Origin of the sequence: Bacteroides faecium (assembly GCF_012113595.1) — a bacterium.
Lineage (GTDB): Bacteria > Bacteroidota > Bacteroidia > Bacteroidales > Bacteroidaceae > Bacteroides > Bacteroides faecium.
The window spans coordinates 1,787,814-1,845,484 of record NZ_CP050831.1 but is presented as its reverse complement, the minus strand read 5'-3'; the positions used below and the strand labels follow the sequence as shown (position 1 = coordinate 1,845,484).

Genomic DNA, 57,671 nt, shown 5'->3' with positions numbered 1-57,671 from the left:
GAATTACAACGCGAGCGTGACGTTTAATGACGGCTCGGAAATGTCCGTCAATGCCAATGGCATGATTGTCAAGGAGATTCCGCAGATACTTGTCGAACTCGACCCCAGTTATAATATTACGAAGGATTTGCGTCTATGGCTCAGTTTCCGCTACTTCGGCAAGACGTACGCCAATCTTCAGGAAGCGCTTTATTTCAATGGCCGCTGGGAAACATTCGGGGGCATCAACTGGAATGTAAATAAACACTTGTCCCTGGGCGCAACGGTCATCAACTTCCTGAATCAAAAAGGAGCAAGCGGCACTATCAACGGCTCGGAACTGATAACCAAAGAGGAAGCTGCCCAATATGCCGGAAATTATATGAGTGGAAATTATTTACGCCCATTTACCGTAGAATTTAACGTCGGCATTAAATTCTAACTTGTACATCATAAATTATCATTATCTTTGGGCATTTTTATGCCCGCAAACTAACTAATACCAATAATTATTACTCAAAACACCATGAAGAAACTATTTCTACTACTAATGGCTTTGTTTACACTGGCGCAAGTGAATGCCCAGGAAAAGAACGTTATCCAGATTTCAACGGATAACACGGATTTAATCCTTCAAGTAGCCCCGAACGGACGGCTTTACCAGGCTTACCTGGGTGACAAATTGCTGAACAAGCAAGATATTAATAATTTCTCTCCTTATGTAAAAGGCGGCAGCGACGGCAGTGTTTCTACACGCGGTTGGGAAGTATATCCGGGCTCCGGTGCAGAGGATTATTTCGAGCCGGCGGTAGCTATCACTCATAGCGACGGCAATCCAAGTACGATTCTCCGCTATGTGTCTTCGGAACAGAAAGCCGTGGCAGGGGGAACGGAAACGATTATCAATCTCAAAGACAACCAGTATCCGGTAGAAGTGACTTTGCATTATATCGCTTATCCGAAAGAGAACGTTATCAAAACATGGAGTGAAATAAAGCATAATGAAAAGAAGCCTGTCACTCTGTGGCGCTACGCTTCCACGATGCTGTACTTCTCCGGAAATGAATATTATCTGACTGAGTTCAGCAGTGACTGGGCGAAAGAAGCACAGATGAGCACACAGCCGCTACGATTCGGCAAGAAGGTAATCGACACCAAACTCGGAAGCCGTGCCGCTATGCACACGCATCCGTTCTTCGAACTCGGTATTGAGCAACCGGCACAGGAAACACAAGGACGTGTGATGCTGGGTACTATCGGATGGACAGGAAATTTCCAGTTTACTTTTGAAGTGGATAATGTAGGCAATCTCCGTGTAATCCCGGCTATCAACCCTTATGCATCCGATTATGAATTGAAAGCGAACGAAGTATTTACGACTCCCGAATTTATGTTCACTTTCAGCAATAACGGTACGGGCGAAGCCAGTCGTAATCTCCATGCCTGGGCACGCAATCACCAATTGAAAGACGGACAAGGCGACCGCTTCACCCTGCTGAACAACTGGGAAAATACCTACTTCAAGTTCAATGAAGAATTACTCTCCGAACTAATGAAGGAAGCCAAACATCTCGGCGTGGATATGTTCTTGCTCGACGACGGCTGGTTTGGAAACAAGCACCCACGCAACAGTGATAATGCCGGACTGGGTGACTGGGAAGTAATGAAGTCGAAACTCCCCGGCGGTATTCCCGCGCTCGTGAAATCTGCCAAAGAAGCCGGAGTGAAATTCGGTATCTGGATTGAGCCGGAAATGGTGAACCCGAAAAGCGAATTGTTCGAGAAACACCCCGACTGGGCTATCACTCTGCCGAACCGTGAAACTTATTACTACCGTAATCAGTTGGTTCTCGACCTCAGCAACCCGAAAGTGCAGGACTTCGTTTTCGGCGTGGTAGACAATATACTGACTGAAAACCCGGAAGTCGCCTATTTCAAATGGGACTGTAACTCACCTATCACGAACATCTACTCCCCCTATCTGAAAAACAAACAGGGACAGCTTTACATCGACCATGTACGCGGCATATACAACGTACTGAAACGTGTAAAAGAGAAATATCCCAATACACCGATGATGCTTTGCTCCGGCGGCGGCGCGCGTTGTGACTACGAAGCATTGAAATACTTCACAGAGTTCTGGTGCAGTGATAATACCGACCCGATAGAACGTCTGTTTATCCAATGGGGATTCTCGCAAATCTTCCCCGCAAAAGCGATGTCCGCACACGTGACTAGCTGGAACAAGAAGACAAGCGTGAAATTCCGTACCGACGTAGCCAGTATGTGCAAATTAGGCTTCGACCTCGGACTGAAAGAACTCAATGCAGACGAACTGACTTATTGCCAGGACGCAGTTGCCAACTGGACACGTCTGAAGAAGGTAATCCTTGACGGTGACCAATACAGACTAGTTTCTCCTTACGATGGTAATCATATGTCCGTGATGTATGCCGCACCGGACAAGAATAAGGCTGTTCTTTATACATACGATATTCATCCGCGTTATGCAGAGAAGTTGCTTCCTGTGAAATTACAGGGATTGGATGCCGGGAAAATGTATAAGGTGAAAGAAATCAATCTGATGCCGAACAGGAAATCAAATCTGGATGCCAACGAAAAAACATATTCAGGAGATTATCTGATGAAAGTGGGAATCCATGCGTTCACCACAAACCAGGCTTTCAGTCGTGTGATTGAATTGACTGCGGAATAAACAGACAGGCAAAAACAGAAAAGGGGATTCACCATTTACTGGCGTTTCCCCTTTCTTTTTTACACACACAATAATAATCAATTAATCCTCAATATTTACGGCTGTGCCGTTAGCAGTCACCATCTGCATACTGCCGCTACCTCTATTAGACGGGGAACACCCCTAAAAAGTTGCAGCTATACCGTAACTTTTTACGATATAGCTGCCATTAATGTTAAAGAGAGAGAATTTATAATATAAGCATAGTCTCACGACTCTCCAAATATTCCTTTTACATATTAGACGCTTGAAACTTCAAATCACTGCACTTGAAGGCATCTTTTTTTAGTTAAAGAATAAAAAAAACGCCATTCCCGCAGGAACAGCGATTTATATTTTAAAACATACGGCTGACGCGTTCGATTCCGGCCACCAGCGCATCAATCTCCGCTTTCGTATTATACATGGCGAATGATGCCCTGACAGTTCCTTCAATACCAAGTCGCTGCATCAAGGGTTGCGCGCAATGGTGTCCGGTACGGACGGCAATACCCAAACGGTCCAGCAAAGTGCCTAAGTCGAAGTGGTGAATATTACCTACCAGGAAGGAGATTACTGCCCCCCGGTCGGCGGCTTCGCCGAATATACGCATATCAGGTATTTCTTTCAGGCGTTGCAGGGCGTAGGTTGTCAGTTCATGTTCGTGCTTCGCAATCTTTTCCATGCCGATGCCGTTCACATAGTCGAGGGCTTTTGCCAGACCTGTGGTTCCTATATAATCGGGTGTACCGGCTTCAAACTTGAAAGGAAGTTCGTTGAACGTTGTTTTTTCGAAAGAGACGTGTTGAATCATTTCTCCCCCGCCCTGATAAGGCGGCATACGGTCCAGCCATTCTTCTTTTCCATAAAGTACGCCGACTCCTGTCGGGCCATATACCTTATGAGCGGAGAATACCAGGAAATCGGCATCCAAATCCTGTACGTCCACCTTCATGTGAGGAATAGATTGCGCGGCATCTACCAGGAAAGGTACGCCATGGGCATGAGCGGTAGCAATCATCTCTTTCACCGGATTCACAGTGCCCAGAACATTGGAAACCTGAACTACGCTGACAATCTTCGTACGTTCGGAGAAAAGCTTTTCGTATTCGTCCAATAGCAGTTCGCCTTTGTCGTTCATGGGAATTACTTTGATGGCGATGCCTTTTCGGGCCGCCAGTAATTGCCAGGGAACGATATTGCTGTGATGTTCCATCACTGAGAGGATAACTTCGTCGCCCTCTTGCATAAACTCATCACCAAAACTGGAGACAAGAAGATTGATGCTTTCCGTTGTTCCACGAGTAAAGACAACTTCGTTCGTGCTACGGGCATTGATAAACTGACGCACCGTTTCACGGGAAGCTTCATGCAATTCCGTGGCTTGTTGCGAGAGGTAATGCACGCCGCGGTGCACGTTCGCATTCACGGAATAATACTCGTCCACCAACGAATCAACTACCAAACGGGGTTTTTGAGTCGTTGCACCGTTGTCGAAGTAAACCAAAGGTTTACCGTAGACCGTACGGCTTAATATCGGAAAATCCTCACGTATCTTTTGAATATCCATTTTTATTAGTGATTTATCATCATTTACAGATTGCACAACCCTGGCATCTATTCAATTCGCCACGGAAACGTTTTTCTACCAACAGATGCAGACGGTCTTTCAGTGCATCCAGACGAATGGTATCAATTACTTCATTGACAAACGCGAACATCAACAGCAAACGGGCTTCCTTCTCTTCAATTCCACGTGAACGCATGTAGAATAATGCATTCTCGTCCAGTTGTCCGACAGTTGCTCCATGCGAACATTTCACATCGTCTGCATAGATTTCCAACTGGGGTTGCGTGTACATGCGGGCCTCGCGTGTAGCACAAAGGTTCCGGTTGGTTTGTTGTGAGTTGGTATGCTGTGCGTCGGGACGTACCAATACCAGTCCGGCAAATGCGCCTACCGATTGGTCGTCGAGAACGTATTTGAACAATTCGTTACTGGTACAGTTCGGCACTGCGTGGTCGATGCTTGTATTATTATCTATGTGCTGGTTCTTGTCGGCAATTGCCATACCGCAAAGGTTTATTTCAGCACCTTCGCCTGCTAGCAGCACTTCGGTTGTATTGCGGGTAGTACCGTTATGCAAAGTCATGCCATTCAGCAGCACATTGCTGTTCGCTTCCTGTTTTACGTACAGGTTGCTGATACGGACTGTACTGGTATGTGTTTCTTCCAGTTCATACATATCGAATACGGCATTCTCTCCGGCAAAGACTTCAATGACCTGCGTTGCAAGGAAGTTCACGTTATCCATGGCATGATCACAAATCAACAAGCGGGCTTGTGCGCCATCTTCCAGGATAATCAATACACGTCGGTTTACCATAAAGTTGACGTCTGCACGCAGGATGTTTACTAACTGGATGGGCTTTTCCACAATTACATTTTTCGGCACATAGAAGATGACTCCGTCTTGTGCAAAAGTGGTATTGAAAGCCGTCACGCCATCTTTGGAAGTATCTGCCAGTTTGCCGTAATACTTCTTCACCAGTTCAGGGTGTTGTCCGGCTACGTCTTTCAGACTACCGAAGATTACGCCTTCCGGTAAATGGCTTTTGGGAAGTGCCTTGTTATAAAATGCATCGTTGACTACGAAATACAGGGCAGTACTCATATTCGGCACGTCGCACTTAAACACTTCATACGGGTTGACCGGGATAGCAAGACGATTCAGGTTCAGGCCGAAGTCCGGTTCAAAATATTTGCTTACATCCGTATATTTGTACTTCTCCATCTTACGGGTCGGGAATCCGATTCGCTCAAAATCGGCAAAAGCAGCGGCACGGGGTGCATTCAGCACTTCGGCACTATGCCTGCAAATCATGGCTTCCGTCTGTGAGAAGAGGTCTATGTATTGTTGTTCAGCATTCATCATTATTCTCCTACTTCTTTCTTAATCCAGTCATATCCTTTTTCTTCCAGTTCCAGGGCTAGTTCCGGACCGGCAGTTTTTACGATACGGCCTTTATAAAGTACATGTACAACATCCGGTTTGATATAATCGAGCAGACGTTGATAGTGTGTGATGACAATCGTGCTTGTGTCGGGAGTTTTCAGTTTGTTCACTCCTTCGGCTACAATACGGAGCGCGTCGATGTCCAGGCCGGAGTCTGTTTCGTCGAGAATACTCAAACGCGGTTCGAGCATTGCCATCTGGAAGATTTCGTTGCGTTTCTTTTCACCACCGGAGAAACCTTCGTTCACCGAACGGTTAGCCAGTTTATTGTCCAGTTCAACGACTGCACGTTTCTCGCGCATCAGTTTCAAGAATTCACTGGCTGTCAGTGCGGGCAGACCTTTATATTTGCGTTGCTCGTTCACGGCAGCGCGCATAAAGTTCACCATACTTACACCGGGAATTTCCACCGGATACTGGAAACTAAGGAAGATACCTTCATGGCTACGGTCTTCAGGGCTCAACTCCAACAGATTCTTTCCATAAAAAGTGACCGAGCCTTTCGTCACCTCAAAAGCAGGATTACCTACCAGGACGGAAGAAAGTGTACTCTTACCGGAACCGTTCGGCCCCATGATTGCATGTATTTCGCCCGGCTTCACCGTCAGGTTAATGCCTTTCAATATCTCTTTGCCATTAATGCTGGCATGCAGGTCTTTTATTTCTAACATAATCACTTTTATTTTTTATCCTACACTTCCTTCCAACGAAATAGTAAGCAACTTCTGTGCTTCTACCGCAAATTCCATCGGAAGCTTATTCAAAACTTCTTTCGCATATCCGTTCACAATCAGTCCGATAGCATCTTCTGTCGGGATACCGCGCTGATTGCAATAGAATATCTGGTCTTCATTAATCTTGCTTGTCGTAGCTTCATGCTCTACCACTCCTGTCTCATTGCGAATATCCATATACGGGAAGGTATGCGCACCGCACTTATCTCCCAGCAACAGAGAGTCACACTGGCTATAATTACGGGCATTATCCGCTTTCTCCGCTACACGTACCAATCCGCGATAAGAGTTCTCGCTATGTCCGGCAGAGATACCCTTGCTTACAATCGTGCTACGGGTATTCTTGCCTAGGTGAATCATCTTCGTACCGGTATCCGCCTGCTGGTAGTTGTTTGTCACAGCCACGGAATAGAACTCGGCAGTCGAATTATCGCCTGTCAGAATACAGGAAGGATATTTCCAGGTAATTGCCGAACCGGTTTCCACTTGTGTCCAGGAGAGTTTGCTATCCACTCCTTTGCAGTTACCGCGTTTTGTCACAAAGTTATATACACCGCCCTTACCTTCGGCATCTCCCGGATACCAGTTCTGAACAGTACTGTATTTCACTTCGGCACGGTCGTGCACGATGATTTCCACAATAGCGGCGTGCAACTGGTTTTCATCACGCATCGGAGCCGTACATCCTTCGAGATAAGAAACATAGGCGTCATCATCCGCTATAATCAATGTACGTTCAAACTGTCCCGTGTTGCGGGCATTGATACGGAAATAAGTGGAAAGCTCCATCGGGCAACGTACACCTTTCGGAATATAGACAAATGAACCGTCCGAGAACACAGCCGAGTTCAACGCAGCAAAGAAATTATCACGGTAGCCTACTACCGAGCCCATGTATTTCTTTACCAAGTCCGGGTGCTCCCGCACCGCTTCACTGAACGAGCAGAAAATAATTCCCTTCTCCATCAGCGTCTCCTTGAAGGTAGTCTTTACGGAAACAGAGTCCATAACAGCATCCACCGCCATTCCGCTAAGCGCCATCTGTTCTTCCAGAGGTATTCCCAGCTTATTGAATGTTTTTATCAGTTCAGGGTCTACTTCTTCCATGCTTTTGGGACCTTCTTTCTTCTTTGTCGGGTCGGCATAATAGGAAATAGCCTGATAGTCAATTTCAGGAATACGGAGATGTGCCCAGGTAGGCATCTCCAGCGTCAGCCAATGGCGGTACGCTTTCAGCCGGAAATCCAGCATCCACTCCGGCTCGTCCTTTTTCGATGAAATCAAACGAATCACGTCCTCATTGAGTCCGCGCTCAATGATATCTGTATGTACCTCTGTAGTGAAGCCATACTTATATTTCTCTTCCGCAAACTTCCGGACAAACTCATTATCGGTCTTCTTCCCTTCAAGTTCATCTTTCTGATTGGGTTTCTTTTTATTGGGTTCTTCTTGTTGCATCTTTATTCTCTAATATATATTGTTGCGTCATATTCTTTGCAGCAGGAAAAAATATCCCCGCAAACGTTTCCATCGGATAATATAACAAGGATTCCTCCTTTTTTGTTGCACTAATTAACTTATTATCGCCATCTATGAACTGTATCGCACCAATCACCACACTTGTTAACAACAGGAACTTCAATGCTCCCAGCCCGCTTCCTAACCAGCGGTTCAGCCAATTCAAGGAAACGGCTTTCATAGCTTTTGTCAACAACGAAGCAATCAGTACAAAAATCAGCGGGACGGCTATCCAAATCATGATAAAAGCCAATACCTGCGCAACTGTCATTGAATCGGTCACTGTCGGACAGAGCTTTTCTGCCAAAGAAGCGTACAAAGCCTTCGCCGCCATCAGGCCGACTATCAATCCCAAGATAGAAGCCAACTGACGAATGAAGCCTTTTATAAAGCCTACTATCGCCCCTGCGCCCACTATAATAAGGATTATTATATCAATCGTTGCCATATTCCTTCTTAAAAAGAAAAAAGAGGCACGGAGTTATAATTCACTCTGTGCCTCCGTTTATTTTTGATTCAGTACAATTTATAATGTCTGTTTCACTTCAATTTCTTCGAATGCCTCGATCATATCGCCCACCTTCATGTCGTTGCAGTTCACTAAGCTGATACCGCACTCGAAGTTTGTACCTACTTCCTTCACATCGTCCTTGAAGCGTTTCAAAGCATTGATGTTTCCGGTAAAGATAACGATACCATCGCGAATCAAACGAGCCTTGTCGCTGCGTTTCACCTTGCCGCTCTTCACCATCGCACCGGCTACAAGACCCACCTTCGTGATGTTGAACACTTCGCGGATTTCGATAGTCGCAGTGATTTGCTCCTTCAGTTCCGGAGCCAACATACCTTCCATAGCAGCCTTCACCTCTTCGATTGCATCGTAGATGACAGAATACTTACGGATGTCGACACCTTCCTGATCGGCCATCTTACCGGCAGCGCCCGAAGGACGTACCTGGAATCCGACGATAATTGCATCCGAAGCGGCAGCCAGAGAAACGTCTGACTCGGAGATTGCTCCCACACCCTTGTGGATGACATTTACCTGAATCTGTTCCGTAGACAGCTTAATCAACGAGTCACTCAATGCTTCGACAGAACCGTCCACGTCACCCTTAACGATGATGTTCAGTTCCTGGAAGTTACCCAAAGCAATACGACGACCCAGTTCATCCAACGTAAGGATTTTCTGCGTACGCAAGCCTTGCTCACGAGCCAACTGTTCACGTTTGTTGGTGATTTCACGAGCTTCCTGATCGCTTTCGACTACATGGAAAGTGTCACCTGCGGCAGGAGCGCCATTCAATCCCAGAATCAATGCCGGTTCAGAAGGTCCTGATTTCGTGATGCGTTGGTTACGTTCGTTGAACATAGCCTTCACACGTCCGTAGCTTGTTCCCGCCAAAACGATGTCCCCTACTTTCAGAGTACCGTTAGATACCAGCACAGTCGCTACATATCCACGTCCCTTATCCAGTGAAGACTCGATGATAGAGCCGGAAGCATTACGGTCCGGATTTGCCTTCAAGTCAAGCATTTCAGCTTCCAGCAATACTTTTTCCAGCAATTCTTCCACACCCATACCTTTCTTGGCAGAGATATCTTGTGACTGATATTTACCACCCCATTCTTCAACAAGGTAGTTCATAGCAGCCAGTTCTTCTTTAATCTTATCCGGATTTGCAGTCGGCTTATCCACCTTATTAATTGCAAAGACAATAGGTACTCCCGCTGCCATCGCATGGTTGATTGCTTCCTTCGTCTGCGGCATCACGTTATCATCGGCAGCCACAATAATGATGGCAATATCCGTTACTTTCGCACCACGGGCACGCATAGCGGTAAACGCCTCATGACCCGGAGTATCCAGGAATGTAATGCGACGTCCGTCTTCCAACTTCACGTTGTATGCACCGATATGCTGTGTGATACCACCGGCCTCACCGGCTATTACATTCGCCTTACGCACATAGTCGAGCAAAGATGTCTTACCGTGGTCAACGTGTCCCATCACCGTAACAATCGGAGCACGCGGTTTCAAATCTTCCGGTGCATCTTCTTCTTCAACGATGGCCTGTGCCACTTCCGCACTTACATATTCAGTCTTGAATCCGAACTCTTCGGCAACCAGATTGATAGTTTCCGCATCCAGACGTTGGTTGATAGAAACCATGATACCGATGCTCATACAAGTAGCGATAACCTGATTGACAGAAACATCCATCATCGTTGCCAGCTCATTAGCAGTTACGAATTCGGTAAGCTTCAATACCTTGCTATCTGCCATTTCCTGGTCTTCCAGTTCCTGCATACGGTTGGAAGCCATTTCACGTTTTTCCTTACGGTATTTTGAAGTCTTGTTCTTTCCTTTGGTTGTCAGACGTGCAAGAGTTTCTTTTACCTGTTTTGCTACATCTTCCTCGCTCACTTCCTGTTTGATAACAGGCTTTTTGAAGCGGTCTCTATTGTTATTGTTATTTCTCCGGTTGTTATTGTTGCCTTGGTTGTTGCCACCACCAGCGTTACCACTGTTGTTGCCACCATGTCCACCGGCACCCCCCTTACCTTGTACATTCGGTCTCGGAGCAGCAAAGTTGGAAGTTGCCACGTTGTTCACGTCCACCTTCTCCTTGTTGATACGGTTCCGTTTCTTCTTATTGCCGTCAGCATTATCTTTCGCCCCAACTTTCGGTTGCTTGGGATCATCCTTACGAATCTCCTTGATGATAGCTTCCTTCATCAACTTCTTCTGATCCTGACGGATTTTCTCTTTCTCTTCGCGTTCACGGCGTTTCTCTTCCTTCGATTTTTTCTTGGGACGAGTAGACTGGTTCAATGCAGCCAGGTCAATCTGACCGATCACATTTATCTTCGCGCCTAATTCCGGTTGACGGATTTTGAATACTTCATCGTCTTTAGAAGGTTCTTTTTCCGCCGATACTTCCGGTGCGACTTCTGCCGATGCTGCTTTTACAGGTCTTTCCACCCTGTTATTTTCTTCCGCCTTCACAGGTGCAGCTTTTACCTTCGGCTCTTCTTTAATCACTTCTTCCACTACTTTTTCCACTTCTGCCGGTTTCTTTTCTACTGTAGGTTCCGGTTGTTTCACAGGTTCCGGTCTTACAGGCTCCGGTTGTTTTACTGCCTCAGGCTGTTTCACAGGTTCAGCTTGTTTTACCGGTTCGGCTTGTTTTACTGTTTCAGCTTGTTTCACCACTGGTTCGGGCTGAACAGGTGCTGTCACCTCTTCTACCTTCACTTCGGGTTCTTTCTTCACTTCAGGTTTAACAACAGGTCGTTCCACAACAGTTTCTTTTTTCTGTTCCGGTTCTTTTTCTACCTTTTCTGTTTTACGACCGTTCAATTTATCCAAGTCTATTTTCCCGACAGGTTTAAACTTCGGACGTGCATCCTCAGGTACGACTGTCTTGATCACATCTTCCGACTTCGGTTTCTCAGGCTGTTTTTCGAAGCCCTCAATCGATACCGATGCCTTATTACGTTCCTTATTCTGACGTTCCTGAATGAAACGCTCCGATTCAAGTCTAAGGTTCTTATCTGTACTAAACTCCTTCACGAGTATAGCGTACTGCTCCTCGCTAATTTTTGTATTAGGATTAGCCTCAACGGTATGCCCTTTCTTTTGCAGGAACTCAACAACCGTTGTGATTCCTACATTCAAATCTCTTGTAACTTTGTTTAACCTTATCGTCATATTTTAAATTTAATGAATAAATGGAGCGAAGAAAATCTCAATCGTAATTACCTAATTACTCTTGTTCCTTTTCCGGTTCTTGTTCTTGTTCTTGTTCCGGTTCTTCTTCTTCAAACTCCGATTTCAAAATGTGTATTACCTCGTCCACTGTCTCTTCTTCCAGGTCCGTCTTTTCAATCAACAACTCGCGTGGAGCATTCAACACAGCCTTCGCCGTATCAATGCCGATAGCCTTGATTGCATCAATCACCCATCCGTCGATTTCGTCTCTAAACTCATCGAGATAGATATCCTCATCAGCTACATTCTCATCCAACTCACGGAACACGTCGATAGTGTACTCAGTTAACATACTGGCCAGCTTGATATTCAAACCGCCTTTACCGATAGCCAGCGAAACTTCTTCCGGTTTGAGGAACACCTCTGCTTTTTTCTCTTCCTCATTCAGACGGATAGAAGAAATTTTTGCCGGGCTCAAAGCGCGCTGTATAAACAATGAAATATTCGATGTATAATTGATTACGTCGATATTCTCATTGCGAAGCTCACGAACGATGCCATGAATACGACTACCCTTTACACCTACGCAGGCTCCTACGGGGTCGATTCTGTCATCATAAGATTCTACCGCAATCTTGGCGCGTTCGCCGGGGATGCGGGCAATCCTCTTGATGGTAATCAAGCCATCATTGATTTCGGGTACTTCCATCTCAAACAGACGTTGCAGGAAAACGGGAGAAGTACGTGACAAGATAATCTTGGGATTATTGTTCTTGTTGTCCACGCGGGCAACTACTGCACGGGCCGTTTCACCTTTACGATAGAAATCGCTCGGGATTTGTTCGGTTTTAGGCAACAGCAGTTCGTTTCCTTCATCGTCAAGAAGCAGCATTTCCTTTTTCCAGATTTGATATACTTCCGCATTGATGATTGTACCTACCTTATCTATATATTTATTATAAATACTGTCTTTTTCAAGTTCCAGAATCTTGGAAGCCAGTGTCTGGCGGAGATTCAGGATAGCACGACGACCGAATTTCGCAAAGATAACTTCGTCAGTCACCTCTTCGCCTTCTTCGTAGGAAGCATCAATCTTCTGTGCTTCGCTCAACGAAATCTGCATATTCGGGTTAGTCAAATCTTCATCGGCCACAACTTCACGGTTACGCCATATCTCGAAGTCACCCTTGTCCGGGTTCACGATTACGTCGTAATTCTCATCGGTGCCAAACATTTTCGCGATTACGCTACGGAACGACTCTTCGAGTACGCTAACCATCGTCGTTCTATCGATATTCTTCAGTTCCTTAAATTCCGAAAATGTATCAATCAAGCTGATTGTTTCTTCTTTTTTGGCCATAACTATTTAAAGCTAATTAAGTATTTAGTATATTTTATTTGCTCATAAGTGAAGGTTTCGTCCTCTTCTACCAGCTTCGGACGCTTGGAACCTTCCATTTTAACTTTCTTCTGTACGGATACCGTAAACTTCTCTTCATCAGCATCTTTCAGGACACCTGCCAGTTTCTGTCCGCCTCTTGTCATCACTTCCACCTCTTGTCCGATGTGAATGTAATACTGTTGCAGCACTTTAAAGGGCTGTCCGATGCCGGCCGAACCCACTTCCAGTTCATAATCTTCCTCTTCACGGTTCAGTTTCGACTCTATGTAGCGGCTAAGCTCCACACAATCCTCAATCCAAACACCTTCTGCATGGTCAATTTCGACCACAATCTTGTCATCCGGGCTTACGGTCACCTCTACTAAAAAGTAGTCTTTTCCTTCCAGCCATTCTTCTACAATCTGACAAACTGTTTTCTTTTCTATCATTTATTCACTATATAAGAACAAAAAAAGGAGCTTAATTGCCCCTCCACCTTTCATCCGTTTCCGGTTGCAAAGATATAAATAATCTGTTCGACTACAAAACATTAAAGAAAAAAAGTATGAATTAACAGTCTTATCTTCGTATCTTTACACCGCAATTAAAAAAACAGGCACTATGGCACACCGTCTCAACACCAATAAACAGTTTATGCTAGGCAATGGAATCCTTGCTTTCGCAGTTATCTTTGTAGTGGTTATTTTTATCTACATGAGTATGCGCCTGCAACGGGATAAACAGGAAGAACGACATTTTATCGAAACTTATACGATTAGTCTGGTAAAAGGATTTGCCGGAGATTCTGTCTCTTTGTTCGTTAATGACAGCCTTATAGTCAATAAAGTTATGCCGAAAGAGCCTTATACTGTGGAAGTAGGTCGTTTCGCCGAACAAAGCGCATTGCTGATTGTGGATAATAAAACTGAATTTGTATCCACTTTCGACCTTAGTGAAAGAGGCGGAACGTATCAATTCGAGAAAGAGGCGGACGGGATTAAGCAACTGGCGAAGTAACAGGCAAAGTCCAGCAGCATCGGTCACCCCCTATATTTCTTATGTTTCTTATATTTCCGTACGATATTTTTTCAGTTCTCCCCGCAAAGCGAGCGCTTTTCCTTCCGTGAATTGATTCAACAAAGCCCAAAAGCGTTCGCTATGATTCATTTCACGAGTATGGCATAATTCGTGCAAAAGTACATAGTCTATCAAATGGGAAGGGAGCAGGACGAGGTAATAAGATAAATTGATGTCCTTTTTTGCCGAACAACTCCCCCATCTTCCCTGACTGGAGTTTATCTTCACACTAGCGTAGGATAATCCATATTGTCTTGACAAACGTTCTAAACGAGATGGAAGAATACTTTTCGCATTCCGCCTCAACGACTCTTCAATGACTTTACGCAGCCACTCCTGCAGATTCTCGTCGGTAAAGTCAGCCGTAGGCGGACAAATGATTTGCATAAAGCCCAACCGGGAATTTGCCAGAAATTGTTCTTTCTCACCGGGTACCAGAGACAATTTGAAATACTCCGCATCAATCTTATAATTCAAATCAATCAACGGACGGTTCAGCCGCCGACGGGAAGCCAACAACTTACCACGTAAATTCTCGATTGCCTGCTTTACCTCTTTCATCGCGGCTCCGGTTGGCACCGAAACATATATCGCATCGCTCTTGGTACGAAAGACAAGACTTTTAGCACGCAGATTAACACGCACCACTAATCGTCCAAGTTCGCCATCTTCTATAACTGTCTCCTTCATCATAAATCTCCTAACAACTACGACAAAAGTAATAAAAAAGAAGATTCTACCTAAAAAACTTCACCAAAGATGCAACTTTATAAAAACATGAACCGTCTAATCAATATAACACCATAGAAATTCAAAATTATGAAAACAAGTTTATTAGCCTTATTAGCAACCGGATTGTTTCTAATACTAACCGCAAGCTCCTGCTTACAGGGAAAACACGTGACCGGCAGCAAGAATTACCTCACTAAAAAAGTGGAAATCGGACACTTCAACGAGATTAAATTATTGGGTAGCGCAAATGTCACGTACCACCAGGGTTCTCAAAATTACATAGAAATTTATGGTTCCGACAATATTATCCCACTTTTAGAGACTTATATCGACGGCAATACACTTATTATAAAGTATAAAAAGAATGTCACTATCTGGAAAGGCAAACTGGAAGTCAAAGTCTTCTCACCGGAACTGAATAAATTAACGATTAACGGTTCGGGAGATATACGTTTCACCAATGGCATACAAACCAAAGAGGATATATCACTCAGCATCAATGGCTCAGGAGACATTAAAGGCGAAAAGTTCAAATGCCGGAGAATGGCAGTTTCCATCAGTGGCTCGGGAGATGTGAAGCTTCAGCAAATAGAAAGCGAAGAATGTACTGCCAGTATTGCAGGTTCCGGTGATATCGGCCTAAGCGGTAAAACTTTCAATGCCGAGTATAAGATTGCAGGTTCGGGAAATATTGGAGCCGGCAACTTGGAATCGGAAAATGTATCGGCCAGTACAGCGGGCTCCGGCAGTATTAGCTGTTATGCCAGCGGGAAATTGATAGCACGTGTGACAGGAAGCGGAGATATAGCCTACCGGGGAAATCCTCAGGAAATAGATGCTCCACGAAAAAATATACGGCAGATTAAATAATCAATCATCTCGAAAGCATAAAAGGGCTACTGCATCGCGCGGTAGCCCATTTATTTAGTTAGTTTTAATCTAAAAATTTGAGAGAATTGAAAACTTCACAGTTTCGCCTTCGTTGTTGTTTTAATTAAGCACACTAACTATATTATATGTTTAAAGCAAATGAAAATGTCTATTCATTCATAACCTGCACCTTGTGATTAATCCTCGCCAGACTGTCAGCGAGAACCTGGTCCGCTTTCACATCGTTTGAGATAGCAACCGATGGTGCTGTTACTTGTTTACCAATGGTATCCGTTGCCAATACACTTCCGTCATCACCGGAGAAAGAATGTTGTGCTACATTCCCCAATGAAAGGATGATTGCAATTACGGCAGCGGCCTTGAACAGAGGGACGAAACGGCCGGTCAGTGTCAAGCGTTTTGCTTTTACGACCACAGGCTCCACCTCTGCCAGAATACGAGCATCAAAGTCTTCGCCCAGTCCCACTTCCTGCTGAACCTGCTGATAAACAAACAAGTTTTTATAGCGAAGCAAATGAGCCGGTACGTCTTCTTTTGAGAAGAAGTCGCGCAATGTTGTTTCCTCCTCAACGGAAGTTTCGCATTGCCAGTATCGCTCCAGGAGCTGTTCTATATCCTTATAATCCATATTCGTCAATTTCTAAATACCTTTGTTTTACCTTTTGCCTGGCCCTGAAGAGGTTCACTTTGACCTGTTCCTCTGTCAGATTCAGCAGGGTTGCAATTTTTTTATAGCTTTCACCTTCAATGTCCCTCAGTTGCATGATAAGCCGCTGTTTTTCGGGAAGTTCATTGACCAGCCTATTGATGATGTTCATTCTTTCATCATGGACCATCTGGTCGTACGGACTGTTTGCATCAGGTTCTTCCTCCATTTCGGGGGTGAGTTCCACGTTCTGGGCTTCTTTCTTCTGACTCCGGTCTATCGCCAGGTTCTTTGCCACTATCAGGCAATAGGCTTCAACCGATTCAAATTGCGACCACTCATCACGCTTGTTCCACACTCTTATCATGGTGTCCTGAACGACATCCTCGGCTTCGGCCCTATCCAGGGTAATTCGGAGTGCCAATCGAAAGAGTTTATCCTTCAGTGGCAAAATATCGTTTCGGAAGCTGATTTCTTGCATCTCTATAATAATGACGGGCTAGGATATGAAAAGTTACAGTAGCCCACTACTTTTTTTTGAATTATTTTTTTATTCTTGTTCCACCGTTGCCGTTAATCGCTGACGCTAAGGTAATTATCACTTCAGACACTCCCGCATTTATTGCTTCAAAAGAGTTCTCCAACTTTGGAATCATGCCACCTTGAATAACGCCGTCGGCTACGTATTGTTCGAATTCGGCACGGGTAATCTGTGGAATCACACTATCATCATCGTTCTCGTCGCGCAGCACTCCCTTCTTCTCGAAGCAATATACCAACGTCACATCAAACAAGACAGATAAGGCCTTTGCCGTCTCTCCGGCAATGGTATCCGCGTTGGTGTTCAGCATATTGCCCTGTCCGTCATGTGTCAACGGTGCCATCACCGGAACGACTCCTTTATGTATCAAGTCCGACAACAAAGTAGCGTCCACTTTTTCCACATCACCGACAAAGCCGTAATCCACGTCTTTCACCGGACGTTTCACCGAACGGATCACATTCATATCCGCTCCGGTCAGTCCCAGCGCATTGACTCCACGTGCCTGTAGTCCGGCCACAATATTCTTATTCACCAAGCCGCCATACACCATTGTCACCACTTTCAAAGTCTCCGCATCAGTGATACGACGCCCATTTACCATTTTACTTTCAATACCCAGTTGTGCGGCAATCTTTGTAGCCGAACGACCGCCGCCGTGAACCAGCACCTTATGTCCGTCGATAGCGGCAAAGTCATTTAACAACTGACGAAGGGTGGCGTCCTCTTCTACGATTTTGCCACCCACCTTAATTACTGTTAGTTTTTCTCTCATTTCTTATATCTTTATTCAGGCACGGATTACACGGATTTCACGGTTTTAGTTGTGTGAGAACGCAAAGCAACCATTCAATTATGCGAAGCTACCGTGAAATCCGTGTAATCCGTGCCTAATTCTATTCTAAATAAGTATATCCGTAAAGTCCCGAACGATAGTTGGAAAGGAACTCTTTTCCTTCTTCCAGGGAAATCTTACCTTCTTTCACTGATTTCGTCACCCAGGTTTCGAGCGTACGTACCAGTTTCTTCGGATTGTACTGTACATAGTCCAGCACTTCCGCTACCGTTTCTCCGTCAATAATCTGTTCTATATTATATCCTTTCTCATTCACAGAGACATGCACGGCATTCGTATCACCGAACAAATTGTGCATATCACCCAAAATTTCCTGATAAGCCCCCACCAGAAAAACAGCCAAATAATAAGGTTCTGTTTTCTTCAAGCTATGTACAGGCAGATAATGAGCCACGTTGCGTGTAGAGATAAAGTTGGCAATCTTACCGTCCGAGTCACAGGTAATATCCTGTAAAGTAGCCGAACGCTCCGGTTTTTCATCCAACCGTTGAATAGGCATAATCGGGAAAATCTGGTCAATCGCCCAAGAGTCGGGAAGTGACTGGAACAACGAGAAGTTACAGAAATACTTATCTGCCAACAACTTGGATAATCCACGGAATTCATCAGGCGCATGCTTCAAACCACCGGCAATCTGATTAATCTCACGTGTGATAGACCAATACAGACGTTCAATCTGAGCCCGTGTTTTCAAGTCCACGATTCCATGACTAAACAAGTCCAGTGCTTCTTCTCTAATCTGCTGGGCATCATGCCATGCTTCCAACATCTTGTTCTGATTCAGTGAATCCCAAATGCCATATAGTTCCTGCACCAGCTCATGCGCATCCGGTGCGATTACCTCTTCGTCGTCCCATTCCGGCAAAGTAGCCGTTTCGAGCACTTCAAAGATAAGCACTGAGTGATGCGCTGTCAATGCGCGTCCACTTTCAGTAATGATATTCGGATGCGGAATACCGTTTTTATCGCTCACGTCCACTAACGTAGAAATAGAGTCGTTCACATATTCCTGAATGGAATAGTTTACGCTTCCTTCACTGTTCGACGAACGGGTTCCGTCATAATCAACGCCCAGACCGCCGCCAATATCAACAAATTCCACTTTAAATCCCATCGAATGAAGCTGCACATAGAACTGTGACGCTTCACGCAAAGCAGTCTTGATACGACGAATTTTCGTCACCTGACTACCGATATGGAAATGAATCAGCTTCAGGCAATCCTTCATCCCTTTGCTATCAAGAAAATCGAGCGCTTCAAGAAGCTCACTGGACGTCAGACCGAATTTGCTGGCATCACCTCCCGATTCTTCCCACTTGCCGCTACCGGAAGAAGCCAGCTTGATGCGGATACCGATATTCGGCTGCACATTCAATTGCTTCGCCATCTTGGCAATCAGCTTCAATTCATTCATTTTCTCCACGACGAGGAAGATACGTTTACCCATCTTCTGCGCAAGCAAAGCCAGTTCAATATAACTTTCGTCTTTATAACCGTTGCAGACAATCAATGAGTCAGAGTCCGTATTGACAGCAATCACCGCATGAAGTTCCGGTTTGGAACCGGCTTCCAGCCCGAGATTGAACTTCTTTCCGTGGCTGATAATCTCTTCCACCACGGGGCGCATCTGGTTGACCTTAATCGGATAAATAATAAAATTCTCGGCTTTATAACCATATTCTTCCGCCGCCTGTTTGAAACAAGACGACATCTTTTCGATACGGTTGTCCAGAATATCCGGAAAACGCAACAGCATGGGAGATGCCACATCCCGCAGTTGTAACTCATCGACCAACTCTTTCAAATCGACAGTCACTCCGTCTCTACGCGGTGTAACAACAACATGACCTTCGTCATTAATACCAAAGTACGAGGTACCCCAACCTGTGATGTTGTAGAGTTCCTCCGAATCTTCAATACGCCATTTTCTCATTTTTCTGTGATTCAGTGTTTTTAGTAAATAATTGGACGGCAAAAATACAGATTAATCTACATGTTGCCAATTAATTGGACATTATTTCTTTCAATCGGTCTGTATATCCGCTATTTCCATTACGTGCATCATACCGCTGTGCCAGTTCCGCAGCCTGCTGATAGAAATAATCACGGAGCTCAGAGACAGCGTAACCCCCATCCGCACGATAAAGAGGAAATTCTTCCGGCAAAGACAACCGAACTTCCTGACGGTCTGCATACTTCATAGTCTCTACCATATCGCAGGAGAAACGATATTTCTTCAGCAAGTTGGTACGCAAGCTCCAGTCGATGCAACGTTCGACATATTCCCAGCCCCTTTCCGGCTTCGTCATCATATTGTAGGCAACAAACAACCCCATATATGACAATAAATATTCATCTTTCTCTCTTCCCGCCAATCCTTCTTCGGCACGGGCACACATATCGGCGGCAATTTCCGGCTTACCGGCTTTCAGTGCATAATAAGAAAGTTTCAGAAAAGCACGTAGATTCGCTTCGTAGCAAGTCACCTGCTTGGTAATCAACGGCTGCGCCCGGCTGTAAGCCTCATCAAACTGACCTGTCTCCAAATAATAATCCAGCATGAAGTTCAATTCGCAAGCCTCGCATGACTGGTCGTCAATCTTCTCCGCCAGCATCTTGTCAATATACTCTTTCGCCTTGTCATACTGCCGCATCCAGATACATTCTACCGACCAACGATGATAATAACTCCGCAGGGAATATCCATTTCTCAGGATACGCGTCTTATAATCCTCTCCAACCGCTTTCACCTGTTCCATCGGAATATCAGGAACGTCGAAAGTACAAGCCCATATCCACTTGTATTTCCATAACAAATCATCTTCCTTGATAACATCCTTGTGGTTTTCATAATCATCCAGGATTTTGGAAAACACGGTAATCTCTTCAGCATCCGCCGAAAGAAGATTCAGTTCATAAATAAGGTCGAGACGCATCTCCGTAGCCCATTCCACATCTTCATTATCATCCGCGATGCGAATCGCTTCTTTCAGCAAGTTTGCTTTCTCACGGGGACGCAAGCTCTCATTTTGAGTCTGCAACAGCAGTTTTTGTATCTCAAGTGTGTATCTCATATTCTTTCAATTAATTCAGGAAGTTAATAAAATCATTCATTTTCGCAGTCATCAATTCGCTAAGCGAATGGTTAAAGAGTTCCATTTCCTCGCTGTTCACCGGATATTTTCCCTGAAGGAGCGACTGCACATACAGTATATGCACCACGTGCTGAAACATCTTATTGTCGCCTTGTATCTGCAACAGCGTCCGCACCATTTCATTATCCGCATTGAACGTCAATGTAGGGGGAATCTGCTTCGCGGTATTCACCGAACCCAGCACAGCCGCCAACGGATTGTTGGCACTTTTCACCGTATTTTCCTTCTCCTCCGCCACGAATATCACTGGAATATCTACCGGTGTGAAATGCTTCAGACGACAGATACAGCCGAAACGTTTCAACAACTCATTCGCTTTCGCTTCAAAATCCTGAAACTCCTTATTGGTTTCCACTTCGCCAAACTGCTCCAACAGCCGCGAAGGAGATATTTCATCCAGCGTCAGTTCCGAATTCAGGCGGGCATACTTTTTCAGCAATGTTTCATCAAAGGTATAAGCAGCATTCACTACCAGCCATCCCTGTGCCCCGGCGATACGTCGCACCTGCCGGAAGTCTTCCAAATTACGGGTATAGCATATCACATTGCCCGCCGAACGGATACTCCCGAAAGTACGGAATCCTTTATTAGTCTCAAAAGGAAGATAATCCATAAACAAACGGAGCAATTCATTGTCTTCCGAAGCAATCGCCTTAATATGGAAGTGATGAACATCCAGAATCTTATTAAACACTTCACGATTATTCTGCACCAATCCCCGCAAATAATCCTTGATAGCCGCCCCAATCTCCTTCCGGGCATCTTTCAGCAAATCATTGCTCACCAAAGACTCCCGCGAAGCGGTAGACAGCAACCCGTCCGCATTCACCAGGCAACGGATAAAGAAAGCCCACGGCGGCAACAAGTTGCAATCGTCCTCACTCAACAACATACGTTTCAGATATACCTTATGCGAATTGCGCACGGAAAACTGCGTACGGAAAGGCAGAATATAAAGCACGCCTTCCACCCGGCCGCTTTCAGTACGTATCCTGAAAGCATCGAGGGCGGACGACTGAAAAGTCTTTGCCCCATAATCGAGCAACTCCTTGCGAGTCGCTTTCGGGTCGAGCCAGACAGGCGACGGTGTATTCACCAACTCCTCTTCACCCTGATAATGCAGATAAATAGGATAAGGCAGCACCTCGCCATAATTAACCAGTATCTTTTTGAACATCTCATATTCAAAAAGATGCATCCAGTCACTCTTGGGATGCAGCACCACTTGTGAACCGATAGGTTGTTCCGCGTCAGATAAAGTCAGCTCGTATGTGCCGTCCACTTTCCCACACCAGCGGACAGCCTGCCCGCCCATTGCCGAACGGCTCTCCACCAAAATCTCATTGGTCACCACAAAACAAGACAGCAGCCCGATACCGAACCTGCCTATAAAATCATCCGCATCGGGCGTATCCCGCTTCGAACTTTCTCCGATAATAGTAAGAAAACGATGTACTTCTTCCTCTTTCAGCCCGACTCCATTGTCCCGGAATATCACCGTCTTGTCATCATTCAGAAAGACATCAATACGGCCTGCATAATTCTCGTCAATATTGCGTAGCGCCGTGATAGCATCTACGCAATTCTGCAACAACTCCCGGACAAAAGTATTCGGATTACTATAAATATGTTCCGACAACAGGGCAATCATCCCTTTCAGGTTGACTTGGAACAAATTATTCCCTTCTTTCTCCATTTTTTCTCTTCTATTTTCTCCTTCTTCCGGTGATTTTCAGCGCTTTTTCATTACCATTTTCAGCCGCCTTCTCAAACCACTCCATGGCTGTTTCATCATTTTCTTCCACGCCATTTCCCATCAGATAGGCGTTTCCAAGCTCAAATTGTGCCTTATCGTTATTTTTTTCCGCCGCTTTCATCAGCCATTGCACAGCTGTTTCCGGGTCGGGTGTGCAGCCTTCGCCATACATCAGCATCTTGCCGAGATAATAAGTAGCACCGATATTCTCGTTACCGGCCGCATCCGTAAACCAGCGATAAGCTTCGGCGTAATTCTCCTTCACGCCTACTCCGTTGTAATAGCAAAGTCCGACCCGATACATACTCGTCACATTTCCGCTATCCGCAGCCAGTGTATAATATTTAAAGGCTTCCGTCTCGTTATCTTCCACTCCGATACCCATCTCGTAGCAGATACCCAGCCCTTCGCTGTACCATTCGTATTCATCAGCCGCCTTTTTGAAATAAGAGAAAGCCTTTTCCGATTCATTCAGCCTGTCGTAGTCATACAGATAATACTCACCCATACGTATCATAGCCATCGGAATCTCGTTGGCAACTGCCTTCTCATACCATTCTACCGCCTTCTTATTGTCTTCCATGCACGAACCGTAACCAAAGAAATAATAGTCACCCATTTTGAACTGGGCATATCCATAATCCTGTTCCGCCGCCTGTGTCATATATTCCACAGCCTTCTGCGGATTTTCTTCCACTCCGGCAGCATTTTCATAAGCCAGTCCCAACTCTGTCAGACAACGGGATTCATTCTTTTCCGCTCCCTTGGAGAAACACTCAAGCGCCTTATCGAAATCTTCTTCCGTACCGATACCATGCTTATAGCAACGTCCCAATGCGAAAAGCGCCTCCAAGTCCTCTGCTGCGGCAGCTTTTTCATACCAACCCAAAGCTTCTTCCGGTTGCGCTTCACCGATAACGCCTTTCTCCAAATAAAGCCCTACACGGAACATCGCATAAGGATAGCCCTCACCGGCAGCCTTCGTACACAGTTCGTAAGCTTTTTCATAACTCTTCTCCACTCCGTCACCGTTCTCATACAAGAACGACAATTCTATCATGGCGAAGCAGGAGCCCATTTCAGCCGCCTTTTCATAATATTCTCTTGATTTCACGGCATCCTTCACACCGCTATACCCATTAGCCAGGTAAAGCGCCGCACGGCAATATCCGTCGACATTATCCATCGAAGCCGCTTTCTCATAATATTCCATCGCCTTGGCATAATCCGGTTCTTCAGACAAGAAGCCGCGCTCGTACATCCATCCCAAACGATAGGCTGCATTTCCCGAACCCAGTTCAACCGCCTTCTCCAGCAGCTCCTTCGCACGGTTCATATCCTCTTCCACCAAGTCACCGTTGAAGTAAACGTTTGCCAGCCCCTCGATACCTGAGACGTAATCACCTGCCACACAACGTTCAAGACACATCAGTCCGCGTTCCACATTCTTATAGTCATCATTGTATAAGTAAATCAACGCCAACTCATACGCACTGTACAACTCGCAATAGAGCATTCCTTTCTCCAGCCATTCAATCGCTTTTGGCATATCCAGCCACTCTTCTTCCTGATAATTATATCCCAGGAAGTTGGCAGCAGACCACACGCCGGCATGCCAGGCCTTTTCCCAAAGTTCAAAACCAAGTTCTTTTGATTTATTCAGTTCCGGATAGCGGAAATAAAGTGTACCTAAGTTTTTAAGCGTATATAAATTCGGAACTATCTCCAACGATTTCTCATAATAAGCGGCTTCTTCCGCCACACCGCCTTCTTCCCGATCGAGCGAATCTCCCAGTGCGGCATACGTATGTGCACGCAAGCGATGTCCTTCGGGCAGCTCTTCCAACAATTCCTTACGTATCTGCAAGGCTTTCTCCTTATTTCCTGTGAATTCTTCGGCAAACGCACGATAATGCTTTCCCCATAGCAAAGCTTCGGGAGAAGAAAGAGCCGCAAAACGGCGTTCGCCTTCCTCTTTATCCTGTTCGCAATAAAATCCCATAAATTTCCAATAGGCAACGGTTGCTTCCGCTTCCGCCCAACCCATATCGGCAGCTTTTTCGTAATAAGGGAACAAATAACTCATATCCCTCTTACCGTAACGGGCTTCGGAATACTGGGCACCTTTCTGCGCCCATCCCGCACCGCTGAACACAGCCACGCGGTCGCATACCTGCATCACCTTCTCCCACCAGAACTCGTATTCCTCTTCGTTGAGACCGACCTCGACATTACAGTCGAACGCACTGAATATCAGTTCGAAGAAATCTTCTGTCAGTGTCTCGTCTTCCCGGGTATCCAAAGCATATTCGCACACAGCCAATGCTTCCCACCAGTTTTCAGCATTTAGTAATGAAGTTGTCGTGTATTGCGGGAACCATGCAGCGGCAGGCTTCCCTGAAGTCTTAATCTCAGCAGATAATCTCTCAAAATTCTCTTTTAATGTTTTCATGATATTGCCTTACCTTAGTTTTTTATATTAATAGTAAACAAAAAATCTCGTAACGAGCGGCAAGGTACAAATATTGACCGAATGAACAAACAAGAGAGTCAAAAAAGATAAAGTCCGGAATACAAATTAGGCACGGATTACACGGATTTCACTGTTGCCTTATACAACCATATCTCAAAAAACCGTGAAATCCGTGTAATCCGTGCCTATTCCCAATAATAAGTTCTACTATTATAAACCTAAAAGCTGTTGCAAACGTTGAACAGAAGCATCTATCTGCCAACGGTCTTCCAACTCGTCCGCATTGAAGATATATTGTGCCTGATGATAGAAAGACGCCCGTTTTTCCAATGCCTGAACAATGAACGCTTTCAGTTCGTCATCCTCTTTTCCTTGAAGAATGGGACGCTGTTGTTTGGCTACACGCAAGCGCCTGAACAACACATCGGGATGTACATCCAGAAAAACAGTCTTTCCCACCCGGTTCATAAACTCCATATTATCAAAAAAACAAGGCGCTCCACCTCCCGTAGAAATTACCACATTCTCAAACTCGGCTACTTCGTGGAGCATGCTCCTCTCCAGTTCCCTGAATCCTGTCTCGCCTCGTTCGGTGAATAATTCTCCAACGGTTTTGTGAAAACGCTCTTCAATATACCAGTCCAAATCAATGAACGATATATTCATCTGACGGGCAAAAGCCTTGCCCAATGTCGTTTTTCCGGCACCCATATAGCCGGTAAGGAAGATACGAACCATAAATGACTAATTTTGTGAGCAAAATTAGTCATTTAATTCATTATTTGAAAACTTTCACCCGTTCTTCCAATGGTTGAAATTCTTTTTCACCCGGTTTGCCGGTAGGAAGTCCGAACGGCATTTCCGCAATCAGATGCCAGTGTTCCGGCAAGTTCCACTCACGACGCACAGTGTCGTCAATCAACGGATTATAATGTTGCAATGATGCCCCGAAACCTACATCTTCGAGCATTACCCACACAGCCAGTTGATGCATTGCCGAAGTCTGTATCGACCATCCCGGAAAGTTCTGTTGATATGACGGAAAGGCTTCCTGAAGCCCTTTTACTACATTCTGGTCTTCAAAAAATAATACGGTTCCATAACCGCAAGCGAATGAATTATCTATTTTCTCTTCTGTCTTTACGAAAGCCTCAGCCGGCACGATTTTCTTCAACGCATCCTTTACAATCTGCCACAATTTCTTGTGAGATTCTCCCAGCAACAGTACTACGCGTGTAGACTGCGAATTGAATGCCGACGGTACGTGGCGCACTGTCATATTGATGATACACTCTATCTCCTGGTCGGGTATAGGCGACTGATTAGTAATTGAATAGTAAGTCCGACGTTGTTTTAAAGCCTCGCTAAAAGTTTTTTCCATGATAGCTCTTGTTTTTAGTTCATATTCTTAAAGTCTCTTTTTTTTATAACAAGTAGTCCCCCTAACTTGTTCAGTTAGAGAATATATTTGTACCTTCGCACCGTCAATTCATTGACTTTACAAATTCATCGTCAAAAAATGGCTAAACAGAAATTCTACGTAGTATGGGAAGGCGTCACGCCCGGGATTTACACTTCCTGGACGGATTGCCAGCTTCAAATCAAAGGATACGAAGCTGCCAAATACAAATCATTCGATACCCGTGAGGAAGCCGAACGGGCACTCACCATGTCCCCCTACGCCTATATCGGCAAAAATGCGAAAGCCAAATCAAGCGGAGCAAAAGTATCTTCGGATATATTGCCTGCCTGCGTGATCGACAACAGCCTCGCAGTCGACGCCGCTTGCAGCGGCAATCCCGGTCCGATGGAATATCGCGGCGTGCACGTTGCCAGCCGACAGCAAATTTTCCACTTCGGTCCGATGAAAGGGACAAACAATATCGGCGAATTCCTTGCCATCGTGCACGGACTGGCCCTGCTGAAACAAAAAGGATTCGATATGCCTATCTACAGTGACAGCGTCAATGCCATCAGTTGGGTGCGCCAGAAAAAATGCAAGACCAAACTTCCCCGTACCGCAGAGACAGAACAACTCTTCCTCTTGATAGAACGGGCGGAAAAATGGCTGAGAGAAAACACCTACACCACCCGTATCCTGAAATGGGAAACGAAAGAGTGGGGAGAGATTCCGGCAGATTTCGGCAGAAAATAAAAATGATATAATTCAAAACAAGTAATATGAAATCATTGACTTCCAACAAAGCTTTCTGGCTACTATTAGTCATTTGCGTAGTAACAATCCTGCCTTTCCTCGGACTGTCCGAGTACCACACGAAAGGCGAACCTCGTGAGTCTATCGTATCCTATTCCATGCTGGAAAACGACAACTGGATTCTGCCTAGAAACAACGGTGGAGAAATTCCTTATAAACCACCTTTCTTTCATTGGACCATAGCGGCCGTTTCGCTGTTGAATGGTGGACAGGTTACAGAAATGACATCCCGTATGCCCTCCGCCATTGCGCTAATTGCCATGACTCTTTTCGGTTTCTTATTCTTTGCCAAAAGAAAAGGAGTAGAATTGGCATTACTAGCCGCTTTTATCACCTTGACCAATTTCGAGTTGCATCGTGCGGGAGCCAACTGCCGGGTAGACATGGTATTAACCGCTTTGACCGTATGCGCATTATATTGCTTTTATAAATGGTATGAAAAGGGGCTTAAAGGAATCCCATGGTTAGCCATCCTTCTTATGAGCTTGGGCACACTAACCAAAGGTCCGGTAGGTACAATTATCCCCTGTCTGGTCACAGGCATTTTCCTGTTGCTACGGGGCGTTAACTTTTTCAGAGCCTTCCTGCTCCTTTCCGCATGGGCGCTGCTTTCGCTTATCCTGCCTATATGCTGGTACATCGCCGCTTATCAACAAGGGGGAGAAGAATTTCTGGCATTGGTTATGGAAGAAAATTTCGGTCGTATGACAAACACTATGAGCTACGATTCCTGCGTCAATCCCTGGCATTATAACTTTGTTACGCTATTTGCAGGTTATGTACCTTGGATATTGCTGGGTGTACTCTCCCTTTTCAGCCTGACCTACCGCAAATTCGCCATTCAGCCGACTGCATGGTGGAAGCGTTTCACCTCCTGGATAAAAAATATGGATCCGGTGGATTTATTCTCTTTCACCAGCATCGTCATCATATTTGTCTTCTATTGTATTCCCCAAAGCAAACGCAGTGTTTATTTAATGCCTATCTACCCTTTCATCGCCTATTTCCTGGCCAAATATTTATTCTACCTGGTCAAGAAGCAATCTAAAGTGATAAAAGTGTACGGCAGCATCCTGGCGGTAATCAGCTTGCTATTATTTATCACTTTCATTGTCGTGAAGTGTGGGCTTATCCCCGAAACCATTTTCCACGGCCGCCATGCACAGAACAATATCAACTTCCTGAGGGCAATACAAAACATCAGTGGAATAGGCTCCCTGGTATTGATTGCCATACCCACCATCCTCGGTATCTGCTGGTGGTTCTACCAACGCAAGCACGCATTAAGTAACCGTTTCCTCTATGCCATTGTCGTGCTTACCATGGGATTATATCTGGCATTGGATGGAGCCTATCAGCCGCCAATCTTAAACTCCAAGTCTGTTAAAGCCGTTGCGGCAGAAATAGATGAGGTCGCCCCCGCAAGCAAAGGCGCTCTTTATGAGTTTATAGAGAGAAGCATACTGGCTAAAGGTGATCCCGTTCACTACTTTGAAATTAATTTCTATCTAGGCAATCGAATCAATAATTTTTATAAAGATCGTCCCATTGAGGGATTTTTATTGATAGGAGCAAATGATGCCCAAAAGTACCTTCCAAAATTTAAACAAGAAGGTTACCAATTTGAATTGCTCTATCAGTCACCCAAGCCAGTACTTCACGAGACTGCCGAAGTGTACAGGTTTACAAAAAAACAACCAGTAGAAGTCATCCCGGAAAGCAAGACTACTGAATCTGCTTCTGAGTAACTTCCAGCGAGTTCACCGTTTTTCCATGCTTCACCAGGTATTCCGCCGACTGAAGCATGGAAAAACTATATTCCTTCAAAGGCAAGAAACCATCATCCATCGGGACAGTAACCAGTTTGCCATTGTCTGTCCGGTACGTAAACTCCTGCTGCGTCTCATAATTATAAAGAAACAACAAAGAATCATTGCGTCCCACTATCATATTGTCGGCTGTATAAAACATACAGGGGCGTTCTTCACGCAGCAAGTCAACTCCGAAGTTATTCTGCAAATAATCAATGTTCAACATACCCAGCACAGTAGGCTGGATATCCACCTGTCCGCCAAAAGAGTTTATCTCTTCAGGAGTAATCTGACTGGAATAAATCATCAATGGGATATGATTATAGGATTGCGGGAGTTCACACTCGGCGTCTCCTACGAGTTTGCCATGGTCTCCTTCCAGCACAAAGATAGTATTGTCAAACCAGGGCTGCTTACGTGCTTCGGTAAAGAACTTGCGCAAAGCCCAATCCGCATACTCTACAATCTGTGTTTCCGGCTCACTCGTTTTCGGATGGAAATAAGGCGGTATCACATACGGCGGATGGTTACTGATAGATAGCAAAGTAGCAAAGAAAGGCTGTCCGGTAGCCGCCCGCCGGTTCAGCACCGGAATAGCGTAATCATACAGAAAATCGTCCTGTACCCCAAAGCTATTCACCACTTTATCAGCCGGATAATCTTCCTGTGAGAATACTTCATCGAAACCATTAGTCCGGAAAAAGGCATTCATATTATCATATTGTCCTTCATGAGTCATGAAGAAAAGGTTGTGATAACCGTTTTCCTTCAGCACGGTAGGCAGACCTGAGTAACGGGGAATCACCGAGCCCTTCATCAGATTCCGTTTCATCATGGCCGGGAAAGAATACAAAGTAGCATACAGACCGTGATTGGTATGGATGCCGGCAGAATAAAAATTGCGGAAACTAAGAGAACGGGTATACAGACTATCCAGGAAAGGAGTCAAAGACTCCGACTGCCCGAAATGCTTCATAAATCCACAAGACATGGATTCCATCATAATCAATACGACGTTAGGACGGCGATGCTGCATACTGTCCGTTTTTGAAGCGTACCTATGCACAGCCAATGGCGAAATATCAGCTTCCCCCGGACGGTTCAGGAAAGCCTGCGCCTTGCTTATGGCCTCTTGTTCATCCATCAGATGCAGGTATTTATTTTCGGGCCGCATGTCATCCATTACACTCGTCAGCAGATTAAACGTCGGGCTTACCCCCAGTTGATTCAGGAAAGCATCCTGACAGAAATACGCTGCACTCACTTTTATCGGATTGTATCCCGTACGTCCCCGGATTCCAAAAACACAAAGGCCGATAAGGCATGCACCGAATACAAACGCGACTCCTCTCTTCCAGAAAGGGAACAAAGTAAAGCCCGCACAACGTTTACGGAAATAGCGTGCCAGAAAAACAATCCAGAAAACGAAAATCACCATGAAAAGGAAGTACAACCCAATAGATAGATAATAGGCACTTTCCCCCAATATCATTCCCGCAGTGGTTCCTGCATAGCCAAACCATTCGAATATGGACGAATTAATATGCTTAAAGAAATAAGCAAAATAAGGCATATCCGATGCACTAATCAGATAAACCACTCCATAAAAGGTACTGAAAAAGATTGTGAAGAAACGAAACAATGCTTTCCCGTAATAATTGCAGACTCCGCATACCACTGCTATCGTCAAAGGCAGTAAAAGTATATAGCAGCCTATTACGTTATCGAACCAAATACCATGTATGAAGGCAAGCAGAGCCAACGCCTTATCCGACATTGCTTCGGGAGTCAACTGATGATAGGAAGAGATAAAAAGCACCAGTCGGAACAACCCTGTAATAATCAGAGCGGAAACATGCACAGCCAGTATATATAGTATAAGATTCAGAAAACGTTTCATAATAGCCTTTTCTTTTTATGAATTAAACGAAATGAGGATTATTTTTTTCCTTTATAAATATAAACGAAATGAAGAATCAGGAAATTAATCGGCACCACTATAATCATAACCAGTATCGGTGCCAGAAGCTCACCTGCTCCCATCCAAAGGAAAAGATTCAGCAGACCAATCTCAAGCAAATAATTAATAAGGTGACTAAAGCCAAAACCAATAGCATTATGAGAGGAAGGTTTTGAACGGAACGTAAAGAAGGTTGTCAGGAAATAGTTGCAGATAAATCCGACCGCATAGCCCGCCGTAAAAGAGATATTGGCATTGGCAACCAGCAAAACCAGGCAATACACGCCATAATGAATAGCCGATGACACCGTACCGACCACCCCAAAACGAGCAAACTGCCAAAATTTATCCCGCCATTCCGGGTGTTTGTCCAGTATAGCCTTACTTATTCTGATCATCGTACAACACTTCTTCCACGTTATAGAGCGGGCGACGTTTCACCTCCCGATAAATCTTACCGATATACACCCCGACTGCCCCTATGGACACCAGAACTACCCCGCCGACAAACCAAATGGACAGCATCAGGGAAGCCCAACCATGCTCCGCCGTTCCCGAAATCAACGCATAAAGAACATAGAATCCTATCAGAATACTGATAAAGACGAATACGATTCCTAAATAAACAATGCTGTAAATAGGTTTCACCGAAAAAGAAGTGATGCCGTCCAAAGCCAGTCCGAGCATTTTCTTCAGTGTATATTTGGAAGTCCCGGCAGTCCGCTCCCGAATCACGTCATCTACCGTCGTCGAAGGGAAGCCCAACAATGGAATAATACCACGCAAATAGATATTCCGCTCCTGATAATGAGATAGCTGTTGCAGGACTCTCCGGCTCAGGAAACGGAAATCGGCGTGATTATAGATAGTTTCTACGCCCATCTGTCGCTGTAACTTATAAAAAGCGGTTGCCGAAAGGCGTTTCAGCATCGGGTCTGCCTGGCGGGATACCTTCACTCCATATACCACATCATATCCTTCAGTATAGGCATCAATCATTTCCTCAATCGCATTCAGGTCATCCTGCAAATCGGCATCAATGGTAATAACGGCATCACTCCAGTCTTTAGCGGTCATCATACCTGCCATGATTGCGTTCTGATGTCCCACATTCCGTGCCAAATTCATACCTTTGATATACGCATTTGTCATATGCAACTGCTTGATGATGCTCCAGGTACGATCCTTGCTGCCATCATTCACAAAAAGCACAAAACTATCGGCACTGATTTTCTCCTTCGCAACCAGCTCGTCAAACAAGGCAGTCAAGCGGCCGGCTGATTCTTCCAACACCTCCTCCTCATTGTAACAGGGAGACACAATAGCCAATTTAATCATTTTTCGTCCGGTTTATTCAGTTCAGCCAGTTTAATATCTGCAAATTCAGAGTAAGTAATAAAGGGATACCCTTTTTCTTTCAGTTCCCGGATAAGCATATCCAGGCGTTCTTCCATTCCTCGGCCGGAATGATTGCGGATAATAAAAGGCATCTTATATTCGGGATGTTCATTCAATGGGTAAAACTCCCACGGATGAAAGTAAGTAACGAAGTATCCGTCATGTTTCAGCACCCGGTTTACCAAACGCTGGTACAGCCACATCGGCAAGTTGTGACAAGACAGCCAAAACAGCGGGAATCGAATCCATGGAGTCACGGAAGCGGGAATTTGAAGTACTTTCCCCGTCATAAAGCAAGTACGCGGTTCGGACAGATGCATATATCTCCCGGGAATGAATGCCGGGTTCAATGAAGTATTATATATATATTCCATCCGTTCAATCTCCGCATCCGATACAGGAAACATTCGCGGCTGACGATAGCCCTTTATCGTTCTGCCCGTCAAACGTTCGAGAATCTCTTTTGAACGGCTGACGTCAGAAGCCTGGGGCTGCCAATGGTCGCATCCATGTGCGGCAACTTCATGTCCTTCATCCATAATGCGCCGCATGACTTCCGGCGCATTTTCAGCAAAATTGCTTGTACAAAAGAAAGTGGCTCTCACCCCGTTGTTTTTCAGACAGTCCAATATTTTATTTGTACCATAAACAGATACTTTCATTGCTTCGTCCAACGGGATATCTACCCCATGTTCACGGGGGACATCAAATTCCTCTGTATCAAAACTTAATAATATCATTGCAATATCGAAAAATTACAATTGCTGCATATCATGCAAACGTTTATAGTAACCATTCAGTTCAATCAGATCTTCATGCTTGCCACGCTCTACAATCTCTCCTTCATACAACACGCAGATTTCATCGGCATTCTTAATTGTAGAAAGGCGGTGGGCAATAGCAATCGTCGTACGTGTCTTCATCAAACGTTCCAACGCTTCCTGCACCAAACGTTCTGACTCGGTATCCAAAGCAGAAGTAGCCTCATCGAGAATCAGAATCGGCGGATTCTTCAAGATAGCACGGGCGATACTGATACGCTGGCGCTGGCCGCCGGACAACTTACCACCACGGTCACCGATATTCATATTATATCCTTCCGGCTTCTCCATAATGAAATCGTGTGCATTGGCAATCTTCGCTGCTTCCACAACTTGTTCCATCGTTGCATTTTCCACACCAAAAGCTATGTTATTGAAGAAGGTATCATTAAACAGGATAGCTTCCTGATTTACGTTACCAATCAAGCTACGCAAATCGGCAATACGTACGTCGCGGATACTTGTCCCGTCAATAGTGATATCACCTTCCTGTACGTCATGATAACGCGGCAACAAATCCACTAAAGTAGACTTACCGGAACCCGACTGTCCAACCAATGCAATCGTCTGTCCCTTCGGCACCGTCAGGTCTACATGCATCAGCACTTCTCTCTTGCCATCATAACTGAAAGAAATATCTTTAAACTCGATTTTATCATTCAGCCCTTTCAACGGTTTCGGATTCGGATTCTCCTTAATCTTATTCTCAGCTTTCAGAATCTTATCCACACGTTCCATGGAAGCCAACCCTTTCGGAATGTTGTATCCAGCTTTCGCAAAATCCTTCAACGGATTGATTACGCTATACAAAATCACCATATAGAAAATAAATGTCGGAGCATCTATTGTCGCATTCTTTCCCAAAATCAGCGTACCACCAAACCACAACACCGCTACAATCAGAATCGTTCCTAGAAATTCACTCATAGGATGCGCCATCGCCTGACGGATAGCAACTCTATTTGTCGCATCACGAAGCTCATTGCTACATTTGGTGAATCGGTTAATCATCTTATCTTCTGCAATAAAAGCTTTGATAATACGCAAACCGCCCAACGTCTCTTCCAGTTGCGACATCGTATCACTCCACTTTGCTTGTGCCTCCAACGACTGACGTTTCAGTTTTCGTCCTACCACGCCCATCAACCAGCCCATTCCCGGCAATACCACGATAGTAAAAAGAGTCAACTGCCAACTCGTCACGACCAACGTTGCGAAATACAAGATAATCATAATCGGACTTTTCATCAGCATATCCAGCGAACTGGTTATTGAGTTCTCCACCTCACCGACGTCACCACTCATACGAGCTATGATATCCCCTTTTCTTTCTTCCGAGAAGAACGACATCGGCAGACGCATCACCTTAGCATACACCATGATACGAATATCACGTACCACTCCCGTACGCAACGGAATCATTACAGCCGAAGAAGCAAAGTAACAACCGGTCTTAAACAATGTCATTATCATCAAGAACAGTCCCAAAAAGATAAGAGCCGTAGTAGGACCGTTATCCACGATCATCTGGGATATATAATAATAAAAGTTATTCACAGCCACTTCCTTTATTCCGGCACTGCCCCATTCCATGAAATAATATACTTTATCAGCACCTTCCGTCTTAAACAGAATGCTCAGGATGGGAATCAGGAAAGTAAATGAAAATACATTGAATACAGCAGACAAGATATTCAGCAAAACAGCCCAGCCGATATACTTCTTATAAGGCGACACAAAACGTCGCATCAATTGTAGAAATTCCTTCATTATTTATGATAAAATGAGTTAAGACCGCAAAGATACAATAAAACTGATTAACTGACAGCAGTTTCACCTAATTATTAACGCGATTTATCGGAAAGCGTTTCTAAGAAAGTGATTAACATACATCTTTAAAATCCAAGAAGGTAACATTTTATTCAATAACTTTCTTTCAGCCAAATACCCAAAAAGCGGTCATATATTTGATAAATGCCCATTTCCTGAGTAACAAAGTCTTTCTCCAATAAGCCTTTCAATGCAGCTTGTACCGAACTGGCAGAAGCCAACCTGTACTTCTTTATAAAAGCCCCCGAAGTAATAGCCTTGGCTTTCCCTTCTTTGGTGATGGCAATCAACAATTCTTTCTGTTTTTCAGGCAATCGAAAAAGGATTTCCGAGTAAGTATATCTAAATGAATCCACAATCTGCCGGATAGCGTCCGCCACCATTCCTACTTCACATGTCCCCCGATCCGGAGTCATATCATAAAGTGCATTCAAGACCTTTTGCATATACCACGTAATCCCTTCAAACTGTTCATAAATCACAGAAACAGCCTCTTTCTCTATCGTCTTACCATCCCGTTCAAAATGCATACAGGCAAAAGTGATATATTCTTCCAAAGGAATACTTTCCAGATGCATCATCGACACACTTTGATAAAAAGGCCTGGAAGCAGTCAGAAACATGTTACCCATTACATGCCTCTGGCTACCTGCAAAAATAAAACGGGCATTATTGCATTGCTGCACATAAGTACGCAAAGTAGCTTCCACATTTTCTTCCACGTATCCGGTGATTTGCTGAAACTCGTCAATTGCAACCAGACAAGGCTTGTCTGCCTGTCCCAAATATCTAAAAATCTCGTCAAGCGTATTGGCAGGTGCTTGTATATCCCCCAAACCTAAATTCAGGGAAGGAACTCCGTTCACATCAAAAGAAATACTGGCCTGCAAAGATTTCACACATTCCCAAAAACTCTGCAAAGCCTTCTTTCCGACAGGTTTAAGCACTTCCAGAATCTCCTTGCTGAGTGCAAATACCAAGTCACGCAACGAGCGGCTATCATATATATCGATGAAAAACGTATAATAATTATTTTGAATTTCAGGAAACTGAAAACAGTGTCGAATCAACCCCGTTTTCCCCATACGCCGGGTAGAGACAAGGGCCAGATTATTCCCATTCACCACTTCACTTACCAACCGTTCACTCTCTTGGCGACGATCACAGAAATAATCAGCAGATACATATCCGCTTGTTATAAAGGGGTTTCTTATCATAGTCTTCATACATTCGCACGTTATTACGCAAAGATAATTATTATAAAATAATAAAGTCTATATGCATACCTATTTTTTTTGAGCAACAGCCGCTACATGATAATAAACCCCGCGCGTCTTCCTGTACGACTGCACTCCCAATCTTTGCAGGATACGCCCGAAGTAATTCACCTGTCCGGGAGAAAATTTCATTTTACTCGCCTTTTGTATCCGTTGCAATATATCCGCAGCAAGCATCCATTCTCCTTCCTCATCATCTTCCGCAACCCGATAATATACAAGGAACAACTGCTCTATAGCCGGTGATTGTTCAAACTCCTGATTGGCTTCCATTATAATAGCTTCTTCCTTTTCGTCAAACCAATACCGCTCATTGTGATACAATGCCGCCATTGCCTGCGCATAAAGCTGTTCATAGTCGACAGGACGGACAACGTCAATCACCCCCGTCACCTCAACACCAAGATAACGACGGCTGCCGGAAGTATCCACCAGCAAGTCCTTATGATTACTTGTCCCGATGAAAGAAGCGTACCGGCGAAGCTCTTCCACAGCCGAAGCATTGGGACGCCGCGTATTAACGACCGGTTTTTGCAGAATATGTTTCAGGAAAGGCTGCTGAGTAATACCAATCTGGTCAAACTCATCCATATTAATCAGCAAGAAGCGGTTCAGATACAACTCCGCATCCCGTTTCCGGCTAAAATCAATACTATCCGTATAGTACGCCTGCAAACACGGCGGAAGAATCAAACGGCAAAACGTAGATTTCCTGTAAGCCTGCGGGCCGACCAATATAGGCGAAGTGCTATTCGCATGATTTTTACCCATTCCACGCCAATGAGCCACCATGCTAAGAAACCAACGACGGAACAATTGCGCCCAATAAGGATTGTCGCAAGGAACCCGCTTGGCCAAATCACCGATATGATCCTTTCCATCCCAGGGAGGAAGTTCATAAAGAAACTCTTCAACAGGCTGATAGAGCGGCACGCGATCCGAATTCAGATAACGCACCACATCTTTGTCCCACAGTTTAAGTCCTTCGTATTGCGCATTCATCGTAATGCTTGCCATCAACCGCCTGTCTACCGGACGAAAATAAAAATCAAAACTGTTCCGTTGCCGACATTCCACCTGTGAGGTCAATTGGTTGAAGCGGAACTCATAGCGCCGTTTCATAAACTCATCCATCTGCATCACAAATAGCTGTTCCGGCAGCAAACTGCTCTTATCGGCAAATCCTTCACAAGTGCGATACACATTCTTCACCGTCTCCCGAATCAACAAATCATCTTTCGGCAAACGATAATGAGCACGAGCCCACCGCACTGTATCCTCTTCAGGAATACCGGCACGAAAACAATGCCCGGCCAGGCAAACCAACAGAGAATGTATATCATCACCCGGAGAATAGCTGCCCTGCTCATCCAGCGCACGTGCAAAAGCCGCTTCAAAAAGCACAGATAACGCATGATGCTTATCATATCCCGGTGCAAGCCGTTGCAGGGGCGAAGCTTCTGTCTGTACCTGTTCGCGGTAAGTCGTTTCTCCCGGCATAGTCATCGGCTGTTTCATATAAATAGGCATTGCTTCGGGATTGAAATACAAGTCCGGATCAAAAGTCAAACGGCAATATTGTTCCAGCGAAGGTTCTTTCAGCTCAATGTCGAAAGGAAGCTGAGGTTGATAGAACTTCACGGCAAGCCGATAGGCATGCGCATGAAAAAGTTCCGCTTGTTCGCGGTCAGCAGGCAAAAGATCGTTGGGATAGGTAAAGCGCACCCATATCTTTACCGACTTTCCGGACGAACCGGTAAAAGCAAGGTAAGTCTGGGGCAACTCCTTCACGCGTTCTTTCACTTCATCTGCCTCCATAAGCCCAGACAGGTTATTCACCTGAATCATCACAACCCCATTGTACTCATCCATTGTCATTATTCCGTTCTTGCGGACGAAGGCCGCTGCAGGAAGCAGCTTCGGCACTTTCTGTACATAATCATTTTTATCACCTGGAAGTATATAAGGCAGGACTTCTCTCATTCCTGAGACGAGTTGCGCTTTGGTTTCCACTTTCATTAGCTCTACGAGCTGTTCGATTTTTAACGTCCGCAGAGTGTTCACTTTGCCGTCGTCTCTGATTTGTGTTATTCTCATTACTTATTTATTTTGTCCTGCATGTTTGTGTAGGGCGATTATTACCACACACAAAAGTACTGTAAATATTCCATACAAACAAATTTCAAAAGCACTATTCCGCACTTCGCTACTAAAAACGATTTTTCAATTTCATTTCTCATATTCTCATAGTTTTCGGATAAAGCATAGTCAATCAAACAGATACACTATGAGAAATACTTTTCAAAAATGGCATTCCTCATACTTTTTCCCACTTTTTGATTCAAAATCGCCCATTTCTCATAGCATTTCAGGGTATTTCTCATAGTCAGCACAACTATATCTTCTGCATGCCGGTCAACCTTATTTAATATGGAATCAAGCTATTATTTACGTGTAAACAACTAAGGATTTACTTGTTTTTCGCCTAATATTGTTGTATCTTTGAAAGGACATCCCAACCGTCCCACTCGAGTGCACAGGCCTGTTCACTACAGTAAAAAGTTCTGTCTACTGGAGTGCAAGGCCCTATCTACTGGAGTGGAACGATAAAGATGCCAATAGGAAAATAAAATAATGAAAGCAAGATGTAACAACAACATAAGTAACATAACATATCAATCACTATTAAATAAAAAAAGCAATGGCAATACAATTCGAGTTTTATAAGAATCCCCAACCGGAAAAAGAAGGGGAAGAACCAAGTTATCACCCGCGGGTGGTTAATTTTCAACATGTCACCACTCAAAGACTGGCAAGAGAAATCCACATGGCAACTACCTTCGGAAAAGCAGAAGTAGAAGCAATGTTAATGGAACTGAGCAGATGCATGGGCAATCATCTTCGAGAAGGAGAAAGAGTACATCTGGATGGAATCGGTTATTTTCAAATCACATTGCAAGCCACCGAACCCATACACTCACTTACTACCCGTGCCGACAAAGTGAAATTTAAATCCATCAACTTCCAAGCTGACAGAGATTTAAAGAGTTCGTGCATGGACACACACCTACGACGCTCAAAATATAAACCGCACTCCGCATCTCTTTCAGAAGAAGAGATCGACCGGGAACTCACTGAATATTTTGCAACGAATCCCGTATTAACCCGTACTAATATGCAGTCAATTTGCTGCTTCACTCAAAGTATGGCCAGCCGACAAATACGCAGATTGAAAGCAGAAGGCAAGTTGCAAAATATCGGAAAACCAACACAACCTATCTATGTACCGGGTCCGGGGTACTATGAGAAATGATTCCAATGAGTATGAGAAATAAGCAAAATTAGGGTCATTTTGCGAAGAAAACTATGAGAAATGCCATTTTCGGAAAGCATTTCTCATAGTTTATTACATTCATTATCTATTACTTATGTCAAAATCATGAGAATATGAGAAATGAAAATGAAAAATCGTTTCTAGTAGGTGCTGAATTCAATTTGTAAACCAGGGCACCCGCTCAATAATCTCTACATAGTTTTGACTTTTTTTCATCTTCTCTCTGAAAAACCTATAAAACCTTTTTTCCTGTGTTGTTCTATGCCTATATTTGTTCTGCAATCTCAAACTATATCGCCATATGAACGTAAGCGATCGGTCAACTGCGTCTATAAATAATCGTTCATGGTTCCTATCTTTGCGTTCAAACCGAATATTATGGTATATTGGACATTAGATTATTTCAAGCACCTTTACAATGAATACGCCTCCTCGGGTGTAAGTGTTCGTGAATTTTGCAGAGAACGCGGTATTCAAGAGAATAGGTTCTATTATTGGATTAAAACCCTTAAGGTGCAAGCCGTTTCCTCCTTGGATACTCCAAGAGAGTTTATTCCCATAAGCCCCGGGGCGGTTAGCTGCCTTACCGGTTCCCCGGTTGAACCAATAATGAAAAAACCGGTGTTTAAGCCCCAGGATATAAAGATAACCTACTCTAACGGCGTCATATTACAACTGGAGAGTGTCTGTGATTTAGAAATACTTAAGCACTTACTCACCTTAAAACCTTACCCCCATGTTTAGTCTTACAGCCTCAGACCGATTTTATTTATACCCTTATCCTACGGATATGCGCAAAAGTTTCTATACTCTTAGTGGCATCGTTACCAATCAGATGGGAATGGATGTTTAAGATGGCGATGCGTTTATTTTTATCAATAAGCTTTGTACTGGAATGAAGATTCTTCACATGGAGTATGGCGGTTTGGTGATTTACCACATGAAACTATCCATAGGTCATTTCTCCCTGCCCCGAATAGATTTCCAGGAGGGTAAAGCAGTGTCTCATGAAACCCTTTGGAGTGACCTGGTCTTAATGGTCCAAGGGATAGATGCGCAGAAAGTCAAACGCCGGAAGAGATGGATTCCAGCAAAATAAGATATAACTTCAAAATCAAAAGAATAATAGAAAATAGTCATAAATATGTCCGGGCAATTTCGTTTATTTTTGTATCTTTATATCGTTAAAACAAACGGCTCATGCTCGAAAACACCATTGACAAGGATGAACTTATACGCCAATTAATGGCTGACCGTGACCGGCTGTTTCAAGAGAACAGCCGGTTACGGTCATCTCAAAACATGACTCCTGAAAAAGCACAGCAGGCTTACAAGGAGCAATTGGCGGCAAAAGACACCATAATCAACAAGAAAGAGGCATTACTCGAGAAAAAGGAGGCCCGCATTGCCCAACTGGAAAAGCAAGTGGACTATCTCAAACGTCAACTGTATGGAGGGAAATCGGAGCGTTACATCAATCCGGATCCCCAGGCACGCCAATTGGAACTTTTTGAGGGTGTTGACCTGTTGCCCGGAGAAAAGGAAGCGGCTGCCAAAGCCGAGAAAGAAATAAGGTCAGGTAAAGAGGCAAGGGCCAGGCGCATGGAGAAAGCTAAGAAGACCGCTGTGCGCAAAGCTCTTCCGGAAAACTTGGAACGTAAAATCGAGCATGTATATCCGGAAGGTTACAACCCGGAAGAATGGGATTTGCTGGATGGGAAGGAACCACTGTACACAGAAGTCCTGATAAAAGAACCCGCAAAGTTCTATGTACTTCGCACCTATCGTCATAAAGCCATACGCAAAGCGGACCATGTCATTGTTATGGCTGATTGCCCGGTCAAACCAATCGCAAAGAGTTATGCCTCGTCATCCTTGCTTGCTGACCTTATGGTAGATATGTACGTTGACCACATACCATTCTACCGGCAACACAAACAGTTTGAGCGCTCAGGCATAAAAATCCCGGAGCCTACTATCCTAGGATGGTTCCAGGAAGTAAGCGGCCTGCTCATGCCCTTGCACTTCCGATTATGGGAGTTAATGAAGAAAACCGATTATTTGCAGTGTGATGAGACCACACTTCCTGTGGTACGCAGTGATAAACACAAGACAGTAAAAGGATATCTCTGGCTTGTGCGGGATCCTATGTGCGGGCGACAGTATTTTTATTGGGATAAAGGTTCCAGAAGTGGAGAAGTAGTTCTCAAGCTCTTTAGCGGATATCAAGGCGCTCTCCAAACCGATGGTTATGAACGATATGAATTACTGGACGGGAAGAAAGGGGTTATCCTGTTATCTTGCTGGGCGCATGCCAGAAGAAAATTCTCTGACGCGATTAAGAATGACAAGGAACGTGCGGAAAGCGCCCTGGAGCAAATCCAATTACTCTATGAGGTAGAACGACAGATTAAAGATCAGGCTCTTTCGTTTGAAGACGCGGCAAAACTAAGAGTACGTTTGGCGTATCCTATTATGGTCCGGTTTGAAAAATGGTTGGTCGCCGAACATGCCAGGGTCATCAAAGGCAGTCCCATCGAAAAGGCTATTTTATATACTTACAACCGCTTCAACAAGTTATCCCGTTATCATTTGGATGGTAGATATAATATTGATAATAATGGGATTGAAAATGCGGCAAGACCCGTTGCCGTGGGAAGAAAAAACTACTTATTCTGTCAAAATGACGATACAGCAGAAAGCACGGCTATTATTTATAGTTTTATGGGATGCTGCAAAGCTGCCGGCGTAGACTTCAGAACGTGGATGATTTACTTCTTGGACCATGTCCATGATTATGATGAAGACTACACCAAGGATATAGCAGATTTGCTTCCTGATAACTTGAAAGCAGTAGGACTACTTTGAAATCCTTTAAATCCACGAAAACTATGAAATCATCGACATCCACCAGATAAGGGAAAATCTCCACATAAAATTAGGAAATCTTAGGATTTTATTATTGACTACAATACGGAGTTGACCGTTCGCTTACCTTTATTCACAGTAGAAGAAGTACCACCAAATTTGACGAAGAACCAAAAATATTATATATATTTGCACAAATTTTTATAACACAAAGATTAATATGGGACAAATAATAATAAAAGAGCAGCCTTTTCATTTTGATGAGATTGATCTCACTTATGAAAATTCTATCATAATAGACAGTTCTATCGCAAAACAGAATCTATTAGATTTTAAAGCAGTCCTAGACAAGAGAGGCATCAAATTTCTACTTATGCATGGAACCTTGTTAGGAGCTATTCGCGAACAACAATTCATCAAACACGATATTGACATCGACACTTGTACGTTTGAAGAAGAAAAGTTAGTAGAAGTTATTCCGGAATTATCTCAAGCAGGGCTAAAGCTATGTCGGTATGAAAAGAATGTGATTTATTCATTTATTAGAAACAATGTATACATCGACGTGTATATTGTAAACAAACTAAAAGGCTTGATAAGCCCTTTTTACGTAAGATACCTTTACCGTATCATACCTCGAAAATATTTTCGTTGTACTAAAAAGATGATTTTTTTAGGTGAAACCTTTAAAATTCCCAACCACAGCATAAAGCTGCTTGAATTTTGGTATGGTAAAGATTGGCAAACTCCAATTAGTAACTCACCATCAAATGATGAAGACAAAAGAGGAACTTATTTGGAACAACACAGAAGATTCTTATTTAGACCTATATACAAAATCATAAAATAAAAGCCACTGCGTTATATAAATACACATCATAATTTACAATAACAGGTAACTTATTGAAAGAATAAAGCTAGAATTTTAGCTTTATTCTTTTTTAAAATAATCCATCCGGAGAAGAATATCCGAAATCCGCCAACACTCCTTTCTATATTCTTTCACTGAGTCTGGAACAACCCTACCACCAGCAGGTATACCGGTACGAAAAGTAGCAAAATCACTAATCGTATCCCCAAAAACACTTTCTCCCAATCCTTTCCAAAAATAGTTAGAACACTCCATCAACTCCAATAAAGAAGGGTAAACATCCATCTGTCCTATTACCTTATCTGAAAATTTAGAATTAAAAGAAGTATTCAAGACTATAAAAGGTATAAAATAATCTTCGCCCTTTACCTGTTTACGTCCTTCATACATATTCAAAGAAACTTGTTCATGGTCACCAGTAATAACTATAATACTATTATCATACAAGCCTTCTTTTTTCAGATTATTTATAAATTCATCAATACAATGATCAACATATTGCAAGGCATTCAAATAATACTTGACCTCTTCATTTTCAAACTTTTGACATAACAAAGGAGTATTAGAAAAAAGAGGTTTATTATATGGACTATGACTTGCTATTGTTACAATCTGAGCATAAAAAGGCTTCTTTAATGATTTCAACAACGGAATACTTCGCTCAAATAAAACCTCATCTGCCGCTTTCCACGCAGCATTGAGTTTCATACGATCATAAAGATGATCAAATCCATAAGCAGAAGACATTTTTCCCTGATTCCAATAATTTGCTCCATCACAAACAAAAGAAACTGTACAATACCCTTTCTCTTTTAAGGCTTTGGGAAGAGAAGGAAATGTATTCGTAGAGCATAGACTAGAGGCAGCTCCAACTCTTAACGGCAAAAGTCCTGTATTAATAATAAGTTGAGCATCACTAGAACGCCCATCTTTTACTTGCGGCATCATATTAGAGAAATAAAGGCAATCATCTCTATTCACAAGACTATTAATATATGGAGTGACCTCAATCCCATCAACTTCCAAACCAATAGGCCAACTTTGAAAAGATTCGACTAATATAAGAATCAAATTCTTGTATTTATGAGTTATTGAATCAGAAGCACTTGCCTTTCTTTCATAAACATTCTTTTTTATAAATTTATCCGCATATATTTTTTCATCATTTGAAACACCATGAAACAATGAGAACTGATAAATCCAATAATTAACCAATCCAAATTCCTTAAATCCCTCTGCTGCATCAAGCGGATATATATATTTAGGCTGTTTCTCCACCGAACGTCTATTAGGGAAATAAGGTATAATCACAAATATAACCATTAGTCCTACAAGGGAAAACGCTACAATTCCTTTTATCTTTTCCCGACCTATATCTTGATATTTCTTATCCACCCAACAATAAAAAACAAACACTAACCAAAATGATATAACAACGCGAACGTCTTCCCATCTTATTAAGGCAACAATACTTCCACCGAGCCCTTTCAAGTTTACCAATAGCAGATAAGAACTTAATGGCATTATCGTTGAATAAGTACGAAAATACCATACTATAGATAAAAGAAAAAAACTTATAAATAATAAATAAAATAACATTATTCTTTTTTTTCGGCAGAACAAAGGAAGTGATAATAGCATCGCATCACCTAGCCGACATACTTGGGCTATCCAATCATTAGAGCCATAAATATCTAGTATATGACAAAGTTGTCCTAATGAAATAAAAAAGCACAAAGTAAACAAGAAATAAAAACACAATCGCTTCTCTAACATAGTATATTTTTTTGTTTGTATAATCCAAATACCTCATGAGGAGATAAAGCCTATCAACCCTAAAGTATGCTCTAATCAAATATTCGCCTCAACCAAAATAATAATTTTATACACTGTCGTGCTTTTCTCTGAATCCAAACAGAATCCAGTAATTGTTGGATCCTATGTTTTGACATTATATCCAACGCCTGTTCTTGAATTCCAGCCTTTTCTCGAAGCACAGTATATTCTTGATAAAACTCACTAATATGACATGGAAAACCATTCTTAAAAAAATCAGACTGCTCTTGCAAAATTAAATCCTTATTTTTAGGATCAGAACTTATCCCATAAACATTAAAATATGAGACTGCAACATTTAGATGTTTTGTTGTACGGTTATACAGCAGTATCTGTTTCACAAAAAATGTCCAATCGGATATTATTTTATATTTCTCATCATATAACATATCTTTAAACAGTTCCCTTTTTATAAAAGTGGAGGGATGTCCTAAAGAATGAGTGAATATAAATGGAAGAGTCAATTTATCTGGATAGGAACCAAGCTCTACATCATTAGCTTCACGATAATAATATAAATCAGCATAAACTATATCCTCAGAAAAATCGTTTTTAAACACACGCGCCAAGACATCATCTTCGAGCCAATCACCAGAGTTTAAGAACAGCAAATAATCTCCCCCAGATTTAACAATACCTTTATTCATAGCATTATAGACTCCTCCATCTGGTTCTGATACCCAATAGGCCAAATTCCGTTCATACTTTCTTATAACATCAACACTATTATCAGTCGAAGCTCCATCAATAACAATGTGCTCCAAATCACCAAACGTTTGCTTCTCCCAGATACTTCTCAAGGTCCTCTCCAAACCTTCAGCATCATTTCTATTAATCGTTATTATAGTCAGTCGTGGCATATTCCCTTAATCTATATTCAACTATTTATCCTTATATATAACAATTTACACACAATAAAGCCGCATTTACAATTTCATTTTTTAAACTATCGTATTACTCTTATCATTACAAGCCTAAAATTTCCTCAAATTAGATTTGATATATTTATAAAAGAAGCGGCGATACCATTTATTCTTATATTTATCGTTTTTTCTTTTTAACTTAACCATCTCACGATGCACATCAAACAAACCACCAAAATGTGATTCATATTTATCACGATGTTTCATGTAGATATAATCCTCTAAAGCCATACGAACATCTTTTGCACGAGTAGCTGTAACCATAGAAACTTCTTTGGTTCTATAATAGAAAAGAGGAGTAGGTATTTGATAAACCAAACTATCATCATCTAAAAGACGAATAAAAAATTCCCAATCTTCAAATCCTTTTTTCATCCCCTCATCATATCCACCTATTTGCAGCCAGTCTTTTTTTCGATAAATTGCAGAGCAAAAGATAGAATTCTGCAATAACAAAGAACTATAATCTTTATAAACAAGATCCCACAATTCTGCAACAACACCAAAACAATAACCTAGACAATAAACTAATTTTAATCGTGGTTCTCTTTCAAAAGCTTCAATAGCCTTGGAGAGATATTCAGGCTTTATAATATCATCAGAATCTAATGGCAGGATAAATTCTCCCAAAGCGTGTTCTACCCCACAATTCCGTGCAGACGAAAGTCCTCCATTTTCTTTCTTTATATATCTTAAACGGTGATCTTTCTTTAGATATGCCAAGGCTACTTCTTCTGTATTGTCTAAAGAACCGTCATTTACAATAATACCTTCCCAGCCTCCATAATCTTGAGCAATTAAAGAGTCTAAAGTCTCTGGTAAAAATTCCGCTTGATTATAACAAGGAATTACAACAGATATTATTTTATTATTTTCCATGCTTCAAGTTATTAGAATCATAGTTTATAATATTGGTGACCTCTCATTTTTATTCTTAGCAAAAAACAAAAGATATATTTATCTATAGAAGCCATCAATCTTTCTTTAAACGTAAAAGTCGATTTTCCTAGTTTTTGCAAATAAACAAAATAATTTATTCTAAATGGATGGTTACAAGAAGATTCCCAAGGCTTAGGCTTCCACGTGTAATGCAAAACACTAGGATGACGTAAAACAAACGATAATTCTGGATTAAACTTTAATCTTTTTATTACCGAATAATGATAGAAAGCTTCTTCAACATTCCATTTATAAGGGATATGCAAACACTTATCATGCAACAAAGCATTCAAAACATCTTGATCATGCGACTTTAATTTTATGGAGTTTCCGGCCACATATTCAAAAAAACGTTTCGTTAAAGAAAATTCTCTCCAATATGCTAGATTTACGAGCAATACCCCTGCATTAAAATAACCATATTTTTCATCATATCCAAGCCGCTCATAAACATCTGGCAATGAGCATCCCAGTTCTTCAACCGCAGCTAAAGCATACCCATCTAATGAAGTATTCCACAATTCCTGAACAGAGTCATTAATAACAATATCACAATCCAAATATATAACCTTATCCAAATGCACAGGAAGAATATCGGCCATCAATAAACGATAATATGTTGCAATAGTTAAGTGATCTTGCACCCGAATTGGGAATAAAGTGAGTGCCTTATGATCAACAAGATAGTAGAAGAAACTTCCATTATATGATTCAACCAAATCCTGAATACATTTTTTATTCTCTTCAGCAAGCCCTTCTGTCAACAAATAAACACAATGATTACTTCCCTTATTGTTTTCAAAAAAAGAGAGCAACATAACACCGCAATGTTGTACATAATTATTATCTATAGAACAAACTATATTCATTATATTTTATATTTGTCCATAAACAAACCCAAAAAACGAAAACGCCAAGCTCTCATTCGATCAGCCCATCTCTTTTTCTTCTTCCATTCACCAGCAAAATGATGAATTGAATATGTATTAGACGTTACTTTTAAATCTTGATTCCACCAAGTCTTAGGACTAAAGTAGTCTTCCGGAAGAAGAGAGATTATAGACTCATCATAATCAAAGTCGTCAACAGACTTAACCCGCTTCCACATATAGTTTTTCTGAATATGTATTAACATTATGTACGGAAGAGTACGAACATCGAATTTCCTTCCTTTAAGATGAAATTTCCGCCTGTCATAGTAGCTTAATATATCTTTCAACAATGGATGCCCTTTCTCAAACCCCAAGGTAGCCGCCTCTATTGCAACTTCCCCTTCCTCATCTGTTCTTTCACGTCCTATGAAATAAGGAAGATGCAACAAATCGTTATATGACTTTAGAACTTCCACATCACTGTCCAAATAAATCCCCCCATAATTATACAAAGCGTAGATGCGGATATAATCAGCAGCAAATGCATATTTACGAAACATATAAGCCTCTTTAACCCATCGAGAGGACTCAATATCAAAACATGAGAGATCCCATAGCTTAAACTCATAATCAGGGAGATGCTTCTTCCAAGTATCTATACAATCTTGAACGTCCTTCGGAAAAGGATCACCACTCAACCAACAGTAATGAATAATTTTAGGTATCATATCTATTTTATATTAATTTATCTATATACTATTCTCCTATCACCCCCGACCTCTACGCTTAAACATTTTTCTATATTGCTTATAACACCAACAATATGGTGTAAAAAAATGATAAATCAGATAGCGTCTAAAACAAACACCAAAGCCTAATTCTCTAACCCCATAAGTATCATACTTATGTAATATAAGTAGGGTATTCTTCAATACTTCAGCTACATCACATGAATAATCTAAAGCAATAATATGATTAATCAAATGTATACCTGTTTTTACAATAGTAGAGTATCCTTTAGCAAACAAATTCTCTCTTATCCCGAAGCAAGCTTGTTCATACATTCCTAAAAAGAAATGGTATCCTTTCATTGGATTTTCCTTGGCAACAATACTATCTTCATGAATTCGATAATAATATTTAGGAATACCCACCAAAATAAGTTTATTAATCTTATCAAAAATCTTATATGTAACCGCTATATCTTCATAAAATCGACCTACAGGAAACCTTATATCTTTAAAAAGCTCTCGTCTATAAAATTTATCACAAACATAATTCCTTATTATTTTATCACGAAACAGTTCTTTCAATGCATCTTCCCTAGTATAAATAACTTTTTTCCCTGAATTATCAACAGGCATACAACGTTCGCCACGTACCCAATAATACGAACAAACTACAATTTCGGTATCTTCTTCTCCTTCCAAGACTGTTAATAATGTGGCAAACATATCTTTCTCAATCCAATCATCGCTATCCACAAAACTAACATAGTCGCCTGTCATCATATCCAAGCCTACATTGCGAGCGCTACTTAAGCCTGCATTATGCTGATGTATAACCACTATCCTTTTATCTTTAGCCGCAAAATCATCGCAAATTCTTGGAGAATTATCCGTAGAACCATCATCTATCAAAATTATCTCCAGGTTCTTATAAGTTTGCCCAATAACAGATTCCAAACATTGGTGCAAATACTGTTCAACATTATAAACTGGAATAATTACACTTATCAGAGGTACTTTCATTAATAATTTAAATTAAGAATTTCTTTTTAGTATCCCATTCTCACACCAAATAGCTTTTTCGTCTATAACTTTTTGCAACACTTTCTCATGATATTCCAAATTTTCTCTAGAAGCAAATTTGTGATAAAGATGAAACTGCACTCCTCCCATCTTCAATTGCTTTTTCTGAACACCTGCATGAATCAACCGATAAGAGATCTCCACATCTTCCTGTCCCCACATCTCCAGTGCCTCATTATATCCATTCACTCGCAATAAATCTCCTTTCCAAAAAGCCATATTACATCCCCTTATGCTCAACATACTGTGTTTAGCGTATCGATCTGCTAAGTAATGTCGGAGGATACGGGAACGAAAACCATTTAACATAAACCTTAAATCTTGTTTGAGCGTGGCAGGATATCTTTCCACTCCTCTCAAAAGACGAGCAGTATACATTTTTCCTAAAAGTACGCGGCTACCACAAACAAAATAACCTTTTTCAGCCAATTCCAAGTGATCAGAAATGAAATTCCTATCCAAAATTATGTCTCCATCAATCTGGATAATGTAATCCCCCTTGGCTTTTTCTATAGAACGGTTGCGAATAGCAGAGAGACGGAAACCTTTATCTTCATGCCATATATGCACTATCGGAATATCCGTCTTCTCCCTCATCTTATCTATAAGCTGCCTTGTATCATCACGGGAACCATCATCTGCAATCAGAATCTCATAAGGTTTCACCGTTTGAGCAAAAGCACTATAAAGACAAAGAGACAATGCCTCTTTCCAATTATATGTGGATATTAATAATGAGACTAACATTTCATTAAGATTTAAATTAAACTTTCACTATTTCTGTTCATCTTCCGGCCAATTATAATCCAACTCAGCCTCACGCTGCAATGCAGCAGCAATAATCTCATTTGTACTCTCTATAATTCTCTTCTTAATATCTGTCGTACTAACACCCGGAGTATATGGAAAATACACAACTTCCTTTCCTGGTTGCTGTTTCATCCATTCTAGTCCTTCTAAATATTTATTTTCCCAATCATCACCTATCGTTACAATATCTATATCTTCTTCTTTCAATTGTGCAACTTCCGTCAACTTTACCTGCTTAACTACTTTGGTTACGCATTTAAGAGAGGACACAATCCGTATCCGTTGTTCAAAAGGAATAATCGGCGGCATTCCTTTATAATGTTGTATGAGCTCATCTGTACTTACACCCACTATAAGTTCATCGCCCAATGTAGCCGACCGTTCCAAAATATTGAGATGTCCGATATGAAACAAATCAAAACTGCCTGATGTAAATACTCTTATCTTCTTTTCTTCCATACTATATAGATTTAACGGTTCTCAATATCTTTAATACGATTAGCCAAATCATCCAAATCCTCTGTGGTTTGAACACCAAGATGAGACACCCGAAAATAACCGGGAGTACCTCCAGGCATAATATAGATATCTTGTTTTAACAACTCCTTAAAAAGAATATCCCCGTTTTTTCTCACAAAAAAACCAGTTATACAATTGGAAGGAACTTCTACTGGCATTTCCCAACCATTCTGTTTGCACAAACTACGAAAATAAAGAGCTCTTGAGCGTACAGAAGCTATTATTTGCTGGACGCCAAGTGATATATCTATCTTCAAACGAGCATGCAACTGAAGAAATATAGTAGTGGCCGGACTGTAAGGCGTCTGACCACGTTCAAGATTTTTTAAATTTTCTGCAAAATCGAAATAATAGGATCTGTGTGCAAAAGTAGTCTCGAGTATTTTTGGGGATAAAAACAGGAAAGATAGTCCTGGAGCTATATTTAACCCCTTTTGACTACTGGTAATGCAAATATCAATGCCCAATACTTCCATATCCAATTCGTCAGAGAGGAAAGAACTAATAGCATCCACAACCAAAGAAACACCGTATTTCTTACAAATCTCTGAGATTCTCTCTATATTATAAAGTTGCCCGGTAGATGTTTCATGGTGCTGGCACAAGAACACATCGGGTCGTGAAGCCGCAACGGCCTCTTCCAATTGCGCATAGTCAATATCCTGAGCAAAAGGTACCGCAAAGACTTCATTCGGGCAATGGTAATACTCACAAAGACTTTTCCAACGATAACCAAAAGAACCGCCAGCTATAATAAATGCTTTCTTGCATTGAGAAACATAATTCGCCACTACAGCATCCATAGCACCTGTTCCTGAAGCCGTATAGAAAATCACACGACCACTTGGACAGTGCATCAAATCCAAAAGCATTTTCTCTGAATCTTTCACAAGTTCAGAGAATTGCTCTGTACGCATATAAGGAAAAGGCTTACCTCCAATCTGAAGGATTGAGTCTTCTATATTTCCCGGAAAAACGTATGACCTCATAGTTTACTTAATTAATTTATTCAACATCTTTCTCCCATTCACCTCTTCTTTATCCTGCCAAATCTTTTAATACTAGTGTATCTTCTCCATAAATTCAACTTACGTTTCTTAGGTACACCGTGCCTACGAATGTAATCTGCGGCGGCAACCAACATCCGCTTACAAACCATTCCATCCAAATAAGGGTCATAGTTATCCACAACCCAGCGCCGCCTTGCTATATTTTCTTCATCATATAAGGTATGGTCAAATGCCTCCAACAACTGGCCAACCTCCGTAATATTTGTCCAATAAATCTCTTTCGCAATTGTGCGATAAGTTATAACCGGACGTCCTAGAAGCAGAAATTCATATACAGTAGAAGAAGTATCACTTATCATCACATCAGCCATTAACTGATATTTAGTGACATTAAAACCATCTACCCACACAATATGTTCTTCTTGCTCTGCCAATTCCTTATATTCATCAACCCATTCTTTACGAGTCAATGGATGAAATTTTAATAGGAGGACAATATTCCTCATTTTTACTAAATGCAACAAAGCTTCTTTTAATGCAGGGATAGATGTTAAAGATGGTGAAAACGTAGGTGCATACAAGACTATTTGTGTTTTACCATGCCTTTTTAACAATTCTTCGCGCTCAATATCAAAATCATGCCAATGGGATTTAATCCAGTCTTGTTTGGGCCATCCGGTCTCGACAACCTCAAAATCGCCATATTTTACAGACAATTCTTTAAACTTTTTGGTAAAAAACGGTCCTTGCGTGAAATATGTATCAAAATATCGACGGATAACCCAATGATCTTTCTTCTCGGCAGCATAGCCATGGAAAACCTGTATCTTCACCCCAGGCAAATAATAGGGCACAATATTACCAGGAACAAATATCGCTTCAGGAGAAAAATCATATACTGCCTGCATAGAACTCGTATAATTTACTTCCTCCTGTAATGGAAATACAGGAATCTTCGGCAAATGAACATACCATAATAATTGGTTCTCTGCCGACTTCATTGCTTCTTGATAAATCGGATATAATATATCAATAGCATATTTGTTTTCACAAAACAATACAATACGCATATTTCTATAACTCCAAATTATATTTAACCGTATGTTTCTTTGCAAAATAAGTCCAAAATTTCTTCCGACAAGACAATACACGTTCTACACAATATGTCTCATCAGCATGACGTGCCTGCGCATACTCTTTTGCCAGCAACCTAAAGAAAGCCTTTTGACCCCATAAACGGGCAAAATTCGCACACCCCATCTCCACACTTATCTTTCCAAAACTCATCCTATTAATATCAACCAACATAAAATGATATTCACCATTAATCTTATCAAATAAAATATTGCCTGGAGAATAATCACGATGCATAATACCAGCCTGGTGTAATTTAGCCGTATAACGCGCAAACGCTATGACCACATCTTTACAATGCTCTACATCCGCATTGCCGAACTCATAAAAATTTCTCTGATAAGGAGACTGCATACTAACAAAATAGGAATAATCTATTAATCCACATCTTCTTTGTTCTATATATGCAATAGGCACCGGTGTTTCAAAACCTTTTTGTAGTAACATTTGAGGATATTCAAAAGCACGTCTTCCTTTAGGAACACGAAAGAATGAATAAACGACCCGATTTACAAAAGCCGGAATTCCATAACGCTTCACATTTATCTCTATTCCGTCCACTTCCATCACCTTGATAAGGTTTCTCCCGGAATAGATAACCCGACCTTCCTTTTCAAAAGAGCTTGGAATATGTTCTATAAATCTACGCAAATACTCATATGTAGGATTTACTACTATTTTCATACTTCACTTTATAAATAGGATACACCGTACAAATGTAATACAATTCTTCTACCTTTAAGAAAAAGATACGAATTTATCTTCTTCTTTTATCGACATCATTTAAATTCCGGCAGCGTCTCTTCCCCAAAATAATCACAGCTAATGATTAAATCAGATATCCGCCACGCATCTTTAGCATGGTGAATTTCTGCTGCAGAGACGCCAACTGTGTCACCTATAATTTCCATTTGAGGCGATATGGCAAAAGCTCTTTTCTCAGGCGAAAATATACTCTGTCCCAATCCCCTCCATGGATAAGTATCCGCTCCGATCAAATCGAGCAATGTCGGATACATATCAACCTGCCCCATTACTTTTTCATAGCGCAGATGAACCGGGGAATTTAAAACAATAAGTGGGGTAAAACGCTCTGGAGATATAATATTCTTTCCCAAAGGGTGCTCATAAAGCGGCTTCCTTGTTAAGCCAAACCCTTCGTGATCACCAGTTATTACAATCATCGTATTCTCAAATTTCTTTTGTGAACGCAAAAAAGAAATGAACTGTCCGATCGCATAATCGGTATAGTTAGCCACAACCATATAATTTTTCAATCGCTCGGGCAAATTATCCGAAAAGTTTATGCGCTTGCTTTCTTCTGGAATAACAAATGGAGAATGTCCTGAATAAGTAACACATTGAACTAAAGTATGTCCGCCAGTAGGAAATAACTCTTCTGTTGCCAATTTCTCCCCACACTGCCTAAGGAATGACAAATCTCCTAAACGATGACGTGGTCCCGTTTTCTCATCCAACACAAAATAAGGTTTGTCCAACAGTTTATCATAGCCAAAATCCTGGGCAACTATTGCAACATTCCAGACAACTTTCTTATCTACAGTCAAACAACAAGTCCCACCGCCTTCATACTTTTCTTTAAAAGCCTTATCAATACTATAATATGTATGATGAGGAAAACGAGCACTATAAGCTCCATAATTTATTGGCAGAAGTCCGGTATGCAACAACAACTGTCCATCAATAGAGCGACTTCCTTTAACCTGTGTTTGTACATAAGGAGCATAAAGCACATTCTCTTCTTTCAACATACGATTTAGGTTAGGAGTAATTTCTTTTCCTTCCACAGTTTTTTCCAACACCCAACTTTCAAAAGATTCTGCCAAAATAATGATACAGTTATCACGAGCCTCAATTTGAAAAGGAAGCGATTGCCTCACCGGCTGTTTACTCAACCAATCTTCTATTTCTTTTTTCACCTGAGGAGTATACTCTGGCTTATCTTGTATATGCTCATAATAAAGAGAACCGAAAATCGTATATATAGGAGTACCACAAGTCTGATAGTCAGTAAGCAAAGCATCGTAAGCCTTCTTATATCCACCATAGTAAGCTAAAATTCCGCCTAATGATATTAACGGTATGCAGACGCACCACATCAAGAACTTAAAACTTCGTTTTTTTTGCTCTCTGAGCAATATTGCCAAATTCTGTTTGCGAGTCAATATCAGAAACAAAATAGTCAACAACGGAAAGCCCAAATCCGACCACCGGAGCGAATCAAACACGCTTGCAGTAAAATCAGCCAAATTGCCAGCAAGAAAATAGCTATCCCATGGAATTGAAGTATAATAGGTCCGAAAATACATCAAATTAACAATCAACAGAATATCAACCAAAGTACCTATTACAACCAAATACCATCGAGAACGTATGTAAAGAAAAGGTATTGCAAATAAAACCGCCAACAAAAACTTAACCAAATAAGTTTGCGGAAAAGAGAATGATGAAAAGGTGGTATTCAGACACCAATCCAAATCAAATAAAATAAACTTAAAGAAAAGACACCCAATAAACAACCATAAGATTTTACGCGATTGCATATGCTTCATTATTATATAATATAAGATTTACGACAAACTAGCAAAAAGCTTATCAAAATAAGCCACATATGCTTCCACACTAAATTCATTAATAATACGTTCACGGGATGCCTTAGCCATTTTTTGCAATTTCACCCGGTCATTCATTAACAAACGCATAGCATCCGCTATTTTATCTGGAGAAGCCGAAGGTACTAAAAGCCCGGATTCATTATCCACTATCAAGTCACGGGCTCCGGGAATATCCGTCACAATACAAGGTACCCCACACGCCATCGCCTCACGGACTACACGGGGAGAAGCATCACGCAAAGCAGGCAAAATAAACAAATCCTGCTTCGGCAAAAAGTAGATTGCATCTTCCCTATTCCATAAAAAATGAATACGTTCTGCCCCTGCTCCTTTTTGAGCCAACTCATAATCGCTATTATCATAATCACCGATAACGACCAAATGAGCATTTGGGGCATTCAATATCTGAAATGCTTTAATCAAGTAAGTTAATCCTTTGAACGGGCGCCCTTTTGTTGTACCGATATAAATGCACTTAAAGGCATCTTCAGGCACTCCATCTACTTGTTTAGGATGAAGACAAGCATCTGCAACCCAATCCGTATCAAACGGCTTTACACTGACAGACAATTTCTTTTTATCAATATAATGAGACAGATATTCCTGAATATCTTCCGTCTCGCAGACAATATGAGATACCCGTGGATTTAATAATCCCATATAATATGTCGGGTCAAGTTTTTTCACTTTTGCTTGAGTTCCTCGATAACCTACATTCTTAACAGATGTACCAATAGTTGCAATCAAGGCATTAGATAACCCGGATGTACTAGGAGAAAAAATTAAATCTATATTATATTTCTTGACATATAAACGAAGTGCTTTGATGCTCTTCCATGAAATTTTGGATGTGATAGGAGGTATAATCAAAGGAATACATTTTCCTTCTACTTTCGCCGCATCAGCAGCGAAAGGAATTGTCTGATAAATTTTAAAAAACTCATTATGTGACAGTTCGCCCAACATCTTATAGGTTGCAACATCCACTGCCTTATGAGTTACTAATATATTCATACATTATTAATTTATATAAATGATCACATCCTGCCCATACAGACATTACATAATAAATATTTTGCAAAGATAATCAAATCAAATTACATTCCGGTGTAAATACACTCATTTTATTTCTACACATAAACTAGCACATACCTTCCGAATAGCTTCCATACAATAATATCCTTGAGAAATCCGCTCATTCACTCTGGATACATTCGCCCTTAAAGTTCTATAGCGCTCTTCAGTAATCCGAGATAGAACAGTCTCCAATTCTAATAAGGAGGAAATGCAAATACCTATGTCATTCTCCTCTACAAATGAAGCCAAACCTGCTTTTTCCCAAATAATAACAGGTAGCCCACAACGAATGTAAAGAGACAATTTATGAGGAGCATTATACTGAAGATATTCTCCCTCTGGACCAACACCGCCTTTCAAAGAAGACCCATACCAAACCAATCCATACTCACCTTCGGCAGTAGCAATCAAATCATCAGATTTAATATATCCTTTATAATCCACTTGTCCTTCAAACTTATCGGAATCAAAACCATTCCCATAAAGTACCATATCGAAAGAACGGGAAGAGTAT

50 protein-coding genes (2 of these 50 cut by a window edge) are annotated in these 57,671 nt (G+C 42.2%); 11 read left to right on the top strand and 39 right to left on the bottom strand.

What is annotated here, in order from left to right; translation table 11 throughout:
- Positions 1 to 421, top strand: partial view of a TonB-dependent receptor gene (locus tag BacF7301_RS06475; protein ID WP_167967128.1) — the 3' portion only. 1,955 nt of this gene lie to the left of the window's left edge; the window shows 421 of its 2,376 coding nt (coding positions 1,956–2,376); its start codon lies off the left edge, out of view; the stop codon is at positions 419 to 421.
- An 84-nt stretch (positions 422 to 505) separates the two neighbouring features.
- Positions 506 to 2,695 carry an alpha-galactosidase gene (locus BacF7301_RS06470; protein WP_167961307.1) on the top strand — a complete coding sequence of 730 codons (2,190 nt, stop codon included), beginning with the start codon at positions 506 to 508 and terminating at the stop codon, positions 2,693 to 2,695.
- Positions 2,696 to 3,071: 376 nt separating this feature from the next.
- Here BacF7301_RS06470 and BacF7301_RS06465 read toward each other — a convergent pair whose 3' ends face one another.
- The 8 genes from BacF7301_RS06465 to rimP form a co-directional block, all read right to left on the bottom strand.
- Complete coding sequence (locus BacF7301_RS06465) at positions 3,072 to 4,283, bottom strand: cysteine desulfurase (protein ID WP_167961305.1); 1,212 nt, start codon at positions 4,281 to 4,283, stop codon at positions 3,072 to 3,074.
- Positions 4,284 to 4,302: 19 nt separating this feature from the next.
- A complete protein-coding gene (gene sufD, locus BacF7301_RS06460; protein WP_167967127.1) occupies positions 4,303 to 5,646 on the bottom strand; it encodes a Fe-S cluster assembly protein SufD in 1,344 nt (447 codons plus the stop codon).
- Positions 5,647 to 5,648: 2 nt separating this feature from the next.
- The gene (sufC, locus tag BacF7301_RS06455) at positions 5,649 to 6,401 is read right to left on the bottom strand and encodes a Fe-S cluster assembly ATPase SufC (RefSeq protein WP_022137577.1); all 753 of its coding nucleotides are present in this window, start codon (positions 6,399 to 6,401) and stop codon (positions 5,649 to 5,651) included.
- A 15-nt stretch (positions 6,402 to 6,416) separates the two neighbouring features.
- On the bottom strand, positions 6,417 to 7,922 hold the full coding sequence (gene sufB, locus BacF7301_RS06450; RefSeq protein ID WP_167961303.1) for a Fe-S cluster assembly protein SufB: 1,506 nt from the start codon (positions 7,920 to 7,922) through the stop codon (positions 6,417 to 6,419).
- Positions 7,900 to 8,430, bottom strand: coding sequence for a CvpA family protein (locus BacF7301_RS06445; protein WP_022137579.1), 531 nt, complete (start codon positions 8,428 to 8,430; stop codon positions 7,900 to 7,902). The genes sufB and BacF7301_RS06445 overlap by 23 nt, the downstream gene beginning before the upstream one ends.
- Before the next feature lie 78 nt (positions 8,431 to 8,508).
- On the bottom strand, positions 8,509 to 11,697 hold the full coding sequence (gene infB / locus BacF7301_RS06440; RefSeq protein ID WP_167961301.1) for a translation initiation factor IF-2: 3,189 nt from the start codon (positions 11,695 to 11,697) through the stop codon (positions 8,509 to 8,511).
- A 55-nt stretch (positions 11,698 to 11,752) separates the two neighbouring features.
- Positions 11,753 to 13,057: a transcription termination factor NusA gene (gene nusA, locus BacF7301_RS06435; protein ID WP_167961299.1), complete on the bottom strand. Its 1,305-nt coding sequence runs from the start codon at positions 13,055 to 13,057 to the stop codon at positions 11,753 to 11,755.
- A gap of 2 nt (positions 13,058 to 13,059) precedes the next feature.
- Entirely contained in the window at positions 13,060 to 13,527 is a 468-nt protein-coding gene (gene rimP / locus BacF7301_RS06430; RefSeq protein WP_167961297.1) for a ribosome assembly cofactor RimP, read from the bottom strand.
- Positions 13,528 to 13,699: 172 nt separating this feature from the next.
- On the opposite strand from rimP, the gene BacF7301_RS06425 reads away from it, so the two are divergent.
- Positions 13,700 to 14,095 (top strand): hypothetical protein, encoded by a 396-nt coding sequence (locus BacF7301_RS06425; RefSeq protein WP_167961295.1) that lies wholly within the window; start codon positions 13,700 to 13,702, stop codon positions 14,093 to 14,095.
- A 48-nt stretch (positions 14,096 to 14,143) separates the two neighbouring features.
- Here the strand turns inward: BacF7301_RS06425 and BacF7301_RS06420 are convergent, their stop codons facing one another.
- Entirely contained in the window at positions 14,144 to 14,848 is a 705-nt protein-coding gene (locus BacF7301_RS06420; RefSeq protein ID WP_167961293.1) for a YgjP family zinc-dependent metalloprotease, read from the bottom strand.
- 126 nt (positions 14,849 to 14,974) lie between these two features.
- Between BacF7301_RS06420 and BacF7301_RS06415 the strand changes: the two genes are divergently transcribed.
- Entirely contained in the window at positions 14,975 to 15,757 is a 783-nt protein-coding gene (locus BacF7301_RS06415; protein ID WP_167961291.1) for a head GIN domain-containing protein, read from the top strand.
- A gap of 169 nt (positions 15,758 to 15,926) precedes the next feature.
- Here BacF7301_RS06415 and BacF7301_RS06410 read toward each other — a convergent pair whose 3' ends face one another.
- From BacF7301_RS06410 to BacF7301_RS06370, 9 genes are all read right to left on the bottom strand, one after another.
- Positions 15,927 to 16,406: a PG0215 family putative anti-sigma factor gene (locus BacF7301_RS06410; protein WP_167961289.1), complete on the bottom strand. Its 480-nt coding sequence runs from the start codon at positions 16,404 to 16,406 to the stop codon at positions 15,927 to 15,929.
- Complete coding sequence (locus BacF7301_RS06405; RefSeq protein WP_167961287.1) at positions 16,396 to 16,905, bottom strand: GFO_1088 family ECF-type sigma factor; 510 nt, start codon at positions 16,903 to 16,905, stop codon at positions 16,396 to 16,398. Before BacF7301_RS06405 ends, BacF7301_RS06410 begins: the two co-directional genes overlap by 11 nt.
- Before the next feature lie 61 nt (positions 16,906 to 16,966).
- Complete coding sequence (gene argB, locus BacF7301_RS06400) at positions 16,967 to 17,740, bottom strand: acetylglutamate kinase (RefSeq protein WP_167961285.1); 774 nt, start codon at positions 17,738 to 17,740, stop codon at positions 16,967 to 16,969.
- Positions 17,741 to 17,861: 121 nt separating this feature from the next.
- On the bottom strand, positions 17,862 to 19,754 hold the full coding sequence (gene speA, locus BacF7301_RS06395) for a biosynthetic arginine decarboxylase (RefSeq protein ID WP_167961283.1): 1,893 nt from the start codon (positions 19,752 to 19,754) through the stop codon (positions 17,862 to 17,864).
- A 70-nt stretch (positions 19,755 to 19,824) separates the two neighbouring features.
- Complete coding sequence (locus BacF7301_RS06390; protein ID WP_167961281.1) at positions 19,825 to 20,895, bottom strand: hypothetical protein; 1,071 nt, start codon at positions 20,893 to 20,895, stop codon at positions 19,825 to 19,827.
- Between the two features lie 10 nt (positions 20,896 to 20,905).
- On the bottom strand, positions 20,906 to 22,672 hold the full coding sequence (locus BacF7301_RS06385) for an HSP90 family protein (RefSeq protein WP_167961279.1): 1,767 nt from the start codon (positions 22,670 to 22,672) through the stop codon (positions 20,906 to 20,908).
- A gap of 10 nt (positions 22,673 to 22,682) precedes the next feature.
- Complete coding sequence (locus BacF7301_RS06380) at positions 22,683 to 25,184, bottom strand: tetratricopeptide repeat protein (protein WP_167961277.1); 2,502 nt, start codon at positions 25,182 to 25,184, stop codon at positions 22,683 to 22,685.
- A gap of 231 nt (positions 25,185 to 25,415) precedes the next feature.
- A complete protein-coding gene (locus tag BacF7301_RS06375; protein WP_167961275.1) occupies positions 25,416 to 25,943 on the bottom strand; it encodes a shikimate kinase in 528 nt (175 codons plus the stop codon).
- A 40-nt stretch (positions 25,944 to 25,983) separates the two neighbouring features.
- Complete coding sequence (locus BacF7301_RS06370) at positions 25,984 to 26,586, bottom strand: nitroreductase family protein (RefSeq protein WP_167961273.1); 603 nt, start codon at positions 26,584 to 26,586, stop codon at positions 25,984 to 25,986.
- A gap of 138 nt (positions 26,587 to 26,724) precedes the next feature.
- Between BacF7301_RS06370 and BacF7301_RS06365 the strand changes: the two genes are divergently transcribed.
- Both BacF7301_RS06365 and BacF7301_RS06360 read left to right on the top strand, forming a co-directional pair.
- A complete protein-coding gene (locus tag BacF7301_RS06365) occupies positions 26,725 to 27,360 on the top strand; it encodes a ribonuclease H1 domain-containing protein (RefSeq protein ID WP_167961271.1) in 636 nt (211 codons plus the stop codon).
- Between the two features lie 26 nt (positions 27,361 to 27,386).
- A complete protein-coding gene (locus tag BacF7301_RS06360; RefSeq protein ID WP_167961269.1) occupies positions 27,387 to 29,168 on the top strand; it encodes an ArnT family glycosyltransferase in 1,782 nt (593 codons plus the stop codon).
- On the opposite strand, the gene BacF7301_RS06355 is transcribed toward BacF7301_RS06360, so the two are convergent.
- The 7 genes from BacF7301_RS06355 to BacF7301_RS06325 form a co-directional block, all read right to left on the bottom strand.
- A complete protein-coding gene (locus tag BacF7301_RS06355; protein WP_167961267.1) occupies positions 29,146 to 31,131 on the bottom strand; it encodes an LTA synthase family protein in 1,986 nt (661 codons plus the stop codon). The genes BacF7301_RS06360 and BacF7301_RS06355 overlap by 23 nt on opposite strands.
- A 38-nt stretch (positions 31,132 to 31,169) precedes the next feature.
- Positions 31,170 to 31,589, bottom strand: coding sequence for a GtrA family protein (locus BacF7301_RS06350; protein WP_167961265.1), 420 nt, complete (start codon positions 31,587 to 31,589; stop codon positions 31,170 to 31,172).
- On the bottom strand, positions 31,573 to 32,529 hold the full coding sequence (locus BacF7301_RS06345; protein WP_167961263.1) for a glycosyltransferase family 2 protein: 957 nt from the start codon (positions 32,527 to 32,529) through the stop codon (positions 31,573 to 31,575). Before BacF7301_RS06345 ends, BacF7301_RS06350 begins: the two co-directional genes overlap by 17 nt.
- Complete coding sequence (locus BacF7301_RS06340) at positions 32,526 to 33,329, bottom strand: polysaccharide deacetylase family protein (RefSeq protein ID WP_167961261.1); 804 nt, start codon at positions 33,327 to 33,329, stop codon at positions 32,526 to 32,528. The genes BacF7301_RS06345 and BacF7301_RS06340 overlap by 4 nt, the downstream gene beginning before the upstream one ends.
- Before the next feature lie 15 nt (positions 33,330 to 33,344).
- Positions 33,345 to 35,180: an ABC transporter ATP-binding protein gene (locus BacF7301_RS06335; protein ID WP_167961259.1), complete on the bottom strand. Its 1,836-nt coding sequence runs from the start codon at positions 35,178 to 35,180 to the stop codon at positions 33,345 to 33,347.
- A gap of 152 nt (positions 35,181 to 35,332) precedes the next feature.
- Positions 35,333 to 36,466, bottom strand: a complete 1,134-nt coding sequence (locus BacF7301_RS06330) for an AAA family ATPase (protein WP_167961257.1) — start codon at positions 36,464 to 36,466, stop codon at positions 35,333 to 35,335.
- Between the two features lie 60 nt (positions 36,467 to 36,526).
- Positions 36,527 to 38,614 (bottom strand): virulence-associated E family protein, encoded by a 2,088-nt coding sequence (locus tag BacF7301_RS06325; protein WP_167961255.1) that lies wholly within the window; start codon positions 38,612 to 38,614, stop codon positions 36,527 to 36,529.
- Positions 38,615 to 39,218: 604 nt separating this feature from the next.
- On the opposite strand from BacF7301_RS06325, the gene BacF7301_RS06320 reads away from it, so the two are divergent.
- The 5 genes from BacF7301_RS06320 to BacF7301_RS06300 all read left to right on the top strand — a co-directional run bounded on the left by BacF7301_RS06320 (position 39,219) and on the right by BacF7301_RS06300 (position 43,569).
- Positions 39,219 to 39,830 (top strand): HU family DNA-binding protein, encoded by a 612-nt coding sequence (locus BacF7301_RS06320; protein ID WP_167961253.1) that lies wholly within the window; start codon positions 39,219 to 39,221, stop codon positions 39,828 to 39,830.
- A gap of 399 nt (positions 39,831 to 40,229) precedes the next feature.
- Entirely contained in the window at positions 40,230 to 40,595 is a 366-nt protein-coding gene (gene tnpA, locus BacF7301_RS06315) for an IS66 family insertion sequence element accessory protein TnpA (protein WP_167961251.1), read from the top strand.
- A gap of 124 nt (positions 40,596 to 40,719) precedes the next feature.
- Positions 40,720 to 40,950: an IS66 family insertion sequence element accessory protein TnpB gene (gene tnpB, locus BacF7301_RS25905; RefSeq protein WP_256380260.1), complete on the top strand. Its 231-nt coding sequence runs from the start codon at positions 40,720 to 40,722 to the stop codon at positions 40,948 to 40,950.
- Positions 40,951 to 41,051: 101 nt separating this feature from the next.
- Complete coding sequence (gene tnpC, locus BacF7301_RS06305) at positions 41,052 to 42,719, top strand: IS66 family transposase (RefSeq protein WP_167961249.1); 1,668 nt, start codon at positions 41,052 to 41,054, stop codon at positions 42,717 to 42,719.
- Between the two features lie 220 nt (positions 42,720 to 42,939).
- The gene (locus BacF7301_RS06300) at positions 42,940 to 43,569 is read left to right on the top strand and encodes a LicD family protein (RefSeq protein WP_167961247.1); all 630 of its coding nucleotides are present in this window, start codon (positions 42,940 to 42,942) and stop codon (positions 43,567 to 43,569) included.
- Positions 43,570 to 43,650: 81 nt separating this feature from the next.
- Here BacF7301_RS06300 and BacF7301_RS06295 read toward each other — a convergent pair whose 3' ends face one another.
- From BacF7301_RS06295 to BacF7301_RS06230, 14 genes are all read right to left on the bottom strand, one after another.
- Positions 43,651 to 45,366 carry an LTA synthase family protein gene (locus tag BacF7301_RS06295; RefSeq protein WP_167961245.1) on the bottom strand — a complete coding sequence of 572 codons (1,716 nt, stop codon included), beginning with the start codon at positions 45,364 to 45,366 and terminating at the stop codon, positions 43,651 to 43,653.
- A gap of 71 nt (positions 45,367 to 45,437) precedes the next feature.
- Entirely contained in the window at positions 45,438 to 46,286 is an 849-nt protein-coding gene (locus BacF7301_RS06290) for a glycosyltransferase family 2 protein (RefSeq protein WP_245208390.1), read from the bottom strand.
- A gap of 114 nt (positions 46,287 to 46,400) precedes the next feature.
- A complete protein-coding gene (locus BacF7301_RS06285) occupies positions 46,401 to 47,228 on the bottom strand; it encodes a glycosyltransferase family A protein (protein ID WP_167961243.1) in 828 nt (275 codons plus the stop codon).
- Positions 47,229 to 47,245: 17 nt separating this feature from the next.
- Positions 47,246 to 48,157, bottom strand: a complete 912-nt coding sequence (locus BacF7301_RS06280; protein WP_167961241.1) for a glycosyltransferase family 8 protein — start codon at positions 48,155 to 48,157, stop codon at positions 47,246 to 47,248.
- A complete protein-coding gene (locus BacF7301_RS06275) occupies positions 48,157 to 48,888 on the bottom strand; it encodes a glycosyltransferase family 32 protein (protein WP_167961239.1) in 732 nt (243 codons plus the stop codon). The genes BacF7301_RS06280 and BacF7301_RS06275 overlap by 1 nt, the downstream gene beginning before the upstream one ends.
- Positions 48,889 to 48,927: 39 nt before the next feature.
- Complete coding sequence (locus tag BacF7301_RS06270; protein WP_167961237.1) at positions 48,928 to 49,911, bottom strand: glycosyltransferase family 2 protein; 984 nt, start codon at positions 49,909 to 49,911, stop codon at positions 48,928 to 48,930.
- Positions 49,912 to 49,923: 12 nt separating this feature from the next.
- Positions 49,924 to 50,718, bottom strand: a complete 795-nt coding sequence (locus tag BacF7301_RS06265) for a glycosyltransferase family 2 protein (protein WP_167961235.1) — start codon at positions 50,716 to 50,718, stop codon at positions 49,924 to 49,926.
- Between the two features lie 27 nt (positions 50,719 to 50,745).
- Positions 50,746 to 51,240, bottom strand: coding sequence for an FAD synthase family protein (locus BacF7301_RS06260; protein WP_167961233.1), 495 nt, complete (start codon positions 51,238 to 51,240; stop codon positions 50,746 to 50,748).
- Between the two features lie 11 nt (positions 51,241 to 51,251).
- On the bottom strand, positions 51,252 to 52,289 hold the full coding sequence (locus BacF7301_RS06255; RefSeq protein WP_167961231.1) for a pyridoxal-phosphate-dependent aminotransferase family protein: 1,038 nt from the start codon (positions 52,287 to 52,289) through the stop codon (positions 51,252 to 51,254).
- Positions 52,290 to 52,327: 38 nt separating this feature from the next.
- Positions 52,328 to 53,380, bottom strand: a complete 1,053-nt coding sequence (locus BacF7301_RS06250) for a CDP-glycerol glycerophosphotransferase family protein (protein WP_167961229.1) — start codon at positions 53,378 to 53,380, stop codon at positions 52,328 to 52,330.
- 4 nt (positions 53,381 to 53,384) lie between these two features.
- Positions 53,385 to 54,128: a lipopolysaccharide kinase InaA family protein gene (locus BacF7301_RS06245; RefSeq protein WP_167961227.1), complete on the bottom strand. Its 744-nt coding sequence runs from the start codon at positions 54,126 to 54,128 to the stop codon at positions 53,385 to 53,387.
- A 95-nt stretch (positions 54,129 to 54,223) separates the two neighbouring features.
- Positions 54,224 to 56,008: an LTA synthase family protein gene (locus BacF7301_RS06240; protein ID WP_167961225.1), complete on the bottom strand. Its 1,785-nt coding sequence runs from the start codon at positions 56,006 to 56,008 to the stop codon at positions 54,224 to 54,226.
- A gap of 27 nt (positions 56,009 to 56,035) precedes the next feature.
- Positions 56,036 to 57,094 (bottom strand): glycosyltransferase, encoded by a 1,059-nt coding sequence (locus BacF7301_RS06235; protein ID WP_167961223.1) that lies wholly within the window; start codon positions 57,092 to 57,094, stop codon positions 56,036 to 56,038.
- A 105-nt stretch (positions 57,095 to 57,199) separates the two neighbouring features.
- Positions 57,200 to 57,671, bottom strand: partial view of a glycosyltransferase gene (locus BacF7301_RS06230; protein ID WP_167961221.1) — the end only. It continues 560 nt past the right edge of the window; the window shows 472 of its 1,032 coding nt (coding positions 561–1,032); its start codon lies off the right edge, out of view; it ends in the stop codon at positions 57,200 to 57,202.

What these genes read in the sequence shown, in the direction of transcription:
- BacF7301_RS06300 (WP_167961247.1), top strand. Translation starts at nt 42,940, where the DNA reads ATGGGACAAATAATAATAAAAGAGCAGCCTTTTCATTTTGATGAGATT.
- sufB (WP_167961303.1), bottom strand. Translation starts at nt 7,922, where the DNA reads ATGCAACAAGAAGAACCCAATAAAAAGAAACCCAATCAGAAAGATGAA.
- BacF7301_RS06390 (WP_167961281.1), bottom strand. Translation starts at nt 20,895, where the DNA reads ATGAGATACACACTTGAGATACAAAAACTGCTGTTGCAGACTCAAAAT.
- BacF7301_RS06330 (WP_167961257.1), bottom strand. Translation starts at nt 36,466, where the DNA reads ATGAAGACTATGATAAGAAACCCCTTTATAACAAGCGGATATGTATCT.
- BacF7301_RS06375 (WP_167961275.1), bottom strand. Translation starts at nt 25,943, where the DNA reads ATGGTTCGTATCTTCCTTACCGGCTATATGGGTGCCGGAAAAACGACA.
- BacF7301_RS06380 (WP_167961277.1), bottom strand. Translation starts at nt 25,184, where the DNA reads ATGAAAACATTAAAAGAGAATTTTGAGAGATTATCTGCTGAGATTAAG.
- BacF7301_RS06250 (WP_167961229.1), bottom strand. Translation starts at nt 53,380, where the DNA reads ATGCGTATTGTATTGTTTTGTGAAAACAAATATGCTATTGATATATTA.
- speA (WP_167961283.1), bottom strand. Translation starts at nt 19,754, where the DNA reads ATGAGAAAATGGCGTATTGAAGATTCGGAGGAACTCTACAACATCACA.
- BacF7301_RS06235 (WP_167961223.1), bottom strand. Translation starts at nt 57,094, where the DNA reads ATGAATATATTAGTAACTCATAAGGCAGTGGATGTTGCAACCTATAAG.
- tnpA (WP_167961251.1), top strand. Translation starts at nt 40,230, where the DNA reads ATGGTATATTGGACATTAGATTATTTCAAGCACCTTTACAATGAATAC.
- BacF7301_RS06420 (WP_167961293.1), bottom strand. Translation starts at nt 14,848, where the DNA reads ATGATGAAGGAGACAGTTATAGAAGATGGCGAACTTGGACGATTAGTG.
- nusA (WP_167961299.1), bottom strand. Translation starts at nt 13,057, where the DNA reads ATGGCCAAAAAAGAAGAAACAATCAGCTTGATTGATACATTTTCGGAA.
- BacF7301_RS06345 (WP_167961263.1), bottom strand. Translation starts at nt 32,529, where the DNA reads ATGATTAAATTGGCTATTGTGTCTCCCTGTTACAATGAGGAGGAGGTG.
- BacF7301_RS06385 (WP_167961279.1), bottom strand. Translation starts at nt 22,672, where the DNA reads ATGGAGAAAGAAGGGAATAATTTGTTCCAAGTCAACCTGAAAGGGATG.
- BacF7301_RS06350 (WP_167961265.1), bottom strand. Translation starts at nt 31,589, where the DNA reads ATGATCAGAATAAGTAAGGCTATACTGGACAAACACCCGGAATGGCGG.
- BacF7301_RS06355 (WP_167961267.1), bottom strand. Translation starts at nt 31,131, where the DNA reads ATGAAACGTTTTCTGAATCTTATACTATATATACTGGCTGTGCATGTT.
- BacF7301_RS06470 (WP_167961307.1), top strand. Translation starts at nt 506, where the DNA reads ATGAAGAAACTATTTCTACTACTAATGGCTTTGTTTACACTGGCGCAA.
- BacF7301_RS06270 (WP_167961237.1), bottom strand. Translation starts at nt 49,911, where the DNA reads ATGAAAGTACCTCTGATAAGTGTAATTATTCCAGTTTATAATGTTGAA.
- BacF7301_RS06255 (WP_167961231.1), bottom strand. Translation starts at nt 52,289, where the DNA reads ATGAGGTCATACGTTTTTCCGGGAAATATAGAAGACTCAATCCTTCAG.
- BacF7301_RS06425 (WP_167961295.1), top strand. Translation starts at nt 13,700, where the DNA reads ATGGCACACCGTCTCAACACCAATAAACAGTTTATGCTAGGCAATGGA.
- infB (WP_167961301.1), bottom strand. Translation starts at nt 11,697, where the DNA reads ATGACGATAAGGTTAAACAAAGTTACAAGAGATTTGAATGTAGGAATC.
- BacF7301_RS06280 (WP_167961241.1), bottom strand. Translation starts at nt 48,157, where the DNA reads ATGAATATAGTTTGTTCTATAGATAATAATTATGTACAACATTGCGGT.
- BacF7301_RS06365 (WP_167961271.1), top strand. Translation starts at nt 26,725, where the DNA reads ATGGCTAAACAGAAATTCTACGTAGTATGGGAAGGCGTCACGCCCGGG.
- BacF7301_RS06410 (WP_167961289.1), bottom strand. Translation starts at nt 16,406, where the DNA reads ATGGATTATAAGGATATAGAACAGCTCCTGGAGCGATACTGGCAATGC.
- BacF7301_RS06290 (WP_245208390.1), bottom strand. Translation starts at nt 46,286, where the DNA reads ATGCCACGACTGACTATAATAACGATTAATAGAAATGATGCTGAAGGT.
- BacF7301_RS06325 (WP_167961255.1), bottom strand. Translation starts at nt 38,614, where the DNA reads ATGAGAATAACACAAATCAGAGACGACGGCAAAGTGAACACTCTGCGG.
- BacF7301_RS06285 (WP_167961243.1), bottom strand. Translation starts at nt 47,228, where the DNA reads ATGGAAAATAATAAAATAATATCTGTTGTAATTCCTTGTTATAATCAA.
- BacF7301_RS06335 (WP_167961259.1), bottom strand. Translation starts at nt 35,180, where the DNA reads ATGAAGGAATTTCTACAATTGATGCGACGTTTTGTGTCGCCTTATAAG.
- BacF7301_RS06405 (WP_167961287.1), bottom strand. Translation starts at nt 16,905, where the DNA reads ATGCAAGAAATCAGCTTCCGAAACGATATTTTGCCACTGAAGGATAAA.
- tnpC (WP_167961249.1), top strand. Translation starts at nt 41,052, where the DNA reads ATGCTCGAAAACACCATTGACAAGGATGAACTTATACGCCAATTAATG.
- BacF7301_RS06445 (WP_022137579.1), bottom strand. Translation starts at nt 8,430, where the DNA reads ATGGCAACGATTGATATAATAATCCTTATTATAGTGGGCGCAGGGGCG.
- sufC (WP_022137577.1), bottom strand. Translation starts at nt 6,401, where the DNA reads ATGTTAGAAATAAAAGACCTGCATGCCAGCATTAATGGCAAAGAGATA.
- BacF7301_RS06245 (WP_167961227.1), bottom strand. Translation starts at nt 54,128, where the DNA reads ATGAAAATAGTAGTAAATCCTACATATGAGTATTTGCGTAGATTTATA.
- rimP (WP_167961297.1), bottom strand. Translation starts at nt 13,527, where the DNA reads ATGATAGAAAAGAAAACAGTTTGTCAGATTGTAGAAGAATGGCTGGAA.
- BacF7301_RS06340 (WP_167961261.1), bottom strand. Translation starts at nt 33,329, where the DNA reads ATGATATTATTAAGTTTTGATACAGAGGAATTTGATGTCCCCCGTGAA.
- BacF7301_RS06360 (WP_167961269.1), top strand. Translation starts at nt 27,387, where the DNA reads ATGAAATCATTGACTTCCAACAAAGCTTTCTGGCTACTATTAGTCATT.
- BacF7301_RS06265 (WP_167961235.1), bottom strand. Translation starts at nt 50,718, where the DNA reads ATGTTAGTCTCATTATTAATATCCACATATAATTGGAAAGAGGCATTG.
- BacF7301_RS06465 (WP_167961305.1), bottom strand. Translation starts at nt 4,283, where the DNA reads ATGGATATTCAAAAGATACGTGAGGATTTTCCGATATTAAGCCGTACG.
- BacF7301_RS06295 (WP_167961245.1), bottom strand. Translation starts at nt 45,366, where the DNA reads ATGTTAGAGAAGCGATTGTGTTTTTATTTCTTGTTTACTTTGTGCTTT.
- BacF7301_RS06275 (WP_167961239.1), bottom strand. Translation starts at nt 48,888, where the DNA reads ATGATACCTAAAATTATTCATTACTGTTGGTTGAGTGGTGATCCTTTT.
- BacF7301_RS06370 (WP_167961273.1), bottom strand. Translation starts at nt 26,586, where the DNA reads ATGGAAAAAACTTTTAGCGAGGCTTTAAAACAACGTCGGACTTACTAT.
- BacF7301_RS06320 (WP_167961253.1), top strand. Translation starts at nt 39,219, where the DNA reads ATGGCAATACAATTCGAGTTTTATAAGAATCCCCAACCGGAAAAAGAA.
- BacF7301_RS06260 (WP_167961233.1), bottom strand. Translation starts at nt 51,240, where the DNA reads ATGGAAGAAAAGAAGATAAGAGTATTTACATCAGGCAGTTTTGATTTG.
- BacF7301_RS06415 (WP_167961291.1), top strand. Translation starts at nt 14,975, where the DNA reads ATGAAAACAAGTTTATTAGCCTTATTAGCAACCGGATTGTTTCTAATA.
- sufD (WP_167967127.1), bottom strand. Translation starts at nt 5,646, where the DNA reads ATGAATGCTGAACAACAATACATAGACCTCTTCTCACAGACGGAAGCC.
- argB (WP_167961285.1), bottom strand. Translation starts at nt 17,740, where the DNA reads ATGAGAGAAAAACTAACAGTAATTAAGGTGGGTGGCAAAATCGTAGAA.
- BacF7301_RS06240 (WP_167961225.1), bottom strand. Translation starts at nt 56,008, where the DNA reads ATGCAATCGCGTAAAATCTTATGGTTGTTTATTGGGTGTCTTTTCTTT.